Here is a 57,671-nt window from a genome sequence, read left to right as displayed (position 1 = left end):
CCGAAGAACTTGTAGGCGCTCTTCCAGACTATTGACCCGCTCTTGATTTTCCTGACGACTTCGAGCGACCTGTTGCGACTCCAAGCGTGCCAATTCGATTTGTTTCTCCAAATCACTTAAGAGACGAGTCAATTCCAAGAGGCTAGCTTGATCATCTGACAATTGGTGTTGAAGGGTCTGGCGACTCTGTTTCAATCGGAGACTTTCCGCCTCATACTCTTCTCTTTTCTGGTAATAAGCCTTTAATTGCTCTTGGATGGAGGCTTCTTCTTGGACAGCTTGATCATAGTCTTTTTTATTGACTTCAATTTGAGCAATCAAAACATCCAGATAAAGAACTTGGCGTTGTTGATCCAATTCTAAGAAACGTTTGGCCACAAGGGCTTGCTTCTCAAGAGGTTTGATTTGTCCCTCTAACTCAAAAATAATGTCTTCCAGACGGTCCAAATTATCCTGGGTCTGAACCAACTTAGATTCTGTTTCCTTGCGACGCGTCTTAAATTTAAGAACCCCAGCGGCTTCCTCAAAAATAGCCCGTCTCTCTTCTGGTTTGGAATTAAAGATTTCTTCAACCTTCCCTTGAGAAATAATAGAGAAAGAATCTCTCCCCAGTCCAGTATCCATAAAGAGATCATGGACATCTCTCAAACGGACTTTCTTGCCATCAATCTTGTATTCACTATCACCCGAGCGATAAATATGACGCTCCACTCGGATTTCTTTAGCAGCTTGTTTGATAAAGCCATCCCGGTTATCCAGTACTACCGTTACGCAGGCGTAGTTTAAGGGTTTCCGAGTTTCAGTCCCAGCAAAAATCACGTCCGGCATCTTGCCACCACGTAGGCTCTTGACACTCGATTCCCCTAAGGCCCAACGCAGACTTTCCGTAATGTTTGATTTTCCAGATCCATTAGGGCCAACCACTGCGGTTACCCCTTGGTCAAAGATGACCCGGGTCTTATCTGCGAAAGACTTAAATCCTTGAATCTCAATTTCCTTTAAATACATGAGGGATCCACCTTATTCTCCACTGCTTTTTTTGCTGCTTCTTGCTCTGCAGCCTTTTTAGACCTGCCACGTCCTTGACCGATGATTTTCCCATTGACAGATACTTGCACTTCAAACTCCTTGGCATGAGCCGGTCCTGACTCACTCGTCACTTCATAGGTAATCAGTACATCCCCATGGATTTGAAGGATTTCTTGCAAGCGCGTCTTATAGTCAATCACTTGCTCAAATTGACCTGCCTCGACTTTAGGAATCATGACTTGCTGAATGAAGTTCCGCACCATCTCTACTCCCTTATCCAAGAGCAAGGCTCCTAAAAAAGCTTCAAACAAATCTCCTAAGATGGTGTCGCGGTTCCGTCCACCAGATTTTTCCTCTCCCTTGCCAAGTTTGATAAATTGATCGAAACCACAATCACGGGAAAAACCTGCCAGGCTTTCCTCACGAACAATCATGGAACGCATTTTTGACAAATCACCCTCTGGCTTACTTGGATAGAGGGCAAATAAATATTCGGAAATCACTAACTGGAGAACAGCGTCTCCTAAAAATTCCAAACGTTCATTATGTGAAATTTTTAAGAGGCGATGCTCATTCGCATATGAGGTATGTGTAAAAGCTGTTTCCAACAATTCTGTATCGTCAAAAGTCAGACGAAATTTCTCAGCAAGGAGGTTATATAAGGCTTGCATCACGTTACTACTTTCTTTCTTCATTTATGCATCTGGATCGAATCCTGTAACCTATTCTGTCCAAAAGATACACCCCCCTATTATACCAAAAAAGAGTGCGTATCGCACTCCTTTCCCTTGTTTTCACGATAGGATTTAGGACCTATTCTGTCCTTATATCATTCTTCCTTATCCGGAATCACTTTGAACAAATAATAACTGATAAAAACAGTTAATCCCAGTAGACCCAATTTCACAAACCAGAGTGGTGCCAGGTAAATGGAAATCCCCATCAAAAGATAAATTTGTAGAATAATTCTTTTTTTCCGCTTTTTAGAGATCGACTTTGTTTCCCGATAATCCGCTACATAAGTTTGGTACAACTTGGTCCCATGCAACCATTTTTCAAAGCGTTGAGAACTCTTGGCAAAACAAGCCATAGCTAATAAAAGAAACGGGGTCGTTGGTAAAATAGGTAATGGAATCCCAATAATCCCTAATCCTAAGGAAATAAACCCTACTGTTATATACACGTATTTCAAACTAACTGCTCCTATCCTTCTGCTCATTTTAAGCCTACACTACTGACCTAAAAAGGAGATGAGCTCATCTCCTTTTTTAATCATCTAGATATCTACTAATGGAGTCGCTGTATCTGGAGATGTATCCAAGACGTCAAAATCGTGCCCCACTGCTAGATCCGCTCGAGCCAGTTGATTAACCATGGTCATATGGGCCAATTCCTTGATATTGTTTTCCTTGGATAAGTGGCCCAGATAAATCTTTTTGGTCTTATTGCCTAGGGTCCGAATCATGGCATCTGCGCCATCTTCATTAGAGAGGTGACCCAAATCGGATAAGATCCGTTGCTTTAATCGCCAAGCATAAGAGCCTGCCCGTAGGATTTCTACATCGTGGTTGGACTCGATCAAATAGCCATCTGCATTTTCAACAATCCCTGCCATTCGATCACTGACATAACCTGTATCCGTCAGCATGACAAAGCTCTTCCCATCTTTCATGAACCGGTAGAACTGGGGAGCCGCAGCATCATGGCTAACACCAAAACTTTCCACATCCAAATCCCCGAAGGTTAAGGTCTTGCCCATTTCAAATAAATGTTTCTGGGAATCATCGACCTTCCCAAGGTACTTGCTTCCCTCCATGGCCTTCCAGGTAGCTTCATTGGCGTATAGGTCCATCCCGTATTTACGAGCTAGCACACCAACGCCATGAATGTGATCCGAATGTTCATGTGTGATTAAAATAGCATCAAGATCTTCGGGTTTGCGATCAATCTCTGCAAGCAAACCTGTAATTTTCTTCCCGGACAAGCCTGCATCTACTAGAATTTTCTTCTTAGGAGTCTCTAAGTAAAACGAATTACCACTCGATCCTGAAGCTAAAATACTATATTTAAACCCTTTTTCATCCATTAGTTTTCTTATTCATCCTCATTATCCCATCCATCATCCAGGATAGCATCTTTATCATATGGTAGGACAATCGTGAAAGTAGAACCTTTTCCATATTCACTCTTGGCCCAGATAAATCCTTTGTGTTGCTTGATAATTTCCTTGGCAATAGCCAGTCCTAAACCAGTCCCACCTTGGGCGCGACTACGTGCCTTATCCACGCGATAAAAGCGATCAAAAATTCGTGGCAGGTCCTTTTTAGGAATCCCTAAGCCCTCATCCGAAATCGAAATAATCAACTGGGCATCTGTTGTTTTCATCCCCACACGAATTTCCCCACCATCTGGGGAATATTTGATAGCGTTATTTAAGATATTGTCTAAGACCTGTGTCATCTTGTCTGTATCAATTTCAACCCAGACAGGCGAAATTGGATAATCACGAACAATATCATATTTCTTCTCGCCAGCCTGGTTCTTCATCTTATCAAAGCGGTTCAAAATGAAGGTGATGAAGGCTGTAAAGTTGGTCAATTCAACATCCAATTGACTAGTTTCATTATCGATCCGTGAAAGACTTAATAGATCCGTCACCATCCGCATCATCCGGTTGGTCTCTGTCAAAGATACTTTGACAAATTCCGGTGCAACTGGCTCCGAAATGGCTCCGTCATCCAAGGCTTCCAGGTAAGATTTAACACTGGTCAGTGGTGTTCGGAGTTCATGACTAACGTTGGATACGAATAAACGACGTTCCCGCTCTTCCTTGTCCTGTTCGGTTGTGTCATGCAAGACGGCAACCAGACCAGAAATAAAACCAGACTCTCTCCGGATCAAAGCGAAGCGAACCCGTAAAGAGATGTACTCCCCATTTTCATCCTGCGAATCGATAGTCAATTCTGGAACATTGGTAATCAAGTCACGCAGTTCATACTCTTCACTAATGCCAAGCAGATCTAGAATACTGATGTTCATGACCTCTTCGACCACAACATTGAGTTGTTTTGCCGCCATTTCATTGACCAAGATAATTTGCCCCCGACGATTGGTCGCTAAGACCCCATCTGTCATATAGGAAAGAATACTGGTCAAGCGCTTGGTTTCTTGTTCCAGATTTTCATGCGTCAAACGAATCACTTCAGATAAATCATTGATATTGTTGGAAATCTCTGTTAGTTCTGGACCTCCTTGTAAATCAATAATATCCGAATACTCTCCAGCAATCAAACTCTTAATCTTATCATTCAACAAGCGTAGCTTCATGTTGTCTCGCCGATTTTCCAGGATCAGTAAGGCTACCACGATAATGAATCCAAGAGTGATTAAAATAAAAACAAAATTATAAGAGGTCATGACTTCTTTGATGTGATTAATCATTATTTCTCATATAGTAACCGACACCACGGCGCGTTAAAATATACTCTGGACGGCCAGGAATATCTTCGATTTTTTCACGCAAACGTCGAATCGTTACGTCCACTGTCCGAACATCACCAAAATAATCGTAGCCCCAGACTGTTTCCAGCAAATGCTCACGAGTCATGACTTGGCCTACATGGGTTGCCAAGTGATAGAGCAACTCAAATTCGCGATGGGTCAACTCAAGCTCTTTGCCCTTTTTCTGAGCAAGGAAGGCATCCGGAATGATTTTCAAATCCCCAATCACAATCTCTGAATCTGATGTAGACTCTGTTTGTGATTCTACCGTTAGTTCTGTCCGACGCAACAAAGCTTTTACGCGAGCTTGAAGCTCACGATTTGAGAATGGCTTGGTCACATAGTCATCCGCCCCAATTTCAAGACCGATAACCTTATCAAATTCTGTATCTTTGGCAGAAAGAACAATAATCGGCACATTACTAGTCTTCCGAATGGTACGCGCCACTTCCAAGCCGTCAATTTCAGGAAGCATGAGGTCTAAGATCAAAATATCTGGGTTCTCAGCTTCGAAAACAGCCAGTGCTTCTTTCCCATCGAAGGCAGTCAAGACTTCATAGCCTTCTTTGGCCATATTGAATTTTATAATATCCGAAATCGGCTTTTCATCATCTACAACAAGAATTTTCTTCATACATGTACCTACTTCTATTTTTTCTTTGCTTCTTCAAATCTCTGTCCTTTCATTATAGCAAATTTCTTTGAAAAATGGGAGTTATACTTTGATTTGTAAAGAAAGAGAAAGAAAAAGGTTATGCAATGGAAAAAATAATAATCACAAGATAGAGGCCACTAAAACAGCGCTTGAATAATTATTTTCAATCCACAAAAAAGCTAGGTTTGAAGCCTAGCTTTTCTATCTGTTATTTTTCAACACGGGATTTGTTGGCGATATCACCTAGGATTGTTGCAACACACTCATCATGTTTAAATATTAAAACGGTATCTTCTTTCAGAGGAGATACCGTTCTTCCTTTTTTGAATAAGGAATCTAAAATTTCTGACTTTCTCTATATGTTCAATTGATAGATTTCTTCAGAAAAAGGCTGTAAAATTTTTGATATAATATGTAGGATGGACTGATGGATATTTAAAAGATAATGTTCAAAAGAATTACAAATGAGAATTAAAAATATGTCAAATTGGACATAAGTCTCTCTACCATCATCCATGCAGAAACAAGATTATATGAAATAAAAGGAGTAACCAATGACCAGAAACTATTCAACACGTGAATTCCGCGAGAAACTATATGATGACCTTCATGTTCGATTAAGAGATACAGTGATTTTGATGTGTTCGATTTTTATTGCCTCTATAGGTCTAAATATGAATTCAACAGCTGTCATTATTGGAGCCATGCTGATTTCCCCTCTTATGACACCGATTATTGGACTGGGGTTTGGTTTAGCTATTTTTGATACGCGTTTAATCAAGCAATCTCTAGGGGTTTTATTTACTCAAGTATTGGTCAGTTTGCTTGTCTCGACTCTATATTTCTGGATTTCTCCCTTATCTTATGCAAGTAGCGAATTGATTGCACGAACCTCTCCAACCATTTGGGATGTTCTCATTGCTATTGCTGGTGGGATAGCAGGCTTTATTGGTTCAAGAAAAAAAGAAGCAAACAATATCGTGCCAGGAGTAGCCATTGCAACTGCTCTAATGCCACCTATCTGTACTGCAGGTTATGGTTTAGCTAATGGAAATGTACGGTTCTTATTTGGAGCTCTCTATCTTTTCTTGATCAACTGTGTCTTTATCATGCTAATCAACATTGTTGGAACAAGAATTTTGATGAGAAAATCTCCCTTAAGTTCATTTAATGAGCTAAACATTAAAATGAAAATTGGGTTGATATCCTTGATTGTATTATTGGTCCTTCCAGCCTGCTATTCAGCAGTCACTCTGACGATGGATCAAGCGCGAAAAGAAGGGATCAAACAGTTTGTAGGAAAAGAGTTCGCTAATCATACGGTCATTAATCAAGTCTACAAGTCAAGGAATAATGAATTGGTCTTGACAGTTGTTGGAGATCCGATTTCAGAAGAAGAATTAGAAACCATTCGCCAAAAACAAGCCTCTTACGGTATTGAATCTGTTCAATTGAAAGTCAATCAAGTCCATAATTCGATAAAATTAGATAGTGAGGCGACCAAGGAATTTTACGAAAACATTGACAAGTATATCGATCAAAAACTCTCTGAAAAAGATTCACAAAACGATCTCGTAAAAGAAAATGAGGCAGACAAGGATTGAGGATAATCAACTCATCTAACTCATGGAAGCAAATCTTGGGAGGATATCCTATATCCAAAAGTTAATGGATAGAAAGGATTATTGATGAGGATACTATTTGTGGTGGTTTGACCAATCACTACTAGCTCAGGTTAAACAAAATATAAAAATGCGGTGGGACAGAAATCGATAGACAAAGTCTCGATTTCGTAGTCCCAGCCCCGCGAGGATGATTAGGAGCTTTTTGGAGTCTAAAAGACGAACAAAAAGTTCAATCAGCTACCTCGTCAAACTTTGATTGCTAATAAAAAGTGAGGTCGGGATCTTTTGTCCCAACCTCTTTTTTAGGTAGCTGGAATTTTTATCCCAGGTTTTATCGTTTTATTTCTCAACACGAGATTTGTTGGCGATATCAGCTAGGATAGTTGCTACAAACTCATCTACTGACACAGTGTTTGTTTCTTTTTGTCCATAGCGACGAACGTTGACAGTTCCATCTTCCATTTCCTTGTCACCAACGATCAATTGGTAAGGAATCTTGCTAGTTTGTGATGCACGGATCTTGAATTGCATTTTTTCATTACGTTCATCCACATCAGCACGGACACCACGGTCACGGAGTTTCTTAGCTACTTCCCAAGCGTAGTCCACGTGTTTTTCGTTAGATACTGGGATGAGGGTTACTTGATGTGGTGCAAGCCATGTTGGGAAGGCACCCTTGTAGTTTTCAATCAAGATAGCTGTGAAGCGTTCCATTGTTGAGATAACCCCACGGTGGATCATAACTGGGCGATGTTCTTCACCATCAGCTCCGATGTATTTAAGGTCGAAGCGTTCTGGAAGCAAGAAGTCAAGCTGGATAGTGGAGAGGGTTTCTTCTTTTCCAAGGGCAGTCTTCACCTGGATATCCAATTTTGGTCCGTAGAAGGCAGCTTCACCTTCAGCTTCAAAGTAGTCAACGCCCATTTCATCAAGGGCAGCACGAAGCATGGTTTGGGCATTTTCCCACATTTCATCGTTATCAAAGTACTTGTGAGTATCTTGAGGGTCACGAAGAGAGAGGCGGAAACGGTATTCATTCAAGTTGAAGTCTTCATAAACATCGATAATCAACTGAAGAGCACGTTGGAATTCTTCTTGAATTTGTTCTGGAGTCACAAAGAGGTGACCGTCGTTGAGAGACATTTCACGCACCCGTTGAAGACCAGTCAAAGCACCTGATTTCTCATAGCGGTGCATCATTCCGATTTCAGCGATACGGATTGGCAATTCACGGTATGAGTGAACATGGTGTTTGAAGACTTGAATGTGGTGTGGACAGTTCATTGGACGAAGGACGAATTCTTCCCCGTCACCCATGTCCATAGTTGGGAACATGTCTTCTTGGTAATGATCCCAGTGACCAGAAGTCTTGTAAAGCTCAACAGAAGCAAGTGGTGGAGTGTAGACGTGTTGGTAGCCAGAAGCCAACTCTTTATCGACAATGTAGCGTTCCAACTCACGACGAATAGTCGCACCATTTGGCAACCAGAATGGAAGTCCTTGACCAACTTCTTGAGAAATCATGAAGAGGTCAAGCTCTTTACCAAGTTTACGGTGGTCACGTTCCTTAGCTTCTTCACGCATTTGAAGGTAGTTCTTCAAGTCTTTCTTGTCAAACCAAGCTGTACCGTAGATCCGTTGCATCATAGCGTTGTCGCTATTTCCACGCCAGTAGGCACCAGCTACATTGAGAAGGTGGAAGATTTGGATGCGGCCTGTTGATGGGACGTGTGGGCCACGGCAAAGGTCTACGTATTCACCTTGACGGTAGATGGTCAAGCCACCTTCGTCCTCTGAGTGCTCTTCGATCAATTCCAATTTATATGGATCGTTTTTGAAGATTTCACGCGCCTCGTCTTTAGTCACTTCCTCACGGACTGATGGGAAGTTTTCCTTAACGATTTTTTGCATTTCTTCTTCGATGCGAGGAAGGTCTTCGTTAGAGATTTGACCAGCTTGGTTATCTGTATCGTAGTAGAAACCATCTTCGATAGCTGGACCAACTCCCAAGTGAATGTCTGGGAAGAGGCGACGAGCGGCTTGAGCGAACAAGTGAGCAGCTGAGTGACGCAAGATTGGAAGAGCATCTTCGTGATCAGGTGTCACGATTTCGATGCTTCCATCTTCGGTGATAGCACGAGTGGTATCAATCAATTTGCCGTTAAATTTACCAGCAAGAGCTTTTTTAGCTAGGGAATTGCTGATGGATTGGGCAATGTCAAAAGTTGTAACGCCAGATTCGAATTCACGAACAGCGCCATCTGGGAAAGTAATCTTAATCATAATCTTCTCCTTATAAATTTTTAAATATCTTAGTTATAGTGAAACTCTTTTTGATTTCTTCATCAAAAAAACAAAAAAGCGACCTCCTCGAAAGGACGTCGCAACGTGGTTCCACCTTCATTTATGTTCCTCAAAAAAGAGGAACACCTCTGATTGGCTCTAACGTGGCCACCGTTTTATGTTTGCATAAAAAGTTCACCGAGTAGTCCCAAACCTATCCTCTACGCGATTTCCAGCCCCACGCGCTCTCTTTTAGATTTCCTAGATTTGATATGTCTCTGACTAGTATTATAGCACGATTGAAATATTTTGCAAGAGGAAAAAGCTTCCTATCCCCTATGCCAGGAGCCTTACTTTAGGCCCCCTAGCTTTTGAGATGAACTCTAATCCAATAACTTGGTAATGTTGCGAATCTTTTTCACCTGTTTAAAGGAACCCTTCATGATTCTCACAGACCCATTCACAGGCATAGCGATAACTTTTTTTGGAATTTTCACAATAGACTTGGTCACCCGTTTGGTACGGCTTTCCTCAGGATGACGTTCATTATAAAAATCTTTCGAAATAATGGCATCCAGATAGAACTCATAGACCCTGCGACCAAAATTTGTCGAAGAAATTTCATAAAGCTTCTCCTCCCACTTAGCCTCATCTTTTTCTGGTGTGGCTAAGGTCGCTTCTAAAATAGCTGCTGCCAAATCTTCTTCCTGGTCATACAAGATTCCGAACATCCGATCATTGATTACATTATCTAAGTAAGGATTACTTTGAGCAATTAGGGGGGTCCCACTAGCGATACTCTCTAAATAGGTCAAGCCTTGCGTCTCACTAGTCGAAGCTGAAATGAAGAAATCTGCCGCCTTATAGTAAAGAGCTGTTTCGTTTGGTGGAATCATTCCTGTGAAGACGACCGCATCTGACACACCAAGCTTGGTCGCTTGTTTTTTTAAATCATCTAGATAAGGCCCATCTCCAGCCACAATCAATTTAATATGCGCATTTTCTTCTAACACTTTAGGCAAGGCCGCAATAACGGCTTGGATATTTTTCTCGTAAGAAACCCGTGACAAGCTCAAGAGCATGATTTCACCCTCTTGAATCCCTAATTTTTCACGAAGGGCTTGCGTCTCCACTTGTGTGATTTCAGGTCGTTCAAACTTCGCCAGCTCAATTCCTGTCGGAATAATCCGTTTTTCGGCCTTGACCTTGTATTTCAGCAAGAGATCATAGACAATCTCACTCGGACAGATGACCCCATCCAAGTCATTCATATAACCACGAACAATGTATTTGACCATACTTGGTCGGATAACCATCCCCTTGGCAATATAACGCACATAATCTTCATACTGGGTATGATAGGTATGAATCACTGGAATCCGAAGCTCCTTAGCAATCCAAACCCCGAGTAGTCCTAAAGAAAACTCCGTCTGTGTATGGATCATATCCAGTTTGTATTGTTTGGCAATGGCCAAAGCCTTGGTAAAGCCGCGATAAGCAATTCGCCGATCCTTAAAAGCAAAGAAAGGGATACTTGGAATGCGGATAATTTGCCAGTCTTCATAGCGGTTGACATCCTTATCCGTCGTCGTAAAGATAAAAACCGTATGTCCCAACTTCTCCAATTCTGTTTTTAGGGTTCGAATACTGGTCGCAACCCCCGATACCTGCGGAAAATAAGTATCTGTAAATAATCCAATACGCATATTACATCTCCAATACTTGCTGATAGGCTTTCACTAGCTGATCCGCTACCAAATCAATTGAGCGACTTTGAGCGACTCGATCCCCTGCATCGCGCTTGTCCACTTGACCAGACAAGACTTTTTCAAGAGAGTCCACAAACTCATCCACTGAATGACATAATTCTGCTGACTCTTGGTCCACCCAACCATGATAAACTGGAATATCCCGGAGGACGACATGCTGGTGACCCGCTAAGGCCTCTAGGACAACAATCCCTTCCGTTTCCTCGTAAGACGGGAAGAAGAAGGCATCCGCACCTGTCATGGCCCCTTGGAATACAGCTCCTTTAAAATAGCCAGGGAATTCAACATTGCTTGGATGATCTTTCTCGACCAGACGACGAATAGCCCGAGGAATCAACCATTTATTAATCGATCCCAACCAAATAAAGCGGACATCTGGCATCCGACGAGCCACTTCTACAAAGTCTTCAATCCCTTTTCGTCTAAAGTAGAGACCCGCACATAAAACGACCTTCTCTCCTTCTTGGATATTAAAGTGCTTCCGAAAAACCTCTTCTTTTTTGGGATCTTTTTTATATTTAGACAAATCAATCCCATTGGAAACAGCGACTATTGGAGTCTTGACTCCATAGGACTGAATCAGTTGTTTCGAATACTCTGAAGGGGTAATAATAAAATCGGCTTTTTTATACATATGAGCCAAATATTTGCCAAATAAGGGAGCAAATAAATTGGACCCGATAAATGAATTTTGGAAATCTTCCCGTGTGGAATGTCCATGCATGATGACCTTTTTCCCCCGACGTTTGGCAGCATGTAATAGCAACAAACTCCGAGGACCATAGGTATTAATATGGACCACATCGTAATCTCCTAAAATATCCGTAGTATAGGGGATTCCAGCCAAATCCAAGGCATGCATCTGGTGTTGGAGGGCACGACCAATCCCGGATTTTTGTAAAACGGATTTTCCTTCAAGATACAGTAAAACTTTCATACCCTCTATTATACCTGATTTAGCAGACCCCTTCAAGTTTTACCGGAGATTCATACCGAGACAAGAAAAAAGGAAGCCTTGGCTTCCTATGATTTTTACTTCTTCGTAGTTCCACGATGATTAATGGTATGGGCAAGAAGAACTTCTCTTTCTTCCAATTCTTCCTTATGCATAATTTTTGTCAGCATCCGCATACTGATAGCCCCCAAATCATAAAGTGGTTGGCCAACAGTTGAAAGGTTTGGACGAGTGTAGCGTGTAATTTGTGAATCATCACTGGTAATCAACTCAAAATCTTCCGGTACGTTCACACCTTGATCAGCTAGACCATTAAGCAAGCCTGCTGCCAATTCATCCCCAGTTACAAAGGCTGCTGTTGCTTTAGATGCAATGATGCGTTCAGCCAAGTTATAGCCTTCTTCATAGCGGTACTTAGACTCAAAGACCAAGCCTTCACTGTAAGACAATTTTTTTGCTTTCAAAGAATCTTTGTAGCCAGCCAAGCGAATCTTACCGTTGATATCATCTACTAATGGTCCACTTACAAAAGCAATCTTTTTATTTCGTTTAGCCAATAGTGTAACCGCGTCTACTGTCGCTTGCTTGTAATCGATATTGACACTTGGCAATTGATGTTCGACATCAACTGTCCCAGCAAGGACCACCGGTGTCCGAGAACGAGAGAATTCTGAACGAATCTTTTCTGTCAAGTGATAACCCATGAAGATAATCCCATCGACCTGTTTTGAGAAAAGAGTATTGACAACAGAAACTTCTTTATCATCGTCTTCATCGCTGTTGGCAAGGACGATGTTGTACTTGTACATTTCAGCAATGTCATCGATCCCCTTTGCCAGAGTAGAGAAATAACTATTGGTAATATTTGGAATCACAACACCTACCGTTGTGGTTTTCTTACTCGCAAGTCCACGAGCTACTGCATTCGGACGATAGTCCAAACGTTCAATGACTTCCAATACTTTTTTACGAGTATTTTCCTTAACGTTCTTATTTCCGTTCACGACACGGCTAACAGTCGCCATTGAGACCCCCGCCTCTCGGGCAACGTCGTAAATGGTTACAGTATCGTCTGTATTCATATTACTTCCTTTCTTTATTGAAAATTTCGTTTTCAGTCTTCTATAACAACTATTTTATCACTTATTGTAAACACTTTCAAGCATTTTAACATCTTTTTGCAAACTCTTGATTTTTTAGGAAAAATTTGACAAAATATTATCAATAGAAAGAAGGTAGCTTATGTCTAAATTAGATCAAATTGTAGCATTTCTTGAAACTGAAAAAACAGAGGTTGCTGTTGTATCCGATCCTGTCACTATCAATTACCTCACTGGATTTTACAGTGATCCCCACGAACGTCAGCTCTTCTTGTTCGTCTATCCAGACCACGAACCGCTTCTTTTTGTCCCTGCTCTTGAGGTAGAACGGGCGACTGCAGTTGTGGATTTCCAAGTGGTAGGCTATGTGGATTCTGAAAATCCTTGGGAAAAAATCAAAGGGGCTAGCGCTAATCCAGAAGCCAAAAAGGTCGCTTTGGAATTTGATAATTTGATTTTGACCAAGTACCATGGGCTTCGTTCAGTCTTTGAACAAGCAACATTTACCAATCTCAGCCCTCGGATTAACCGCATGCGCTTGATTAAATCTGCTGATGAGATCCAAAAGATGTTAGTTGCTGGTCAATATGCGGATAAGGCTGTCAATATGGGATTTGACGCCATCTCACTGGATAAAACCGAGACTGATATCGTCGCAGAAATCGACTTTGGCATCAAACGCTTGGGCTATGAAATGAGCTTTGAAACTATGGTCTTGACTGGTAATAATGCAGCCAACCCACACGGCATTCCTGGAAGCAACAAAATTGAAAAAGATGCTCTTCTTCTCTTTGACTTGGGCTGTATGGTGAATGGCTATGCTTCAGATATGACGCGAACAGTCGCTGTTGGAAAACCCAATGACTTCAAGAAAGAAATCTACCACTTGACTTTAGAAGCTCAACAGGCTGCCCTAGATATGATCAAACCAGGTGTAACAGCACATGACGTAGACCGTGCTGCCCGGAGCGTCATTGAAAAAGCAGGATACGGCGAATACTTCAACCACCGCCTTGGACACGGTATCGGAATGGATGTGCATGAATTCCCTTCTATCATGGAAGGAAATGACATGGTCATCGAAGAAGGCATGTGCTTCTCAGTCGAACCAGGCATCTACATCCCTGGAAAAGTCGGAGTTCGGATTGAAGACTGTGGCTATGTCACAAAAGATGGCTTTGGCCTCTTTACCGAAACCAGCAAAGACTTGCTGTATTTTGATTAAGTTAGATAATGAGAAGATTGTTGTATGATTGTTTGGCGTGGTAAAGGCTTGCTCGTTCCCCTCGCTCTTATGATTGGAGGAGCTTTGGCGAATATGATTTATTCCTTCCTGCATCTTAATGTAAATAAGAGTACAGATAGTATCATCTTAGGATGTATGTTGGGGATTCTTGCTGCAGCAGTCAATTATTTGCTAACAAAGAAATTTGTTTCCGATCAAGTTCGGTATATGATTGATGAGGAAACAGGGCAACGTATTGCTTTCCGCGATCGTTCTTCCTTCATGTTCATTCCAAATCGTTACTGGACATGGATTTATTCTAGTTAGTGTCTTATTTATTAAAAAATAAAAATTAGATAAACTTTAAATCATTTCATTCAACAAAAAAGCCTTTCAGTTTACACTGAGAGGCTCAGATTAAAGCAATAGTATTCCTAGAAACTTTCCTTAGGTGAGTACGGACGTCAGCGAACTTCTACGAAGTTCCATGACTTAGTTTTGAACCTAAGGTTTCAAAACTCCCGAGTGCTTGAAACGAAAACGTTTCAAGCATTTTTCTCACGGCGGAAAGTTTCGGATATGCTTTAATGATTCAAAGCAACATAATAGTTTTTTGAAAAATTACCTAGCTATCTTAAGTAAAAAGTAGTTTGTCTACATTCAAAGCCTTTCAGTATATACTGAAAGGCTTTTTTACATCAAGTTTCTTACAGACTCAAATCAAGAAACGGTTGCTAGCTCCATTTGTTTCTTGGTTTGCTCCACTACTTCTTTGAGGCTGGTCTGAGCCATTTCCTTTTCCATGGCCAATTGAATCTTTTCCAGCTTCCCATCTAGGACGCCATGGATGCTATTTCCAATCGGACAAGCTGGATTTGGATGCTCGTGGAAACCAAATAATTGACCAGTCTTCCCAAGGCATTCAACAGCCTGGTAGATATCTAACAAACTAATAGCTTCTAATTCTTTGGCCATCTCGGCCCCACCTGTTCCACGCGCCACATGGATCAAGCCTGCCTTTTTTAATTGAGACAAGGTCTTCCGAATAATGACCGGGTTCACCCCAACACTGCCAGCAATCATATCACTGGTCACCTTGGTGCAATCTCCTTTTAAAGCAATCATGACTAATACATGGGTTCCAATGGTAAAACGACTTGAAATTTGCATGGATACTCCTCTCTTCCATCTAAATAGGGATGTCTTAAACTGGATCTAAAGCCATCAATAACTAGATACATTTACTCTTCAGACGTTAAAGTTCTTTCTTTTAGTCTATTATACCCTTATTTGTTGTAATGTCAACTGTTACACTAGTTGAAAAAATCTCTTAACCATGCATCTACTTCTACATTGTGTCCCTCTCGCTGGGCTATTTCATGAAGAAGCTCATGATTATGAGTATGGTGGATCCCATTGACTAAACTTTCATAGTAAACTTGGAAGTAAGGGAGTTTCAGATCCTTAGCGAGTTGGAGTTCTTTCTCAATGTCATAGGAAACCCGCCGAAAGTCAACATCTTTCAAACCCGATTCATCAAACTCTAGAATAGCATACATGGCCCGGAGATCCTTTCGAAGATTGGCTTGCAAAAAGAAGGGTTGGCCGATAGAACCCGGATTCAAGATGAGCTCTCCACCACTTCCATATCGGAAAAATTGTTGGTGGATATGACCATAGACTGCTAGATCACAAGGGGGATTGGTTACGAGGCGATCAAAATCTTTCTGGTCTCCTATATGGATCAATTCGCGTCCCCAGTTTTTGTCTGGCAGATGATGGGTGATGCCCACTATTAAGCCAGAAACTTCCCGATGCACTTGCATGGGCAGACTTTGCATGGCCTCTATTTCTTCTGGACGAATTTCTTCTAAGATATACTGACAATGGCGCATCAAATAACGGTGACTAGCCCTTGATGGATCCAGCATCCCCTTCATCGCTCGCCACAAGCTATCTTCCCAATTTCCTAAAATCTGTACGGTGATAGGCAATTCTTCAAGTAGGTTCAAAAGATGTCGTCTACCAGTCCCCGGCATAAGGACATCCCCTAATAACCAGTATTCTTCTACACCTGCCCGCTTGGCATCTTCAAGCACAGCCTCTAAAGCAGTTGTATTCCCATGTATATCCGAAAGCAAAGCAATTTTTGTCATGTCTCTTCTCCTTCTTTCATTATACCAAAGCTCTAAAAAACTTCCACCCTAGGGTAGAAGTTTCTTTTTTTATTCAACAGATTTCAAAGCCTCCAGCATGTCTACCTTGCGAAGATGATGATTGACCAAGATTCCTAAGCTAGCTAGGATCAGAATGACCCCAGCGATAGGATAAAGATAGACACCAAGGGCTACCCGCGGATAAAAGAGAATGGCATCTGGGGCGATCATAGCAATCAAGAAGCGATGGAGATAAAAGCCTCCTAGCAAACCCAATCCTATCCCTACAAGAGACAAGAGGATGGTTTCTCGATAAATATAAAGGGTAACTTCTTGATGATGGAAGCCGAGGACCTTAATGGTGGATAACTCACGGATTCGTTCTGCCACATTGATATTGGTCAAATTATACAAAATAACCATCGCTAGCAAAATAGATACCAGAACTAAAATCATCATGGTCTTATTCAATGATTGGGCTACAGAACTGAAGAGAGAAATCAAGGAAGTATTTTGCGTAACAGCAAGCACCGCCCCTTCTTCCATCATGTCCCGACTGACCTTCTGGACGAACTGCTGAGAAGAAGACTGTAATCGGACCAAATAGGCATTCATCTCAGCGCTTTTTCCATAGGTTTTCTGATAGGTCGCTTGATTCATATAGACAAAATGGCCTACATAATTTTCGGCAATCGCAGCCACCCTAATCGTATGGCCATCTATCCGCAAGTCATCTCCAACGCCCACCTTGGCCAGCTGCGCTAATTTACTGGTAATCACCGCCCCATTGGATAGGTCAAGTCTTCTCTCTTCTGAGCGGAGATTGATAAAGGGTTCCAAGCTGTCTTTAGAGGACACCATTAAGGTCATGCTTTGTTTTCCACGTCCGGAAGGATAAGAAGCCTCCACTTGTTTTGTAAAGATGGCTTCTGTCTCTTTAATATCTGCTTGCTTCAAGCGCTTCTTCAAGGATTCTTCCTCTTCGTCTGTCAGGCTGGATTTGGTCGAGAGAATCATATCGTACTTGAGGATTTCCCCAAACTGGCGTTGGGGTACTCCACCGACTGAGGATTGAATCCCCAAGCCCGCAAAAAGAAGAGCAACCGAACCAGCAACACCAAATATGGTCATCACCATCCGCTGTTTATAGCGAAAAATATTTCTAGCGGTCACCTTTTGGGTGAAACTCAGACGTTTCCACAAAAACGGTAGCCGTTCGAGCAAAATACTGGATCCGGAAACTGGCGGTTTTGGAAGGAGGAGGTGACTGGCTTCTTCCTTCAACTCTCTCTTAGCGACTAGATAAGCTGGAAAGACGCTAGAAAGAAGGGAGAGCCCCAAGGCTAATAAGCTATAGGACCCATAAAAATACTGTTGACTAGTTCCTACGACCATCCCCTGCGTAATAATTTGCGAAATGGTTCCAGATAAAACATAATGACCGAGAAGAGTTCCGATGCCTGTCCCAACTGTTCCAGCAACCAAGCCATACAAGAGAAACTTTGCTAAGATATCTTTCGTTCGATAGCCCAAGGCTTTGAACAAGCCCGCATGGCTCCGTTCTTCATCAACAAAACGAGTCATGGTCGTAAACGTGACCATGGCAGCGACTGCGTAGAGTACCACAGGAAATAGATTGCCTACGGCGGAGATACTGGCACTGGCATTACTATACATGAGGTAACCCTGGCCACCTGGAATGGTTTTTCGATCATAGACATGATAGTTTGGTTGCTCTATATTTTTCAGATCTTCCTTGGCCTTTTCCAGGTCCTTCTGTTTAGTTGCTAGTTCCGATTCACCTGTCTGAATGTTGACCAATTGCTGATCTAGTTGCTTTTGAGCTTCTGCCAACTCGAGTCGCCTTGTTTCTAGTTCTTCCTTGGGCAAGAGTGTAGACAGTTGATTCAGTTTATTGGATTGCTCCGTTAGTTGTGTCTGTGCTTGACCTGCCTTTTCGCGTGCGTCTGCTAACTGTTTGTTGGCAGCATCAAGTTCTTCTTGCCCTTTTTGGATCTTTTGTTTCCCATCAGCCTGTAGCTTTCGATAGCGCTCCTGACCATTTCCAGCTAAGAGTTCTTCCAGTTCCTTTTGATGGGAGGCCAGACGATCTTGATAGCTGGTTGAGAATGGATTGAACCCCCTCAAATCATCAAACCGAATCCGAGCAAGGCTATAAACAGGACTAGTAAAGGCTTCTTTTGAGAGGACGCCATAGGCATCCAAGGAACCACTCCCACTCCTAGCTTGTCCCAAGTCTTTTTCGGACCACATCTCAGCAGACTTTACAAAGCCAACAATTCGATAGTTTTTTGTCTTTAAAACAGATGGACTTCCAGCTTTTTCATGTATCCTTAGCTGATCCCCAATCTGGTAACGATCTTTCCAAAACGCTGCTAGAGCGACCTCATCTTCCTTCTGCGGAAGCCGTCCTGAAGTCAGCTGAAAGCGTGAGATGGTTTCTGGAATGGAAAAAAGTCGAACAGCTTCGTCCTTTCCGTCAAGCGTCACATCTGTCAGGTAGGAAAACTCCAAGCTGGCCCCCGTCAATCCTTGTAGCTCTTCCTGGTCAGTCTTATCCAAACCTAGATCTCCCATGACAGCTAGGTCCAACATCTCTTGTTGGTCTATAAAGCGCTGGGCAGTCCGATGCATATTTGGGGTCGTTACTTTTAAACCGACCAAGGCTAAGGTACCCAGCATCATCAGCGTTAAAATGGACAAAAAGCGCCCTTTGGAACTGGTAAAGGAATGACATAGATCTTTCCAATATACTTTTCGCTTCATGAACAACCTCCCTAATACTCTAGGCTATCGATATCTAGTGGAGTGTTATGGATGGTCACCGATTTTACTTGGGCATCATGCATCTGAATGACACGATCGGCTATTGGTTCTAAAGAAGCATTATGGGTGACGATAATCACTGTTGCCCCTTTTTTACGAGACATGTCCTGAAGAATCTTTAAAACCTGTTTACCGGTTTGGTAGTCTAAAGCCCCTGTTGGTTCATCACAAAGGAGAATCTTAGGGTTCTTAGCCACTGCGCGCGCAATGGCTACCCGTTGTTGTTCCCCACCAGATAGCTGGGCTGGGAAGTTGTTCAAACGCTCACCCAATCCAACCTCTCTCAAGACTTGTTCAGGGTCTAAGGCATCAGAAACAATTTCAGAAGCCAATTCAACATTTTCCTTGGCTGTCAAATTGGGAATGAGATTATAAAACTGGAAGACAAAACCAACATCATTTCTGCGATAATCCGTTCGTTGGTGCGAGGAGAAGCTTGAGATGGCTTTCCCATCCACTAGTACCTCCCCTTCATCATTGGTATCCATACCTCCCAAAATATTGAGGACTGTTGATTTTCCTGCGCCTGATGCCCCCAAAATGATGACCAATTCGCCTTTCTCTATTTCAAAAGTAACATCTTTATTGGCAATGATGTCAGTTTCTCCTGACGGATAGCGTTTATAACTATGTTTCATCTCAATATAAGCCATATCTTTTCTCCCACTTAAACACAAGTTCCTATCTTTATTATAGTCCTTTTTTTCCGGAAGACCAAGAACAATCAATCCCTTAAAACGACTAAAAAACAAGAAATTTGTGAGGGATGCATTTCCTCTATTTTATGAATAAAGCCATCCGAGAAACTAATACTTTTCTATGCAAAAATAGACGAGGAAAAAGCTTGGTCTTATCTAGTTCCTGATATAGAAATCTCCAAGCATCATCTGCCCTCCTCTCCTTAGTTTGTGATATAATAACAAATAAGTATGAATTGTTATGATCGTTTAAATAACTGATATTTCAAGTTATTCTTTCATTTTTATATAATAGCCCCTTTGAAAGTAGATCTGGGAAAAAATTTTATAATCTTTCCAAAATGGCTTTCTCAGTATAAGAATAAGACCTGATTTTAAGCTTTTTAGACTTATAGAATGATACTAAAATTTTATTCTGTTGATGAATAAATTTGATTTCTGTATAATATGATGATTAGTGAACAACATTTATACCAAACTACATGATAAAGGAGGAACTATGACCCGAAAAAAGAGAAAAACGAATTCTAAAAATGCTATCCGAAGCGCCCTATCACGCCTGCTTCTTGAACAATCACTTGAAAGCCTTACAATTAGCCAACTAACAAAGGAAGCCGGCATTAATCGAGGTACCTTCTACCTCCATTATGTAGACAAACAAGATATGTTCAACCAGCTAAAATCTGAACTCTTAGGCGAGTTGGGAGAACTTTTCGCTACAAGCACCGTCAATCGAGCAAATTTTCTTGCCTCACTTCAATATATTCAAGATAATTATGACTTTATCTATGCCTTGATGCAGATGGATTACCAAGAATTTCATTTTCTAATGAAAAAATTCACCCTGCAACTTCTTGACGATACTCCACATGCTAAAGATCATTTGGTTAATAAATTCCAAGTTCCTTATAAGTATGCTGTTGAGATCTTTGCAGCTACGATTGAAGCCGTAATCACAAAATGGTTGTCAACTGGTGCAAAAGAAGAGCCGATCGAAATCGCGACAGTCGTATTAAGTGTGACTGACTTTACCACTTGGAACCAACCCATAACAGAATAAGAAAATGAGAAAACGAAAGTTTTCTTTTTTTATGGATAAGAGCAACTAGCTGGAACCTCAACGCTCTCACAAGATTATTTGCCCAACTATCAGAAAACGTTTTCCTTTTCTTTCCTTTTTAGCTATAATATTTAGTATGGAAAAAAATAGAAATGAGGACCGTTTATGAAAAAAAAGAAACTTCTTTTGCCGATCTTATTGCTTGCTCCTGCCTTCCTAGCCTCTCAGGTAGCTGCAGATGAGCAAACAGCTCCAGAAACTAACCTTGAAGTAGCTGCTGCTTCCACAAATGCTACAGATGCTGCTACTCCTGCTTCAACAGAAGCTAATACAGCTACTTCAGAAGGTGCTACAGAGAGTTCAGCTGACTTACCTGAAGCAAATATCCTTCATACCAACGATGTTCATGGTCGGATCGTCGAAGAAAAGGGTGTGATTGGTGATGCTAAATTAGCCGCAGTCATCGATGAAGAACGTGCGAAAAATCCATCTACTTTGGTCGTAGATGCTGGAGATGCCTTCCAAGGACTACCGATTTCAAATAGTTCTAAAGGTGAAGAACGAGCTAAAATTTTGAACGAAATTGGCTACGATGCCATGGCAGTCGGAAACCATGAGTTCGATTTTGGTCTGGATGAAGCTAAAAAGTACAAAGAAATCTTAAATTTCCCACTTCTCAGCTCCAACACCTACATCAACGGTGCTCGCTTATTTGAGGCTTCCACCATCGTCGATAAAGATAAGAATGTCGTTGGGGATGAGTTTGTCGTCATCGGGGTGACAACGCCTGAAACAGCCACTAAAACTCACCCTAAGAATGTCCAAGGTGTTACCTTTACAGATCCTATTTCAGAAGTAAACAAGGTCATTGATGAGATTGAAGCACGCGCGACTGCTGAAGGCAAGACTTACAAAAACTATGTTGTCCTTGCTCACTTGGGAGTAGATACTACTACACCAATCAAATGGCGAGGATCTACCTTAGCTGAAGAACTTTCTAAAAACTCAAAACTGAAAGGAAAACGTGTCACCGTTATTGATGGGCATTCCCATACTGTTCAATCAACTACATACGGAGAAAACGTGACCTATAACCAAACTGGTAGCTACCTGAACAATATCGGTAAAATCACCTACCAGGCTAACCAATTGCTTGGAAACCCTCAACAAATTTCAGCAGCTTCAACAAAAAATGTCGTGCCAAATGCCAAAGTAGCTGCCATGGTCCAAAAGATCAAGGAACAATACGATGCTGAGAATGCAAAAATCGTTCGTGACAATAGTCCGGTAGAACTAAACGGTCAACGGGAAAATGTCCGTGTCCGTGAAACCAACCTAGGAAATGTCGTGGCAGATGCCCTCTACGAATATGGACAAACTGGTTTTAGTCATAAGACTGACCTTGCTGTAACCAACGGTGGTGGCTTGCGCGAAACCATCGCCAAAGACAAGCCAATCACCAAAGGAAGCGTCATTGCTGTTCTTCCATTTGGGAATACCATCTCTCAAATTAAAGTAACTGGTCAGGATATTGCTGATATGTTTGCTAAATCTCTTGGATCCATTTTACAAGAAAAAGATGGCAAAACCGTTCTTGACGAAAACGGTCAACCCCTTCTTGAACCAAGCGGTGGCTTCCTCCAAGTCTCTGGAGCAAAAGTTTATTACGATACAACCCTACCAGCTGAAAAACGCGTCCTCTATATCGAAATTAAAAACCCAGAAACTGGTCAATATGAACCGCTCAACCTTGCTAAAGATTATTACTTGACTACTAATGACTTCTTAGCAGCAGGTGGGGATGGCTACACCATGTTAGGTGGAGCTCGTGAGGAAGGTCCTTCCATGGACGTTGCCTTTGCAGATTACCTTGCTAAGGCAGATCTCACAGCCTATGCAACCATCAATCCAAATTCTCGTACCATTTCTATTTCTGCTAGCAAAGATACAGATGGAGATGGTGTGGCAGATATTGAGGAAATCAAACAAGGAACAGATCCTGCTAATCCTAAGTCCTACCCAGGAAGCAATAACCAACCAGTTATCCCATCTACCGGTAAAATGGATCAAACATATATTCCAGCTCTAGTTGGTACGAATTCTCCTAATCAACTAGCTAGCCAAACAAAGAATACTTTTACATCTGCTAAGGACGATACACAGATCAAGGCCAACAACCATCACCTGTCCTTCACCTCAGCAAAAACATTTAAACCAGCAGCTGCTACTCTACCAGAAACAGGAACTTCCGACTCTCCTGCTATCTACATGCTCGCTCTGTTGACATCCGTCTTAGCCTTCTTTGGTCTAAAGAAAAAAGAAGAAAACGAATAGTCACTGTAAAAAATAGTCTGGGACAACATTGTTCTCAGCCACAAAAAAGCTAGAGATTTCCAATTATGGACCTCTAGCTTTTTAATTTTGAGTAGTTTTCTTATTGTATTTGAGGAGATTATTGGCCATGAGTACTAATCCCATGTCATTTATTACCTGACGCTTGGATTTCTTTTACTTTTAAGAGCTGATACCTCTCATTCACATAGAGCCCCTTTTATGGAGCCAAGTCAGCTTGTTCTGCCTTATAAACCATATTTTCCTGTCTAAAACCTGTTGTGCTATGCCTATGTTTGAGGTGATCAAACTGGTATACCCAACTCTCTGGATGGGTGTAGGTATCAGTTGTTTCATCGTAAGTCCAATTATCCAGATTCATATCAGATTCTTTGTATTTTTCTTCTGTTCCTTGTCAAAAAGACTATATTTAATAAAATGCTCAATACCCATCCTATCTAAGGTAAGAAGAATCTCCACGCTACCGTATCCCGCATCGGCGACAGCTCTTTTTAACTCATGTGTATAGGTTTCTAAAAATGGCAACAGCGTTCTGGTATCTGTTGGATTTTGATAGATGTCATCGTGAAGGACGAACTGATTTTCAGTAGCGATTTGTAGGTTGTAAGCAGGTTTGAGTCCTACGCTTAAATAAGCTTCAATTTCCCTCGTTCAGCTTCAGATAAGTACTTGTAGGATTGATTTGTGGTAGGATAATTAGCAGACATGTTCATCTTCCTTCATACTGTTTTTCGAAACTCTAGTATATCAGATGAACATGTATTTTGTGTTGCACTTCATTTTACAACAGAGCATGTGGTCTGTTTTCAGAAAAGGTAATTTTCTAGACAAGTAGTTGTTGAATAAATAAGACAGGTTCTATTCATTAACCTATCAACCAACTCTTTAGTTTGTAAGTTGGCATCTTGTATACTGAAAAAGAAACAATACTAATCAATTCAACTTACTTGACAAAAGCGTTGCTTAGTGGTTTAATATACCCCATAAGGGTATATCGGAGGTGCCTATGTTTCACTTATTTACAAAAATTGATAGTATTTCTACCAGCGAATTAGAAGCTAAACTCAAGGAACCAATTCAGCTACTGGATGTGCGGACGCCTACGGAATTCCGTAGAGGCCATATCAAAAACGCCAAGAATGTTCCTCTAACCGAAATCGGAGCTTACACACCTGCGACAAATGAAACACTTTATGTCATTTGTCATTCCGGTGTTCGAAGCAAGATGGCTGCTAAAAAGCTCAAGAAAAAAGGCTATGATGTTATCAACGTCCGAGCTGGTATGAGCGCTTGGCCTGGTGATGTTGAATAAATAAAAATCAAAAAGAGCAATTGGTCTAATTTCAAGAAAACCAACTGCTCTTTTAATCATTTGTTCACTATTTAAGAGAAACGTATGTTTTTTATTACTTGCGTTTAATCAAGTATTTAACCGCCTTTTCCAATCTTTCCTTCTGTGCTTGAGGATCCTCTAAAGGGTCGTTAATACAAGTTGTTAAATTCTCCGTTATCATCAGTTCAATAATACGATCAACACTGGACCGCACTGCTGTTAATTGAGTAATGATATCAATACAATCACGCTCTTCCTCCATCATTTTTTGAATACCTCGCAATTGACCTTCTGAGCGTTTGAGGCGTGTAATGTACTTTGATCTTGTCATATCTTTATCCTAAAACGATTTTTCTACATTATATCTCTAATACAGTCCTTTGTCAAAAGGAGCATTTATCTTAAAGACAAAGACTTCTAGTTCTCCACTCTGACTCTCGTTATAATTCCATCTTTATCTGTAATGGAGAATTCAGAAAGAGAAATCCAGTGGGTTCTAGCCTTGTTTCTCTGAGCTTGCGTAAGCAAATTGACCAAAAACTCTTTATTCTCAACTTCAACCAAATAGTAGGCAAGACCTACCATTCCATTCTCACGAGGAGCTAAGTTTTTACCACCCCATTCATTTACTGCTAGATGATGGTGATAATTCCCTGATGCTATCCAACTGACATGTGGAATCGTGAATTTATCCTCAAGACCTAGAGACTCTTGATAAAATGCATATGCCTCTCGGCTATTTTTAACAGATAGGTAAACATGGCCCATGCGAGTGCCTTCTGCGATCACAAAAGGATCAAGTTCTTTGCCTAATTCATAGATTTCTTGCGCAGACAGCTCTTCTGTGATTCCAGTAATTCGACCATCCTCACGAATATCCCACTCGTTCACAGGCTTGTCTCTGTTGAGTTCAATGCCATTGCTCTCTAAATCTTCTAGATAGACAGCTTCACTATAGCCATGATCAGCTCCGCCAACTAGTGGAACCTTTAGGTCTAACAAGCGTTTAAAAATATTTGCCAGATCTTATCAACTTGGATAGGATGGGTATTGAGCATTTGATTAAATATAGTCTTTTTGACAAGGAACAGAAGAAAAAACACAAAGAATCTGATAGGAATTTGGATAATTGGACTTACGATGAAACAACAGATACCTACACCCATCCAGAGAGTTGGGTATAGCAGTTTGATCACCTCAAACACAACCATACCACAACAGATTTTAGACAGGAAATTAGGGTTTATAAGGCAGAACAAGCTGACTTGGTTTCACAAAAGGGGCTCTATGTGAATGAGAGGTATCAGCTCCTAAAAGTAAAAGAAAGCCAAGCGCTTTTATCTGTCGAAGGCAGTCACATCTTTGCCCAACGCAAGGTTAATGTGGAACCTGTCTTTGGGCAGACAAAGGCTTGTTTGGGTTACAAGAGATGTAATCTAAGAGGCAAATGACAGGTTAAAATTGACATGGGATTGGTTCTCATGGCCAATAACCTCCTCAAATACAATAAGAGAATGACTCAAAATTAAAAAGCTAGAGTTCCACAATTGGAAATCTCTAGCTTTTTTGTGACTGAGAACAATGTTGTCCCAGACTATTTTTTATTTCCTGACTACCAAATCCATCTCTTACTGTTTCTTTAAAAGGTTTAGATTCGGATTTTTATGAGTAAAGAGCACGACCTCAATAAAGGTTCCCACTTGGAAGGCAAAGAGCAAGCCTACCAAAATATTGACCCGATGGTCTGTTTCATAGAATGGGGAATTCCATAAGAAGTGATTGGTCACCGTGGAAACTACACACCAGAGACCAAAGAGCTTTTCTTTTTGCTTGGTGCACTGAGACAGGATGAGAAAGGCTCCAACAGATACAACAGCTGTGTAGACTGCATGAGATGCTAAACCACCAGAAATGCGGTTCACTGCCTCTGTTACTGCTGAGAGGTCTCCAGTTCGCGTTTGACGCGCCACATAACCTAGATCTTCAATGATTTGGAAACCAAGACCAGATCCAAAGCCGGCAATTAAAATCGATTTCAAATCCTTACGACCCAAAATCAAGAGGATCCAGAAGGCCACCAGAGCTTTGAAAAATTCTTCAGAAAAAGGTGCTGTCAAAGCATCTGTCCATTTATTAAAGGTACTAACATCCTGAATGAGATGACTATTGAAATGGTCAATGAGGCTGTTCCCTGAAAAACTGAGCCAGCCAGCAACAAAAGCACCACCAAACATGGTCGCCCACAAAACAAGAAGAGGAACCTCAAATCTTTTTGCAAGTCGCTTAATAAAGAGATAAAGAGGAACGACAATCACCGCTAAAACGAGCAGATTTAATACCAAATCTCTTCCTGCTACTTGGTTAAACTCTTGTTGAGAGAGAGAGCCTAGCTCAAACTCCATCCCAATCCCTGCTAAGACCAAAAATAGGAAGAGCAATATTCGTTGAAACTTATTCATCCTTCTTACCTCCCTTTGCTTTCTTTGATTTAATGAAGAAAATTCCTACTCCTATCACTGTCACAAGGGCTAAGCCAATCGTGATGACGAAGTCATAATCAAATGGTACCAAATTGATTTCTTCTTCTTGGTTTGCATCTTCTTCATCTGTTAAATCGTCAATAGCACCTTGTCCATATTGAGCAATCACCTTTTCTTCTGCTTCTTGACGAATTTCTTGCAGACGATCGAAGGTCTTTTGAGCTCGAGTCATGCTCGTTTCTGTCGCTTTTAGGCTCGCCTGCTCTGGCTGCGAAGCGAGGGCAATTTGTTCTTGGTCACTGATTTCTTGCTCAGCCATCCATTGAGATTCTAGGCGTTCCATTTCAGTACGGATGGCTCCATCTCCGAACAAATCAGGATATTTGGCAACTAAATCATTAATGCGAGACATGGTCCAATACCAAGATTGGGGATTATAGGCTGTCCCTAATTCTTGATAGGCTTGGTAGGTATTGGTGATATTGCCATAGTAAGGCAGGTAAGGAGCATTTCGTGGGCTTCCCATCGCTAACCACATAGTTCCCCCACCAGCACTATCAGGAACATTGTCCTTTAATTGGAAAATATGGGCTTCCATGACATTCGGGTTCGAAATCGGGTATTTATAGACTTCATCAAACTTCCCTTTTTCTGGAATCCCTTTTCCATCTAACTCCATTTGATCTTGTGGTTTGAAGTCTGTTCCTTCTAACCGATTGCGTTGGAGATTCATCGCATCACGTAGCGTCAATTTCCGATCCGTTGTATGCATCAAGTCAAAATACTCGTCATCGTAGTTCACATCTGCATCTGGATCCAGTGACTTAATACCAGACCAAACACGAGAACGATCTGCCTCATGCAAAGGTGGATTGTAGGATTGAGACACATGGAACTGGCCATCGATTTCTTTATAGGTTCCTGCATCACGGGCGACTTTTTCAACATCCTTCGAGGCAATAGTCCGTTCCTTATCTGAAAAATCAACATGTCCTAAGAAGAAGGTATTTGGAAAGACTGCATAGCGATCTTCTGGGAAGAGAATCGCTACATATTGGTGACCAGAAAGGATCTCCATGTACCAGATACCTTCCTTGTCCGCGATCGTCACAATATTTCCTTCTGCTGCCCCTTTTTCTTCCACAATTTTCGCAATGAGCTCGACTCCTTCACGAGCCGTTTTGACACTTGGAAGAACGACAGTGGTGAGGGCAGACTCAGCCAAGCCGTCCTCTACATAAGGATCGACCTTTTTAATGTTGTCATTTGCTGAAGCTGAGACGGTCGCCGAGATGGACACACCATGCTCATTAAAACCAGCTTCATCAAATACACCCTGTTCTGGTGTAACATCTGGGACAGCTGTATATTTATAACTTACTTCTGGGAGCTCATACTTAAAGCCATTGGTGGCATCTTCAAAGACCTCCCCTTTCTTGTTATAAGTTCGTTCTCTGACCACAAAGTTCTTATTGTGGTTTGGTTCTAAGTCCTCCGTACGTCCGTACAAAGCATTCCCATCTGCTGTTAACTTTTTACCGATGATAAAACCTGTACAGGCCTCTACCGGTTGGGCAAAGAGGAAGAGAGCAGTGATCAAGCCCAAGGCTGATCGAGCATAACGTTTCTTCATATTGAACTCCTTTAACTAGATATTAACCGTATAACCTCTTTTAGTATACCTTTTGAACCAAAGTTTGGCAAGCGCTTACAACGACTGTAATCAATTAGTAATCTATCTGAAAATTGTTTGACCTTCAAATTATTAAACAACCTTCTCTATCTAACTGTATACAAAAAAGCTCGGAACTTCTTCCAAGCTTTTTCTGAATACTCTCTACCTTTTTAGGAAAGAATCAGGCTCGCGACAAGGGGACTTATAAAGACGTAGAAAACGCCAGTTATCCCAATTGCTAAGCCACCCATAGCTCCGGCTACTTGACCATACTGAAAGGCTGTACCAGTCCCCACCGCATGACCTGTACCCCCAAGGGCCAAACCAATGGCAACAGGATCCTCTACTTTTAGGAACTTAAGAATCGTTGGTCCTAGGACACTTGTCAGGATACCTGTCGCTACAACGACAACTAGGGTAATGGTAGTTATTCCCTGCATTTTTTCAGAAATCCCCACTGCCATGGCTGTTGTCACAGACTTAGGAAAGAGGGAAATAGCTAGAAAGTACTTCATCCCAAAAAGCTTAGCCAAGACAGCTGTATAAAGCGTGTTGACTACTACTGCTAGAAAACTACTAAGAAGAATACTCTTGGCATGGTGCTTCATCAAATGGAAACTCTTATACAAGGGAATTCCCAGGACAACCGTTGAGGGCACAATCAAATTACTGAGGTAGGTCCCGCCAATATTATAGGCCTTATAGGAAATCCCTGTCAGCTTTAAGAAACCAATGATCAAGACCGTTGCAACTAAGAGGGGGGTCGTGATGGGATGGGGAAAACGACGAAAAATCATCATCCCAATCAGATAGGCAAAGACTGATAAAGAAATCCCAAAGAGAGGATTTGACCACAAACTTTCCATTATTTTTTCCCTCCTTCATAATCCCCCTCATACCTTGTCTTGATAAAACCGACAACTAAGGCAATAAGGGTTACATTGATGATGATAGCCCCTAAAATAATCAATACGATGGGCAATAAATAAGGCTGGATAACATCAAACTTATCCATAATCCCAACCGCTGGAGGTAAAAATAAAATCGTCATATTGGCTAAGAGAAAAGATCCGACCAGATTCACATGGCGGATACGAAGCCATTTCAACTGCAAGCAAAGAAATAAAATCAGTAGACCGATAATACTTCCTGGAATTGGCAAATGAAAGAGGGTCGATATCCCTTCCCCAATCAAAGAGATGGTAAAGATAATCATCAGTTGAACATATAGTTTCACGCGCTTCTCCTCAAAATTCTTGAAAGATACACTAACAGTCTACTCCTTTTCTGTAAAAAATCAAGTATTTTCAGAAAGTTTTCAGATATAAAAAGACAAGGACGACTGCAAGGGTGTCCTTGTCTAGAGAGCTATTTATATTTTCTTGGCTAGCATGGTCGCAAAGCGTAAGGCAATTCGATTGCCATTTTCATCACGTCGGTGCAGATGCCCTGGATTTTCATTGTATTTAACGAGTTCCCAATCTTTGTAGTAGTCTGCTAGCTCGCCTTCCTTAAAAGTAAAGGAGAAAGGAACCTGGCAAGGATAGTCCTCTGTATCCATGGCACAAACGATCAAGTTATAGCCACCTGGATTGGTCTGGTCTTGCATATTTCGAATAATCGCCGGAATGCGATCCGCTTGCAAGAACATGAGGACAACCGTTGAAACAATCAAGTCATAACTTTGTTTTAGGTTCGCTGAGTTGATATCATAGAGTCCCACAGTCATTTCCAAATCTTCTTGCTCTACAATACTTTGTAGGATCTCTAGGGCCAATTCATTTTGATCGACTGCTGTCACTTCAAAGCCATGTTGGGCTAAAAAGAGAGCGTTTCGTCCTTGTCCACACCCCAAATCCAAGGCCTTGCCTGGAGAAAGGGACTCCATGGCTTCTAGCACTTCTGAATGGACGGGATTGCTATTATATTTTTTGGGAAAATAATCTTTGGGTTCACAGTAGAATTCCAAAAACCATTCCACATCATCTGTAAGGGCCTCTACGCGGTGCCAAGCTTGAGGTTGTGCCATCGGGTTATCCGCACCTGCCTCAAACACATGGCTGGCTACTTCTTCCCCATCTTCCGTCAGCTCAACAAACTTGAGTTTTCCTTTGAGAACGGTAATCTTTCCCCAAGTACCTACTTTGGTATTGTGTTTTCTTTGGACTGCTTCAGGCATGGTATCCTTGGTCCACAAAGGCATCCGTTTATAAGCAATTAATTTTTCAGGCATCCGTTTCTTCTCCTTCTTTCTATCTATCCCTATCATACAAAAATTGCATGCAAATAACAATAAAAAGAGTGGAATTACAAGCTCCTTTTGTGAAGACTTCTATTCCACTCTCATAGAATCCAGTTGAGGCAGGATGCTGATTTAGCAGTCTCAGTCTACTTATTCTTCATTTTCATTCTTTTTTGATTTTTTAAAGTAGAAACCTGCCAAGCCAAATCCTGCAAGTGCCAAAACTCCTAAGACGGCAGATAAACTGCTGTTTGAATCACTTGCCTTGCTAGATGATTGACTAGAAGCTGTTTCTTCCTTCTTTTCTGTCTCTTTCGATGCATCTTTTTTAGCTTGAGCTGCTGCGACCAGATTGGCCTTGTTATAGCCATCATAAACAAAGTCTGCTTCCAAACCTTTTTCTGTACGAATCTTATCTTCCATCTCACTTTCAACTTGCTTGATTTGTTTGAAGATAGTTTCCGCACGTTTAAGTGAGTCACTTGTTACTTCGTCTGCAGTAGCTTTCGCTTGGTCATCAGTGAGTCCACTGTATTTTTGATCCAAAGCTGCTTGTTCTTTGATCCAGCCTTTTTCCAATTCTTTCCACTTCTCTTGGATGCTATTACCAAATAGATCTGGGTATTTCATGACCATTTGGTCAATATGCCAAACAGCCCAATACCAAGAAGTTGGATCATATTTGGCAGAGCGAACTTTGAATGGTGCGTAGGTATCGTTGACAATACCATAGAATGGCACATAAGGCGTGTTCCGGCTTTGAGCGAGACCTAACCAAACAACACCACCAAATGGTGTTGGCAAGTCCTTCTTAATTTGGTATACGTGGGCGTTAATGACGTTTTCATTTCCCAAAGCATATTTGTATTTATTGGTATCGACTTCTTTACCTGGTTCCACTAAGTCATCTGGTGTGTATTGTTTGAGGTGTTCGAACCGGTTCCGTTGTTCAGCGAAAACATCTTCTAGACTATACTTTTTAGAAGGATCCGTTGGTTTGTGCAAGAGGTCAAAGTGCTTATCATCATATTTGATGTCCGCTTTAGGATCCATCAAGGTAATCCCTGCATAGGTCCGTGAGCGGTTGCGTTCGGTATATTCATCTGGACCATATGAGTCTGCAATATGGAAGTTACCATCTTTATCAGTCTTGTAGTGGTCTGCCTTTTTAGCAACTGCTTCCACATCTTTTGAAGCAATGACATTGTCCTTGTCCTTGAAATCCACATGTCCTAGATAGTAGGTATTGGCAAAGATGGCATAGCGGTCTTGAGGGAATTTAATGGCTACATATTGGTGACCAGAGAGGATTTCCATGTACCAGAGTTCATCTTTATCTGCTACGACAATGATGTTTCCTTCGGCAGATCCTTTTTCATCAAGTACCTTGGCAACCAACTCAATTCCTTCACGAGCTGTTTTGGCACGTGGGAGAACCAAGTCTACCATAGCAGCTTCAGCCAAGCCATTTTTCACAAGTGGATCTGCTTCCAAAATCTTATCGTGTGGGGTTGCAGATACGGTAGAAGTCATGGAAACGCCCGCTTCGTTAAAGCCGTGTGCTCCGAAATTCCCGTTGGAACCATCTCCATGGGCTGCATCATAAGTTGCGGTATATTTCATTTCATGACTCAAGTGGGGATAAGCAAAGCCGTTGGATTCGTCCTCCAACATATCCCCATCCTTATAGTCTTTGGCAGGTACCACTTCGTAAGTTTTATTGTGGCGACCACCATCGGGAGCATAAGGATAGTCTTCAGTCCGCCCAAAGAGCATGGAACCATCTGTCGTGAGTTCCTTCCCAACAATGAAGGCTGAGCAGGCCTGCGCAACTTGAACTGGAATCAAGGCAAAGGCCATCAAAGCAATCATCAGTTTGACCAGTAGTTTTCTCATAGTCGATCTCCTTTATGACTACAAAAGAGGCTAGAAAATCATTTTCAAGCCGACGAAAAACAACTATACCAACGCTACCTTCAGTATACTCTTATCCAGATAATAATGCAAGCGGTTTCAAGAAAGGAAGTTTAAAAATAGGAACAGTTTTCAGCCCTTGCTTCAGCTGTTCCTATTTCTTACTTTAACGCGTATTGTATTGCTTCATGACACGAGCAATGTCACGATTTTGCTCCCGCCGTTTGATGGATTCACGTTTGTCATAATCGTGCTTCCCTTTGGCTAAGCCCAGCAAGAGCTTGGCGTAGCCATCCTTAAGGTAAACCTTAAGGGGAACTAGAGTCATCCCTGTTCCTTTAGTCTCCTGCTCCAACTTTTGAATTTGCTTCTTATGCAGCAAGAGTTTGCGACGACGCTCTGGGTCTTGGTTCCAGATATTGCCTTCCTCATAGGGAGCAATATGAACATTGCTGAGCCAGACTTCCCCATTTTTGACTTGGGCAAATCCATCCTTGAGGTTGATACGAGCTGCTCGAACACTCTTGATTTCTGTACCAGTCAGGACCATTCCTGCTTCAATGGTTTCAACAATTGTATAATCGTGGCTTGCTTTCTTATTTTGTGCGACGACCTTTCCCTCGCCCTTTGCCATGCTTAGCTCCTTTCTTAGCTACTTCCTTGTAAAAAGGTTTCTTACTCTTTTTCTTCTTGTCTTTTGAAGAATGCTTGCGCTTGTTCTCTCTAATGCCTCCTTGCTTTCGTTCTTCTTTCTTAGAAGAAGCGCGCTTAGAGTGTCCATTTCGATCTTTACGACCCGATGTTTTAGTGACTTTTTCAATCAAATCCAGCTCACTTGGGATATAAGAAAAATCAATCTCGCCAGTCATCTTATCCGCTCTTTCGACCCTGATTCGGATCTCCTGACCGACACGGAAGGTCACGCCTGATTTTTCCCCACGCAAGGTCAAATCGCGCTCGTTAAAATGATAAAAACCAGGTAAGGTGGTGATGTGGATCAAACCTTCTACGGTATTTGGCAATTCAACAAAGAGACCAAACTTGACGACACTGGACACCAAAGCATCGTACTCTTCGCCAACATAGTCTTCCATGTACTCTGCCTTCTTCATGGCTTCTACTTCCCGTTCGGCATCAATGGCGCGGCGTTCCCGACTAGAGGATTGGCTAGCAATATCTGGAATGACCTGTTCAAAATGACTAGCTACTTCAGAATCTTTTCCATACTCTCGCACCATGCGGTGGACTAATAAGTCTGGATACCGGCGAATCGGACTGGTGAAGTGAGTATAGAACTCAGCTGCTAGCCCATAGTGGCCGTGGTTGTGCTCGGAATAACGCGCTTGTTGCATGGAACGAAGCAACATCATAGACAAGACATCAGCATAGGGTTCCCCTTCTACCTTCTTCATGATGTCCTGCAAGGTTTCCTGACTCATGGAACTAGCTGTCCCATAAATTGGAAGGCCAAAACTAGAAGCATAATCGATAAACTTTTGCACTTTCTCTGCTTTGGGTTCTTCGTGAATCCGGTAAATAAAGGGAAGTTTTCGTTTGGCAAAATGCTCTGCTACTGTCTCATTGGCGATCAGCATGAAGGATTCAATCATCCGTTCTGCAACCCCACGTTGGCGCAAGACGATGTCTACTGGTTTTCCTTGAGGATTGACTAGGATTTTTGCTTCACTGGTATCAAAGTTCAGAGCTCCTCGTTTTTCCCGCATTCCTTCTAAGATCTGATGAAGAGCAACCATGGCTTCGATACTTGGCACAATAGCTTGGTATTCCTCACGCTTCTCCTGGTCCCCAGCAATGATCTCATTGACATCGCTATAGGTCATACGGAAAGTCGTTTTAATGACCGTTTGGGTGATCTGGTAGCGAAGGACCCGACCACGCTGGTCGATCTCCATAATGGCTGATTGGGTCAAGCGATCCACTTGAGGGTTTAAGGAACAAATCCCGTTTGATAGACGCTCAGGTAACATGGGCACGACCCGGTCTGTGACATAGACAGAGGTCGCGCGGTTGAGGGCTTCCTTGTCCAAGGCAGAACCTTCGGTTACATAATAAGAGACATCTGCTATGTGAACGCCAAGCTCAAAATTCCCACCTTCCAAGCGCTTGATGTGAACCGCATCATCCAAGTCCTTGGCATCGGCACCATCAATGGTAAAGATGATTTCATCTCGAAGGTCCAAACGTCCCTCCATATCCTTCTCACTAGGCTGGTCTGGGATGCTTTCTGCTTCTTTGAGGACTGCTTCTGGAAATTCTGAGACGATATCCATAGACTCTAAAACTTCCAAGACATCGATCCCAGGATCTGTCACATGCCCAACCACATCTTGTACTGAGGCTATAAAGTAGTTGTGCTTCCGACTTGGATACTGTTCAATAGCTACCTTGAGAACTTCCGTTCCCTCTAATTGTAGGGCAGGTTTTTTCACGTAAATGCGTTGACTAATCTTTTGATTCTTTGAAAGGATGTAGCCTGCATATTTGGGTTTTTCCTCATCCAAAACGATTTGGCCGACGACTGTTTGGAGGCTGTGCTCCAAGACATCAATGATTTTCCCCTCTGCCGCGGTCCCCTTTTGCCGATCGGCGACCTTGGTGATTACAACCTCAACTGTATCCCCATCAATGGCATGGTTGACATCATTTCGTCCAATAAAAAGGTCCTCTTCTTCCCCCTCTAAGCTGACAAATCCAAAGCCACTCTTATGAGCATGGAAAATCCCTTTCACAGTAATGACGCCTTTTGGCTTGGCATCAAGGAGACTTAAAAAACCATTTTCTTCAAAGGTTAGTTGACGACGTCGCTCCATCAGCGAAATGGTCTTAATCAGTTCACGAAAACCTTTGGCGTCAGTACTCCCAATGGCTTGAGCCAATTGATCAACCTGAGCTTTTCCCTCCTGTTTTAAATAATCAATAATTTTACTTTTCATATCTTGTGCTGGTCACCCAGCCTCCTTTATTTTCTTTCTTTCAGAGAGATTTCTTTACAAGTGACAAACTCCCTATCAAACGACCCATAGATGAAAAAATAGGCAAAGACAATGTCTAAGCCTATCTTATTTACTGGATAATACCATTAGAATCATCGCAATCAGTAACCAAAGGAAAATCATGACTCCTGTTAAACGTTGCATGACTGCTTCGAATCCACGAGCTTTTGAACGTTCGAATAAGTCATTTGAGCTTGCATCGAATACGTTGCTAGATTGATTTTTAGTTGGTTGCATGAAGATAGCAATAACAATTAATACAGATAGTACCAATAAAATAGTAATCAACGGTTTAGTCATAATTAAAAAACTCCTTAAAATCTTATCTATTTTACCATAAAAATCATTTTGTTTCAAGATGTAATGTCACTTTTCTCTCTTTGGGACAATACTTCAAAACTTCAATTTTTTCAGGGTGTGTCTTCATATTTTTACTTGTCAAATAATTCTGACTACCACAGCTCGTGCAGGTTAGTTGTACTTTAATGCGCACTGATTTCTCTCACTTTCAAATACTTTCTAAAGATGAATAAAAGGAAGGCCAAATCTATAAAGGCTAGGATAGCAGTCCCATAGAATACCCAATGGTAATTGACATGCATGGCAATACTAGAGCCCATCAGGGGACCAAGAACTCCCCCAACATAAAAGAAGAGCTGATTGTAACTAAAAATCCGAGAAATTCCTTCCTTGGGAGTCATGCGGTTTAAGAGAGCCGTCACTCCGGGCATTAAGGCTCCTGTTCCAATTCCAAATAGGAAGCGAAGAAGGCCTAATTGAAAAGGGGTCTGAGCAAGGGCACAGAAGATGTAGAGGATGCCACTATAGAGAAGAGATAAAAGTAAGAGGCGATGGTTGCCAATTTTATCTCCGAGCTTTCCCATCCATCCCGATGTTAGGATACTGGAAATCCCCATCGCTGATACGATCAGTCCAGATACAAAAATAACATTGTCGCTCTGGCCAAGTTCTCTCACATAGAGTGGAAGAATGGGAGAAATGGACTGACCGATCATCTGAATGGTCATACTGGTCAAAAAGAGGCCCAGTAAAATGTCCTTATGCTGGATAGAAGCCAGTAATTCCCAGCTTGAAAGGTGCTCCTCTTTCGATATTTGTTGGTAGTCTTCCTCAATGCCCCACCAAGTCAAGACAGAGACAAGAAAGAGGAAAAAACCAACGAGGAGAAAGACATTCCGCATACCAAATTGCTCTGCGATCAATCCCCCCAACAAGGGGCCCATCAAGGTACCGGCAACGGTTCCCGTCGATAAGGTTCCTAGAGCATATCCAGATTGATTCTTTGGTACCTGACTGGCAATGAGAGCCGTGCTATTAGGCACAAAGCCTGAGAAGACACCATTTAATAAGCGTAGGAGCAGCAACCAAAAGACGGAAGGGACAAAAGCAATTCCTCCCATGGTCAAGGTCATAGCAATCGAGGCTCTCAACATCATGGGTTTCCGACCATAACGGTCCGCCAAACTCCCCCAGATTGGGGCCATTAGAGCGGAAGTCAAAGAGGTGGAGGCGACTGCAATCCCAGCATAAAAAGGAACTGCCGGACCTTTCACCCCCAATTCCTCCACAAATAGAGCCATAAAGGGAACCACTAACGAAAGACTAGCACCTACGAAAAAGCAGCCAATCCAGGCAATAAAAAGATTTTTACGCCAATTGATTTCCAGTGAAATAGGATCATCTTCTTTCTATTTGTTCTAAAGCACGATCGATTTCCTGATAGAGGTGATCACGCTGGCTATTGTTATCGATCACGAGATCGACAAGAGTTTTTTTCTCATCTAGAGGCATCTGGGCTGCTAAACGATCGCGCGCCTGGACCTCTGTTAAGGCATTGCGCCCCATCAAACGTTCTAACTGAGTATCTTCCGTCACATATACCAGCCAGACTTGGTCAAACCAGTCCAGATATCCCTGCTCGATTAACAAGGGGATATCCATGAAAAAGATGTCTTCTGTTGCAGCTTGTCGGTCCCGTTCTCGCGCCAGAGCTTTGCGAATGATGTCCCCTTGTACTTGGTTGGACCAGGCAATCTCTTTCTGGCTTGAAAAGATGCGTTGAGCCAGAGCAGGACGATTCAAGTCTCCTGTATCTAGAAGGATGTCCCTTCCAAAATGATCTACCAAAGCTTGATAGAGTTCTCCACCTGGTGCCTGCAAATCATGGACTACTTGATCAGCATCAATGACAGGATATCCTTTTTCTCTCAAATAGGAGGTGACAGTAGACTTTCCTGAAGCAATTCCTCCTGTTAATCCGATGATTCTTGCCATCTAGTTCTCCTTTTGACAGTGGGGGCAAAAATGGGTTCCGCGTCCCCCCAGCTGGATTTTCTCAATCGGAGTCCCGCAGCGCAAACAAGGCTGGCCTGTTTTCCCATAGACCTGGTGTTCTTCCTGCATGGTGCCATCCTCACCAAATGCATTGCTGTAGGAGCGAATGGTGGAACCACCCTTTTCAACAGCCTGAGCAAGCACGGCAATCGTTTCTTTGCGAACGGCTTTGGCTTCTCTAGCAGTCAAGCTTTGACCCAAACGGGCTGGATGAACCTTGGCTCGATAAAGAACCTCATCCACATAAATATTGCCCAAACCAGCTACTAATTTTTGGTCTAAAAGAGCTGATTTAATGGGTTTCTTTGATTTTTTAAGAGCTGCTTGGAAGGCTGGGTCTTTAAAATCCGCTTCCGTCGGCTCTGGACCAATTTTTTTCGCCAAAAAATAGCTGTCGACAAGCTCAGGTACTAGGACTTCCATGGTCCCAAACTTGCGGACATCTTCATAGACCAGAGTGCTACCATCTGTAAAATGAAAGAAGACATGGGCATGCTTGCGAAGAGGAACCTCGTCTGGATAAAAGAAATACTTGCCTTCCATCCGCAAATGCGAGATGAGGACCAGATCCGTCAGATAAAATAAAAGGTATTTCCCACGGCGCCCCATGGCCCGAATTTCTTGACCTGGAAGATCTTGACAAAAAGCATCTAGATCCGTATGAATCATCTTTGGATACTTTACTTCCATTGACTGAATGGTTTTTCCAAGAATTAATTTCTCAAGACCGCGTCGGACAGTCTCTACTTCTGGTAATTCAGGCATAGAACTCCTTTCAAAAACAAGAAGCAGGCTTCTGCCCACCTCTTTTTAATATTCTTTTTCGTTGTATCCGAAATCGGCAAGATCCAATTTCTTATCCCGCCAATTTTTCTTGACCTTGACCCAGGTTTCTAGGAAGACCTTATCCCCTAGCATGAGCTCGATATCCTTACGCGCAAGGGTCCCGATCTTCTTGAGCATGGCCCCACCTTTTCCGATGACAATGCCTTTTTGGCTATCGCGCTCGACCATGATGGTTGCACGGATATGAACCTTATCTGTCTCTTCATCCCGCTTCATAGAATCCACCACTACGGCAACAGAGTGGGGAATTTCTTCCCGCGTTAAATGCAAGACCTTCTCACGGATCATTTCAGAGACCAAGAAACGCTCTGGGTGGTCAGTGATTTGATCAGCAGGGAAATATTGGAAACCTTCTTCTAAGTTTTCGCTCAAAATATCAATCAAATGCGAAACATTGTTTCCTTGAAGGGCTGAAATCGGCACAATTTCTTTGAACTCCATCTGACTACGGAAGTCATCGATTTGCGCCAAGAGTTGGTCAGGGTGCACCTTGTCGATCTTGTTGACCACCAGAATAACCGGCACCTTAGCAGCCTTGAGGCGCTCGATGATCATGTCATCGCCTTTCCCACGTGGCTCATCTGCTGGCACCATAAAGAGAACGGTATCGACTTCTCGAAGGGTGCTATAGGCCGACTCTACCATGAAGTCTCCAAGCGCTGTCTTGGGTTTGTGAATCCCTGGGGTATCGATAAAGACGATCTGTTCCTTATCGGTCGTGTAGATTCCCATAATCTTGTTGCGCGTTGTCTGCGCTTTATCACTCATGATGGCAATTTTTTGCCCCATGACGTGGTTCAAAAAAGTTGACTTCCCGACATTGGGACGTCCTAAAATGGCTACAAAGCCTGATTTAAATGTCATAGTTTCCTTTCATGAGGGAAGTCTCCCTCTTATCCAAATACCAAAGCCCACAACTTGGGCACAAATATGATGAGACCTGTCACAAAGGCAAAGCCCGAAATAACGAGAACCGCTCCTGCGGCCATATCCTTGGCATTCTTTGCCAGCATGGAGAAATGGTAATCACTCGCCAAATCCACTACATTTTCAAGAGCAGAATTCATGATTTCAAAGGCAATGACCAAAGAAACACTTAAGAGTAGAAAGAGCCACTCTGTTGCTGAAATGCCAAAAAGGAAGCCTGCAACAATCGCTAAGATAGCTGAAAGTGCATGCTTACGCATATTTCGTTCCTCTTTAAAGGCTGTGAAAATCCCTGTTAAAGCAAATTCAAGACTGGCAATCAGTTCTCGATTTTTCCATTTTCGTTTATTGTCTTGTGAGTCCATAGGCTGTCAAAATCTCTTCCTGTAAGCCAAACATTTCCTTCTCTTCTTCCGGCGTATAGTGATCATAACCGTTGATATGAAGGAAGCCATGCACTGCTAAAAAGCCCATCTCGCGCTCAAAGCTATGGCCATACTCAGCAGCTTGCTCACGCGCCTTGTCTACAGAAATAAAGAGCTCTCCAATATAGGTATCAAACTCTGCCATCATTTCTGCCAATTCTGGATGGTCTTCTAAATCTTCTTCCGAAAAAGCAATGTCCATCTCTGGTTTGTATTCCAGACTGATCACATCCGTTGGGCGATCCGTATCCCGGTATTCCAAGTTCAATTCATGGCTACGTTCGTTGGTTACAAAGGTCACTGCCATTTCCTTGTCTTCTTTGCCCAATTTTTTTGCAGCAAATTCTAAAATTTCCTGGGTTTGTTTGATCATTTCTTCAGAGACTTGACCGGTCTCATCAACCATTTCAATATACATCTTGGATCACCTCACTATCATTTCAATTATAGCATAAAAATAGCGTATATACTAGAATACACGCTACTTTTACTATTTGAAGAATGCCCTTTTATTCAACCGTCTGTTGGATAGCTTGCATCTGGGCATAGATACCACCATGGGCAATCAAGTCTGCATGTTGGCCCCGTTCGACAATGCGTCCTTCTGATAGAACCAAGATCTGATCCGCATCTTGAATGGTCGATAAGCGGTGGGCAATGATAAAGGTCGTCCGGCCCTTTTGCAGGACTGCCATAGCCTTCTGAATAATCTCCTCTGTCTCCGTATCAATGTGAGAGGTCGCTTCATCCAGAATCAAAATTTTCGGATTCATGTAAAGGGTCCGCGCAAAGGAAATCAATTGACGCTCCCCACTTGAGAAGGCAGATCCCTTTTCAACCACTGGATGGTCAATTCCCTTTTCTAATCTCTGGATCATAGGCAGGGCACCGACCTGTTTTAGAGCATCCAAGACGCGATCACGGTCGATATCTGTTTGACTCATGGCCACATTGCTAGCAATGGTCCCTGAGAACAGATAGGGATCCTGTAAGACAATTCCCATATGGGACCGAAGACTCTCCCTAGAGAAATGGCGAATATTCTGGCCGTCGATCCGGATTTCCCCCTCCTGCGGATCATAGAAACGATAGAGCAAGTTCATGATAGAGGATTTACCCGAACCGGTATGGCCAACCAAGGCAAGGGTCTGACCCGGACAGGCTTGGATGGAAATGTCCTTCAGAACTGGCTTGCCTTCTTCATAGGCAAAAGTGACATGATCAAACTCCACTGCCGCCCGATCTATTTGAATCTCCTTTGTCGCATCTGCCTCTACCTTTTCATCTAGGAAAGTCAAGACTCGCTCCCCTGTTTCCAGAGAGCGTCGGATATCCGGAAGACGACGGATCAAATTGGCCATGAGATCAAAGAGCTGAATAACATAATTGAGATTGATAAACAAGAAACCTGCAGTCATCCCCAAATCTCCCCCAAGATAGGATAGGCCTGCAATGGTAAAAATTCCTGCAATGACGATGTATTTCAAGAATTCTGTCAGGCTCCAAGAGGCAATGGAGTCTGCTAGAACCAAACGATCATAGGCCACAGTCATCTTGTCTGTCGTCTGATCAAACTCATCAATCACGCGCTCTTCTTGTCCGTAAAGTTGGATCATACTCGCTCCATGAAGCAGTTCATTAACCTGGGTATTGATCTCACTTCTGGAGTCAAAAAAGTCTTTCATAGGCTTGTCTGTCATATGCTTATACAAGGACTGAATCCCGTAAAAAATAGGAAAAATCAAGCATAAGAGAAGACCCATCATAGGATTAATATAAAAGATAACCCCCATGATAAAGAAGAAACGCATCAAATGAATCACCAAATACATGCAGGAATTATAAAATTGGGTCCGTAAGGTCTCTGTATCATTAACAATGCGGGTTGCAATTTTCCCTGCTGGCTTATCATCAAAGTAGGAAATTGGTAGTTGTTGCATCACGAGGAAGGCTTGGTCTCGTAGCTGCGCAGTTACCTTATTGCCTCCATGAATCAAAACCCGATTGCCTATATAACTGATGATCTGCCCCACTGCCAAAACGATCAGATAGAGGACCCCCATAGGATAGAGTGCTCCTAACTCTCCTCCCTGACTCAAAGCTGTCAAGGGACCATCAATCATCTTTTGAAGGATAAATGGCGATAGATCTGATAAAATCGTTGCCAGCAAAAGACAGATGAAACCAAGCCCAAAAATACCAGGAAAAAGGGATAGTTTTTGTAATAATCGTTTTAAAATACCCATCTTATTCTCCTTCCTGTCTTTGCTGCCGTTGGTATTGTTCATAATACCAACCTTCTTGAGCTAGTAAATCACTAGCTGTTCCTTCTTCCACAATTCGTCCTTGATCTAAAACAAGGATCCAATCTGCCTGATGGACAGCTGATAGTCGGTGAGAGACAATCAAGGTTGTCTTTCCTTGTCGCTCTTGTTGAATAGTTTCAATAATAGCCTGTTCCGTCTTAGCATCTACTGCGGATAAAGAATCATCCAAGAGGAGTAACTGGGCATCACGTAAAAAGGCACGTGCCAGAGAAATCCGCTGTTTCTGTCCTCCCGATACGGATACTCCCTTTTCTCCAATCAGAGTATCCAGACCATCCGACATCCGGTCCAAATCATCTGCGAAAGCAGCCTGAGCGATTGCAGCCATGATTTCCTCTTGACGAGCCCCCTTCTTACCAAGGGAAATATTTTCTAGAATAGACTTCGAGAATAGGATGTGTTCCTGAGAGACGTAACCAATTTTTTCCTCAATGGAACGTCTCACATAACGTGCAACGGGCTGCCCATTGATGGTAAACATTCCTTGGCCAAGTGGGTATTGCCGTAAGAATTGACGGACCAAGCTCGTCTTTCCAGATCCTGTCCGACCCACAATCCCAATGGTTTGCCCTTTGTTAAACTGCAAAGAAATCTGTGAAAGACTCTCCTTCTCCGCCATGGGATAAGTAAAAGAATAGTTGTCAAAAGCTACCTCATCAAGTTCCTCTAACCAATCGTCCCCATCCCTTTCCAAGTCATCATCCTCTTCGACCAATTCTGACAATTTTTTGTGGGATGTCTTGGCTGTTTGATAGACAAGGATGAAGTCTGCTAGCATCCACATCGGCTCAATCAAGGCCACTAGATACAATTCTAGACCGAGCAGTTGACCCAAGCTAATCTGTCCAGTTTTCAAGAAATGGCCCCCACAGACCAAAAGAAGGACGGTTGAAACCCCGATAAAGAAGAGGGCAAAAGGACCAAAGGCATTTTGAATAGAGGCGATCTTATCGCCCGTCTTGGCCAAACTTTCTGTCCGCTCTTGAAATTGTCGTACCTGACGCTCCTTACGGCTATAGGCCCGCATTACCCGAATCCCTTCGATGGATTCTAAGACCTCATCGTTTAAATGGGCCACCGCATCACGGTTTTCATCCACATAAACCTCTTCCTTTTTCCCAAGGAGATAGGTTGATAAAACTAGGAAACTCATGGGAATAAAGGAAATTAAACTCAACTGCCAGGAAATCAAGAACATGGCTGGAATGATAAAGAGGAACAAGCCTCCTCCATAAAGGACAATCAGCATCCCATAGCCGACCATCCCCATCATCCCGTCTACATCCGTGGTAAAACGAGTCAAGAGATCCCCTGAGCGAAATTTTTCATAAAATGGCCGTCTCATGGCTACGAGCTTACGAAAAGCTTGCCCCTGTATCCTAGCCTTGTAATGGACCGAAGCTTGAAACAACTTCAGATGCCAGTAGTAAGCAGAAATGTAATTTAAAAAAGTAGCTCCCAACAAGAGAGCAATATCTCTCGTAAAACTTGACTGGGTCAAGGTCTGCTTGCTCAGCTGGTCGACTAGTCGTTGAATGACCTGTGTCGGTATTAAAATTGTATAATCATAAATCACTAGGACCACAGCAATGCTGAGATACAGCCACTTATGCTCCCAGATGTACTTCCATAAAGCTCCTATCATCTTCTCCCCTTTCAATTTGGCACAGAAAAAACCCAAGTAGGAGCTGAGTACGTGCTCAGTCCACACTTGGGCCTTCTGATGCCTATCACCAATTCAGTTAAGGCAGGCAAAAATGCATACAAAAAACCCAAGACAGACTCCTCCATCTTGGGTTTCATTCATTGTTTACATTGAACTCAACTGAGATTGGAGAAGCTGTGTATTCAATTGTGTCATCAAAACATCTACTTTGTTCATGATGGTTTTCTCCTTTCTCTTTGTTGCTATAACTTTACCACGGATTTCTGTGCTTGTCAACGTTTTTTTGAAAATTGTTGAAAAAGATTCCACGAATAGGCTCCCAGTTAGAAGAAAGCGTACAAAAAAAGCCTAGATCCCCTCTAAGCTTCTCTCTTTTACTATGCTAGTTGCCGGGATTGAACCGGCGACCTCATCCTTACCATGGATGCGCTCTACCGACTGAGCTAAACCAGCAGTACCTATCTACTATATCATGGAGATAGGCCTTTTGTCAATATCCTGACTCATTTTTCTGTCAAATATTCTTCCTTAGTGAGGACATAATGGACTCTCGTCACTATTCTCCCTTCTTCATGCAAGTCTAGCATCGCGTAGGGCTCCTCGTGAGAATATTTCATCCCTGATTTGGCCATCACCCGTCCAGAAGCTGGGTTGTCCTTATCATGAACAGCAATGAGCTTGTTCATCCCTAACGGTTCAAAAGCCAAGGCAATGACTGCCTTGGTAGCCTCTGTCGCAAGACCTTGGTTCCAATAGTCTTTATTCAGAACATAGCCGATACTCCCCTTCTTCAGAGAAAGATCCAAATCCAGTAAATCAATCGTCCCGATAAATTTTCCATTTTCTTTGAGATCGATCCCCCATCTGCCAAGTGGGCTCGCTAGGTAAAAGAGGGCAATATTATTACGCGTCTCTTCTAGACTATGATTGGTTGGAAAGGTATAGCGCGTAACTGTTTCATCAGAAGCATACTCAAACATAGCCGGTGCATCTTCAAGAGTGACCGGACGCAACCGTAAACGCTCTGTCTCCATTTCACGATAAGCCGCTAACTTCACATATAAATTTTCCATTTGACACTCCTTCTTTAGGGATTAGTTTAGCAGAAAACATAAAGGAAGACAATCTAAAATTTTTTCTTGATTTTTGATTAGCTTTTATATAAAATAAAACCATTCGGTTAAAAAAATTGGGATGAGGAGTGAAAAGGTCATTGAGTTAGGAGAGCAATCTCACACCAATGGCCTTTTTGCACCTATATCTAAGCAAGGAGAAATAAACATGTTAATCGGTATTCCAAAAGAAATTAAAAACAATGAAAATCGTGTCGGTTTGACACCTGCAGGCGTACAAAGCTTGGTGAAGAAAGGACACCAAGTTCTGGTGGAAACAAATGCTGGACTTGGTTCTGGCTTTGCGGATGAAGATTACAGCAAACAAGGAGCGACCATTGTCGCAACCGCTACAGAGGCTTGGGCCGCTGAATTGGTAGTTAAAGTAAAAGAACCCCTCGCTGAAGAATACGGCTTCCTTCGTGAAGACCTCTTGCTCTTCACCTACTTGCACATGGCTGCTGCTCCTGAATTAGCAGATGCCATGGTCGCTGCTAAGACAACTGGGGTAGCTTACGAAACAGTGCGAGACCTTGAAGGACAATTACCACTCTTGGTCCCAATGAGTGAGGTCGCTGGACGGATGGCCGTGCAAATCGGGGCTCACTTCTTGACCAAACAGGAAGGAGGTTCAGGCGTCCTCCTAGGTGGTGTGCCTGGTGTTCCAAAAGGAAAAGTCACTATCATCGGAGGCGGGGTCGTTGGAACCCATGCTGCTCGTATCGCTCTTGGACTCGGTGCCCAAGTCACCATCTTGGATATCAGTGCCAAACGCTTGTCTGTCCTAGAAGATGTCTTCGGTCATCAAATCCAAACCCTCATGTCCAACCCATTTAATATCGAAGCCAGTGTCCGTGATGCCGATGTTGTCATCGGGGCTGTCTTGATTCCTGGGGCTAAAGCTCCTAAATTAGTAACAGACGATATGGTCAAACAAATGCGTCCAGGTTCCGTCATCGTCGACGTTGCAGTTGACCAAGGTGGTGTTATCGAAACAGCAGACCGTGTGACAACGCATACGGAACCTGTTTACGAAAAACATGATGTGCTCCACTATGCCGTTGCTAATATCCCAGGAGCTGTCGCTCGCACTTCTACTATCGCCCTTACCAATGTAACCCTTCCTTATGTAGAAGCTTTGGCTGACAAAGGCTTCCATAAGGCCATCGCACTTGATGAAGGCTTGCGCCAAGGGGTCACTACTTACCAAGGCCATATCACAAGCCAACCAGTTGCAGAAGGTCTAGAACGCGACTTCACTCCAATCGACGAATTGGTTTAAACTATCATATATTTAAAGAATTATCAACGAAAAAATAAGCAACTTATTTTTTCATATGAACTAATAAAAAAGTTTTGAAAAAAAACAAGTTGTTTTGAGTTTTTTAAATCATTTTCAGAGATTTTCCGCTGTGTGAAAAGTGCCTGAAACAATTTAGTTTCAAGCACTTGGAATAATTGAGAGTAAAACAGTTTGGGAAACTGTTTTAGCCTGAGCCCAGAAATTAAAGAGCAAAGGGGCTCAATAAAAATTGAACACGGGCTGCGGATTGTGTCAAAAAGATAAGTTTTTCTAGAATCAAAAGATTCTGCGTCAAACTTCCTATTTTGACTTTATCCGCAGACGCCCTTTGTATCTTGATTTAGTCATGGAACTTCCTGGATTGCTGAAATCATCCACTGAATAATTTTACCTAACCTCCGTTCTCACCTAAGGAAAGTCTAGAAAATGATTTTATCGTCAATTTAAGGCAAAGATCCTCTGATCTTTGCCTCTTTTTTTATTCCGTTTCTTCTTCCACATCCAATTTTTCTTTGAGCACTGGATTTGGGAGGGGCTCGTAGGCCCGGATAATTTCAGCAACTACCGGATGGCGAACGACATCCTTGGCAGAGAAATGCACAAAGTCAATCTGAGAAATATTTTTCAATTTCTCCTGGGCATCAATCAAACCGGATTTGACATTTCGAGGGAGGTCGATCTGGCTGGTATCTCCATTGACAATCATCTTGGAGTTAAAACCAAGACGGGTCAAGAACATCTTCATCTGCATGATGGTGGTATTTTGCGCTTCATCGAGAATGACAAAGGCATCGTCCAAGGTTCGGCCCCGCATATAAGCCAAAGGGGCAATCTCGATAATCTCCCGCTCCATCATCCGAGTAGTCTGGTCTTTCCCCAAGATTTGATAGAGGGCATCATAGACCGGTCGTAGATAAGGGTCTACTTTTTCCTTGAGATCTCCCGGAAGAAAACCAAGGCTCTCTCCAGCTTCCACGGCTGGGCGAGTCAAAATAATGCGCTTGACTTGACCACGCTTGAGGGCGGTCACGGCCAAAGTTACCGCCAAGAAGGTCTTCCCAGTCCCTGCTGGTCCAATCCCGAAGGTCACATCATGGTGCTTGACACTATCTACATAAATCTTTTGACCTAGCGTTTTTACCCGAATGGGCTTGCCGTAGCTATCCTTGATGATTTCTTCTTCATACAAGGCCACGAACTTATCCAACTCATCATTACGAACCATTTGAATAGCTGTTACAACATCCGGCGTCCCGATAGTCATGCCACGATTCACCAAGATAAGCAAAGCCTCAATAACTTGTCTGGCTTTTTCACAATCTTCTTCTTGACCGATGACCTGGACAATTTCTGTTCGGGCATGGATGATCACATCCAACTCCTGCTCCATCAAACGCAAGTGACGTTCATTGGATCCAAATAGATGGAAGAGATCATCTGGATGACTTAATTGAATATCAATTGAATGTTCTTTCAAATAAAGAACCTCTCTATTTCTGTAAGTTTTCTCTATTATAACAAAGAGACCGAGAATTGACCATCCCCGGCCCACTTTGATTTTCTTGTACTTAATGACCTAGGTATTCTTCCCAAATTGCATCAAAATCTCCTAGATTAAAGGAGAAACTGGCATGCTCTTCCAGAAAGCGACTGACTTCATCAAAATCATCTGTATGCTTTGGAAAGGCTGTCTCATGAAAGGCCAAATCAGCCAGAAGAGCCTTGGGAGCATTGCTTTTGGGATTGCGCTCTGTCATCAACCAAGTATAAAATGATTTTCGCATAGGACTCCTCTTATTTTAATTCTGTACCAAAGGCATCCTGTGTGATTTTCCCTGCTTTCATCAAGCCTCCCAGAGCTTTTTTGAACTGCCCCTTGGAAATGCCAAAGGTTGCCTTAATATCTTCTGGGGAGGACTTATCATTCAAGGTCATAAAGCCTCCGTTGTTTTCTAAATATGCCAAAATCATCTGTGCATCGTTTTCCAGCATTTCAAACGAGCGTGGCTTCAAGGATAAATTCAAGGTCCGATCCACCTCTCGGAAACCAATAACCCGGGCATCTAGGACTTGTCCCAAACGAGGTTCGGCAAAGCGCTCACTTGGATGGATAAAGCCTAACATATTGTTCTCAGGTAAGTAAACAAAGGTCCCTGAAAGTTTTAAGCGATAGACGATAGCCGGCCAGTTCTGATTCTGCATATTGTTGTAGGCTGGACGAGCAATCCGTTGGAAGTCTTCTTGGTAGGCCAAGACACCCCAAATCCGGTCTTTTTTATCGACTTCCAGGCGAACAAAGAGTTTATCCCCTTTTTTAGGCCATAGTTCCTTGATCTCTGGCAAAATATCCAGAGAGACGACAATCTCCTTGTCTGGTAGACCAGTATCGACAAAAACGCCCAGGTCCTTACGAACTTCTGTCACTGTCCCCCAGCCAAATTGGTTCTGACGAGCAGTGACTTCAAGTGTGGTCAGGCGCAAACGTTGCTTCATATCTGTATAGGCAAAGCCCTTGACGGACTCTCCAAGAGCATGCTCTCCTTCAGACTTATCCAAGGCATAGGTTTGCCCATCCTTTTGGACAAAGTAAAAACGGTCATTCTCATCCGTAACAAGGCCCACGATATCATGTGCGAGATTGGTATTCATTTCTTCCTTCTTTCTAGCTAATGATGATCAATAGCCCCTTAATGGAAATAAAACCCAGCCAGCAGTGCCAACTGAGTTCATTTCCTCTATAAACTGCTGGAAATGATTAGACTTCAAGCAATTCTTTTTCTTTGTGAGCTGTCATTTCATCGATATGTTTCACAGCATCATCCGTTACTTTTTGGATTTCTTTTTCAAGACCCTTCAATTCATCTTCAGTGATTTCTTTTGCTTTTTCTTGTTTCTTAGCTTCATCCATCGCATCACGGCGGATGTTACGGATCGCTACCTTAGCATTTTCACCGACTTTTTTCACTTCTTTAGCCAAGTCACGACGTGTTTCTTCTGTCAAAGCTGGGATGACCAAGCGGATAACCGAACCATCGTTGGCTGGAGTAATACCAAGATCAGAAGCATTCAAAGCGTGCTCGATATCTTTCAATGAAGACTTGTCAAAAGGTGTGATCAACATCACACGAGCTTCTGGAATCGTGATAGATGCGATTTGATTCAATGGAGTATCAACTCCGTAATATTGAACATAGATACGGTCCAAAAGACTTGCGTTTGCACGACCTGCCCGGATACTTCCAAATTCACGTCCCAAACTTTGGTGAGACTGAGACATTCTTTCTTTAGCTTTTTCTACGATTGGGTTTGCCATTTTATTCCTCTAACTTCCTTATTTTTCTACATTATTAGAAACGGTAGTACCGATATTTTCTCCAAAGACAACGCGTTTGATGTTCCCTGGCTCATTCATGTTGAAAACGACTAAGTCAATATCATTGTCCATTGAGATGGTCGATGCTGTCGAATCCATGATACGAAGGCCTTTATTGATGACATCACGGTGAGTTAATTCTTCAAACTTCACAGCTGTCTTGTCTTTCTTTGGATCAGCATTATAAACGCCGTCGACACCATTCTTAGCCATCAAGATTGCGTCTGCTTCAATTTCAGCGGCACGAAGAGCAGCCGTTGTATCCGTTGAGAAGTATGGAGAACCAATGCCTGCACCAAAGATAACAATACGCTCTTTTTCCAAGTGACGAAGGGCGCGGCCACGGATATAAGGCTCAGCGACTTGTTGCATGGCAATCGCTGTTTGGACACGCGTATCTACTCCAACCTGTTGAAGAGAATCCGCCATCACCAAGGCATTCATAACTGTTCCAAGCATTCCAGTGTAATCTGCTTGAACGCGATCCATACCTGCTTCTGCCGCAGGTTCTCCACGCCAGAGATTTCCTCCACCGATAACGAGAGCAATTTCAATTCCAAGGTCATGAACTTCTTTGATTTCAAGAGCCATCTTTTGAACCGTCTTGATATCAATTCCGACACCCCGTTCACCGGCTAACGCTTCACCTGATAACTTAATTAAAATACGTTTATACTTAGGTTCTACCATTTTGTCACTCCTTTTATGATCTGTATTATTTTACCACAAAAAGCGTTTTTTATATAGTGAAATCCATCAAAAAATTTTTATCCTTCCAACTTTTATCTCCTGCTAAAACTTCTATAACTATTTTGTTAAAAAATACACTAAACAAACAAAAAAGCTACCCGAAAGTAGCTTTACATTCTAATTAAAGTGAGTTAACATCCACTTTGATACCAGGACCTTGAGTTGTAGTCAAAGTCAAGCTAGTTACGTAAGTACCTTTAGCTGTAGCTGGTTTTGCTTTTTGGATAACATCGTTGAAAGCTTTGAAGTTTTCAACCAATTTATCAGCGTCAAATGACACTTTACCGATAATCGCTTGAACGATACCTGCACGGTCTGCACGGTAAGTGATTTTACCACCTTTAGACTCTTCAACTGCTTTAGCAACATCCATTGTTACAGTACCAGTTTTAGGGTTTGGCATCAAGTTACGTGGTCCAAGGACACGTCCAAGACGTCCAACAAGAGCCATCATGTCAGGTGTAGCGATAACAACGTCGAAGTCCAACCAACCATCGTTGATTTTCGCAACAAGGTCATCTTCACCTACGAAGTCTGCACCAGCAGCTTTTGCTTCTTCAGCTTTTGCACCACGTGCAAATACAAGAACGCGAGCAGTTTTACCAGTTCCGTTTGGCAATACCATTGCACCACGGATTTGTTGGTCAGCTTTTTTCACGTCGATGTTCAAGTTGTAAGCAACTTCTACAGTTGCATCAAATTTTGCAAAGTTAGTTTCTTTTGCAAGAGCTACAGCTTCTTCTACGCTGTATGCTTTTGTGCTGTCGATTTTTTCAAGTGCAGCACGAAGTTGTTTGCTTTTTTTAGCCATTTTATCTTTCTCCTTGTAATGTGGTCATATCGATTTTCATCTCCCACGTCACTCGTCTCATGATCAAGTGTATTGCGGGCAAATAGGATTGTTACAATTAGTCAGTAACAGTGAATCCCATAGAACGAGCAGTACCTTCGATCATACGCATTGCAGACTCAATGTTTGCAGCGTTCAAATCTGGCATCTTAGTTTCAGCAATTTCTTGTACTTGTGCACGAGTAACTGTTGCAACTTTCGTTTTGTTAGGTGTACCTGATCCTTTTTCAACACCTGCAGCTTTTTTCAAAAGAACAGCAGCTGGTGGTGTTTTTGTAACGAAATCAAATGATTTATCTTCATAAACAGTGATCACAACTGGGATAATCATACCAGCTTGGTCAGCTGTACGAGCGTTAAACTCTTTAGTGAATCCCATGATGTTGATACCTGCTTGACCAAGTGCTGGTCCAACCGGTGGAGCTGGAGTAGCTTTACCAGCAGGGATTTGCAATTTTACAAGTTTTTCGACTTTTTTAGCCATTTCTTAAATCCTCCTTTGTGGTTTTGGCGGTAATTACAGATTTTTACCTCCCACAAGTATGCTCTGCGCATACCTTTCTATTATACACTATTTTCTTCCGAATGCAAGAAAAAATTTCATTTTCATCACACTTTTTTTACTTTTGTGATAAAATAGAGGTATGTTAATAAAAGTTGCTTCCCTTGTATTTATTTTTTTGACCCTGATTCTCAGTGGGATTATTATTCGAGTCTTTAAACTGCGACGTTATGGCTGGAATTTTGCCGACCTGGCTTTTCCTCTGTTTGCGCTAGAATACTATTTAATTTCAGATGCGGCTTACTATCATAATTTGTTGCCACAATTATTATTGGCCTTGTCCCTTTTAGCTATTGGCTTAACCATTTATTTTTTGAAAAAGAGACGTAGTTTTTACTATCCGAAATTTTTTAAGTACTTTTGGCGAGCAGGCTTCCTCATTACCTTCTTCCTTTACCTCATTATGACGATCAGTCTCTTCATCTGATCTATAGCAACAATAAAACGGTATAAACTAAAATCATAGTTCATACCGTTTTTCTATTTGTTTCTGGACTTATGCAGATGGGTCACTAAGGAATAAATAAGACGATTCATCAACCACAAGATTCCTTCCATGACCAGTCCTAGGACAAGGGTCAAGATCCAGCCAGTCAGATGAAGATGGCTGAGATTAAAAACGGAAGAAAATACAAAAACCGACAGGCAAAATCCAACTATATTCAGAAGGATGATGCCCAATTTTACATGATTGAAGGGAAGGCTGAGTTGGTATACTTTTGTAAAGCCAATCAAAGCCAGCAGGTAAATCGAGATGGTCGAAATATCTCCCTGACTTAATCCAAGGAAAGGACCCAGAACCACAAGAAAAAGTACCGATATGAGATTGGTCAAGGCAGCTGGAAGAGCTTGCTCTATCACGGTTTCAATAAAGTCTCCTTCTATCCGGGCACGATTCTTCTCCAAGGCCAGTAAGAAACCGGGGATTCCGATGGTAAATCCACTGATCAAGGACATCTGAGAAGCCTGGATAGGATAAGTGAAAGCAAAGAGAATGGCCAAAATAGCCAATAATATTGAAAAGATATTCTTGACCAAAAAGAGACTCGCCGAACGCTGAATATTGTTGACCACTCGGCGGCCTTCATCTACAATCGAAGGCATGTGAGAGAAGTCCGAATCTAAAAGCACAACCTGGGCCACCTTTTTGGTCGCATCATGGCCCGTATTCATGGCAATACTACAATCTGCCTTTTTCATAGCAAGAATGTCATTGACCCCATCCCCTGTCATCCCAACCTTATGACCATCCGCCTGCAAGCTCTCTACGAGGATTTGTTTTTGTTCTGGACTAACCCGTCCAAAGACTGTGTAGGTCCGGGCTGCATCTACTACCTCCTCATATGTCTTAAGCTGACTCGCATCGACCACTTGATCCGCATCAGGAATACCTGCTTTCTGAGCAACGGCAGCAACTGTTACAGGATGATCCCCTGAAATAACCTTGATGGTCACCCCTTGTTTTTGGAAATAAGCAAAGGTTTCAGGAGCAGTCGACCGTACAGGATTCTCCAAGACCAAAGCTAGGAGGGGAAGGACTGGAGCTTCTAATTCTTCCGTCAATTGCTCCCCCTGGTAATGCCCCAAAATAAGGACACGCGCCCCCCGTTCAATCTCTCGCTGCCAGACTTCTTGGTAAGCATCGAGATCATCTCGAAGCAAAACATCCGGTGCCCCTAATAAGTAAATGCCTTCTTGGAACTGAAGACCCCCAAATTTCTTCTTAGATGAAAAAGGAAGACGGTCTTGAACGGTCCATACTTCACTTGTTTGGACTGAGTGATACTGCCGAATGGCCGTGATGGTATCATTCCGATCTTCACTGGCCTGGAGATAGTGGCTTAATATTTCTTTGCCTTCTTTTTCATCTAGTGCCAAGGGGAGGAGCTCGCTCACCTGCATCCTGTGTTCGGTAATGGTTCCCGTCTTGTCTAGACAAAGGACGTCGATACGGGATAGGGTTTCAATCCCCTTCATACTGTTGAGTAGGACCTTTTGAAGGGCTAAGCGGGTTGCTCCAAGCACCAAGGCCAGGGTCATTAAGAGATAGAGTCCTTCTGGGATCATCCCAATGATGGCGCCGACCATGGAGGTGATGCTAACTTTGAGCGAGTCTTGATTTCCTAGATAGCTCTGCATGAACAAGAGCAAGCCAATCGGGATGAGAATCATTCCGATCATTCGGACAAGACCATCCACAGCATGAACCATTTCGGATTCTTCGTGTCCCTTGACTTTCTTAGCAGATAGACTCAGCTGATTAATATAAGACGCATCTCCTACTTGTTCCAAGACGGCAACTGCTTGACCTGAGATGACAAAACTTCCTGACATGAGTTTCTGATTCTCACCTTTAGGGATTTCATCTGCTTCACCTGTTAATTGAGACTCATCGACCATGATCGAGCCATCCAGAACCTTGGCATCCGCGTAGATCTGATCCCCTGCTTGGAACAAGACGACATCCCCCTCTACCACCTGGTCGACAGGAAGATCCAGCCGTTCTCCTTCACGAATCACTCGAGCTTTCTCCACTTGAAGGAGGCGCATCTTATTCAAAATCCGTCGAGACCGCAATTCTTGAACAATCCCAATCAAGGAGTTAACGACCACAATGGGAACAAATAACATATTGTTCCAAGACCGTACTAGTATCAATAAGATAGCTAGAATACCAAAAACCAGGTTGAAATAGGTAAAGACATTTGAATAAATAATCTCTCTCGTCGACTTTTCTGCCGTGATCGTTACTCGATTTTGTTTTCCTTCTCTGATGCTGCTTTGGACTTGCTCATTCGTTAGCCCGCTATATCGCTTCTCTTCCATATTTTCTTCTTTCTTTTTTCTGTATCTAGTTTAGCAAAAAGAATGTCTTCTGGCTTGAGACTAGAGACCGAAGATTGTGTAGATCTATTCGTGAAGTTCAAGAGGCAAGCCATCTGGATCAAAGAAGAAGGCCATTTTGCGCCCATCAAAATCATCCACCCGTAGTTCTGTATGAGGGATTCCTAATTGGTCAAACTCTGCTAGACAGGCTTGAACATCTTCCACTTTAAAAGCCAGATGACGGAGACCGGTATGCTCTGGATGAGGGAGAAAGGGTCTTTTTGGGGCAACTGGTTTGATAAATATTTCCAAGGTCAGATTTCCCTTTCGAATATTAAAGAGAATATCCTGCTTTTCTGGTCGATGGTGTTCGTCTAAAGGTTCAAAGCCTAACTTGTCTACATAAAATTCTCTGGTTTTGTCATAATCGTGGCCAATAATGGCAATGTGGTGAATGGTATCGAGATGCATCTGCTGTCCTTTTCTTTTTTATCGTAAACAAAACCTGCCCCTTGTACAGGCAGGTTTTTGCTATTGTCAAATATCTCATTCCTTCTTCATCTAAAGAAAGATTAATTGGTCTGTAAGACCTTTCTTGGCTTGGTTCCTTCAGCTGGTCCAATGACACCTGCCGCTTCCAAGTCTTCCATGAGGCGAGTGGCCCGGTTAAAACCAACCGATAAGCGGCGCTGAATCATGGAAGCACTGGCTTTTTGAGTTTCAATCACGAGCGCCTTTGCCTCTTCAAAGAGAGGATCGCCTTCGTCTGAGCCACCCATACCTCCATCAAAGTCTGACTCAGATACTTCACCTGGATCGAAGGCATCATCATAATCCGCTTCAGCTTGTTCTTTGACGAAGTTGACAATCCGCTCCACATCATCATCTGAGATAAAGGATCCTTGTAGACGGATCGGATGATTTTCATCAATTGGTTTAAAGAGCATGTCCCCACGACCGAGCAATTTCTCTGCTCCATTTTCATCCAAGATGGTCCGTGAGTCGGTTCCAGATGAAACCGCAAAAGCGACACGAGAAGGCACATTGGCCTTGATCAAACCTGAGATAACGTCAACCGATGGCCGTTGGGTCGCCAAGATCATGTGGATCCCCGCCGCACGAGCCTTTTGTCCAAGGCGAATAATGGCATCTTCCACTTCTTTACTTGCGACCATCATCAAGTCTGCCAACTCATCGACAATGACCACGATCAATGGGAGGGGCACTTGCTTCATCTCAGACTGGGCATTGTACTCAGCCACCTTAGCATTAAAGCCAGCAATATTCCGAGCGCCAACTTTTGAGAAGAGCTCGTAGCGATTTTCCATCTCATCGACAACCTTTTGTAGGGCTCGACTAGCCTTGCGTGGATTGGTCACAACTGGGATCAAAAGGTGAGGAATATCATTGTAGACAGAAAGCTCTACCATTTTTGGATCGACCATCATAAATTTGACTTCGTCCGGACGGGCCTTCATCAAGATACTCGAAATGATCCCATTCACCGCTACTGATTTACCAGATCCAGTAGACCCCGCTACCAAGAGGTGGGGCATCCGAGCCAAATCAAATGTCCGAGCTGAACCATCTACAGCCTTCCCGAGAGGAATCTCAAGGAGTTTGGTAGGATCAGTTTTGGACTGCTCCCACAATTCACGGAAGGAAACCGTCGCAATCTCTGAGTTGGGCACTTCGATTCCGACCAGAGACTTCCCTGGAATCGGCGCTTCAATCCGCACATCCTTGGCTGCTAGGGCTAGGGCCAAATCATCTGCTAGGTTGGAGATGCGGTTGACCCGTACACCCACAGCCGGCTTGACTTCATACTTGGTAACAGAAGGACCGATTTCCGCCCGTTCCACTGTCGCCTTGATGTTAAAGCTTGCAAAGGTCTCTTCCAAAATGCGGATGTTCTGACGAACGATATTTTTCTCTTTGGATTGATTTTTCGGCTTGTCAGGTGCGAAGAGATCAATGGTTGGAAGTTTGTATTGAAGGAGTTCCTTAGGCGTGAAGTCTACAGTGACTTCTTCATCCATATCCTCCTCTTCTGAGACGTCCTCCATCTCCTCTGGGTAGTCGTCCGACCATTCTTCCGAATAGCCTTCCTCTTCATTTGGTAGATATATTTGAGGGTAGACCTCCTCTGCAGGCGCTTCTACTTCGATTACAGGTTCTATGACCTCACCTGTCTCAAGATCTACAGGATAGCCTTCTGTACTCATGGGACTAGCTTCTGCAAGTAGATCGATACGGGCAGCCTCCTCTGCTTCTGCTTGAAGGGCCTTCTTCTCTTCACGCTCGACAAAGCGCTCTTGGCGACGAATTTCCCGTTTTTCCATAAAGGAGTGAAAAGCTGCGACAGCCTGCTCATACAAATCATAAACCGAATAAGAACTCATCAAGAGGAGTCCTAATACGATCAAGAGTCCTCCA

52 protein-coding genes, 1 tRNA gene and 4 pseudogenes (2 of these 57 running past the window's edge) are annotated in these 57,671 nt (G+C 42.6%); 9 read left to right on the top strand and 48 right to left on the bottom strand.

Features of this window, described 5'->3' with window-relative positions; all coding sequences use genetic code 11:
- From smc to yycF, 6 genes are all read right to left on the bottom strand, one after another.
- Positions 1 to 1,008: the 5' end (the start) of a chromosome segregation protein SMC gene (smc, locus tag AC3E6G_RS01935; protein WP_490700317.1), read on the bottom strand. 2,538 nt of this gene lie to the left of the window's left edge; the window shows 1,008 of its 3,546 coding nt (coding positions 1–1,008); the start codon lies at positions 1,006 to 1,008; its stop codon lies beyond the left edge, outside the window.
- A complete protein-coding gene (gene rnc / locus AC3E6G_RS01930) occupies positions 999 to 1,700 on the bottom strand; it encodes a ribonuclease III (protein ID WP_048689531.1) in 702 nt (233 codons plus the stop codon). The genes smc and rnc overlap by 10 nt, the downstream gene beginning before the upstream one ends.
- Positions 1,701 to 1,858: 158 nt before the next feature.
- Entirely contained in the window at positions 1,859 to 2,248 is a 390-nt protein-coding gene (locus AC3E6G_RS01925; protein WP_490700316.1) for a YbaN family protein, read from the bottom strand.
- Positions 2,249 to 2,305: 57 nt separating this feature from the next.
- Positions 2,306 to 3,115 carry an MBL fold metallo-hydrolase gene (locus tag AC3E6G_RS01920; RefSeq protein WP_048689535.1) on the bottom strand — a complete coding sequence of 270 codons (810 nt, stop codon included), beginning with the start codon at positions 3,113 to 3,115 and terminating at the stop codon, positions 2,306 to 2,308.
- A gap of 8 nt (positions 3,116 to 3,123) precedes the next feature.
- Complete coding sequence (gene vicK, locus AC3E6G_RS01915) at positions 3,124 to 4,470, bottom strand: cell wall metabolism sensor histidine kinase VicK (RefSeq protein WP_154857663.1); 1,347 nt, start codon at positions 4,468 to 4,470, stop codon at positions 3,124 to 3,126.
- Positions 4,463 to 5,164, bottom strand: a complete 702-nt coding sequence (gene yycF, locus AC3E6G_RS01910) for a response regulator YycF (protein ID WP_048689541.1) — start codon at positions 5,162 to 5,164, stop codon at positions 4,463 to 4,465. Before yycF ends, vicK begins: the two co-directional genes overlap by 8 nt.
- Positions 5,165 to 5,739: 575 nt before the next feature.
- Here yycF and AC3E6G_RS01905 point away from each other — a divergent pair.
- Complete coding sequence (locus tag AC3E6G_RS01905; protein ID WP_490700315.1) at positions 5,740 to 6,789, top strand: DUF389 domain-containing protein; 1,050 nt, start codon at positions 5,740 to 5,742, stop codon at positions 6,787 to 6,789.
- 360 nt (positions 6,790 to 7,149) lie between these two features.
- Here AC3E6G_RS01905 and thrS read toward each other — a convergent pair whose 3' ends face one another.
- The 4 genes from thrS to ccpA form a co-directional block, all read right to left on the bottom strand.
- Entirely contained in the window at positions 7,150 to 9,093 is a 1,944-nt protein-coding gene (gene thrS, locus AC3E6G_RS01900; protein WP_490700314.1) for a threonine--tRNA ligase, read from the bottom strand.
- Positions 9,094 to 9,476: 383 nt separating this feature from the next.
- Positions 9,477 to 10,799: a glycosyltransferase family 4 protein gene (locus AC3E6G_RS01895; RefSeq protein WP_490700313.1), complete on the bottom strand. Its 1,323-nt coding sequence runs from the start codon at positions 10,797 to 10,799 to the stop codon at positions 9,477 to 9,479.
- Between the two features lies 1 nt (position 10,800).
- On the bottom strand, positions 10,801 to 11,799 hold the full coding sequence (locus tag AC3E6G_RS01890; protein ID WP_006597024.1) for an LTA glycolipid anchor biosynthesis glycosyltransferase, IagA/BgsA family: 999 nt from the start codon (positions 11,797 to 11,799) through the stop codon (positions 10,801 to 10,803).
- A gap of 95 nt (positions 11,800 to 11,894) precedes the next feature.
- Entirely contained in the window at positions 11,895 to 12,899 is a 1,005-nt protein-coding gene (gene ccpA, locus AC3E6G_RS01885) for a catabolite control protein A (protein ID WP_490700312.1), read from the bottom strand.
- A gap of 160 nt (positions 12,900 to 13,059) precedes the next feature.
- Here ccpA and AC3E6G_RS01880 point away from each other — a divergent pair, with 160 nt between their 5' ends.
- On the top strand, positions 13,060 to 14,142 hold the full coding sequence (locus AC3E6G_RS01880) for a M24 family metallopeptidase (RefSeq protein WP_490700311.1): 1,083 nt from the start codon (positions 13,060 to 13,062) through the stop codon (positions 14,140 to 14,142).
- Between the two features lie 24 nt (positions 14,143 to 14,166).
- Positions 14,167 to 14,469 (top strand): cytochrome O ubiquinol oxidase, encoded by a 303-nt coding sequence (locus AC3E6G_RS01875; RefSeq protein ID WP_490700310.1) that lies wholly within the window; start codon positions 14,167 to 14,169, stop codon positions 14,467 to 14,469.
- Between the two features lie 393 nt (positions 14,470 to 14,862).
- Here the strand turns inward: AC3E6G_RS01875 and AC3E6G_RS01870 are convergent, their stop codons facing one another.
- The 4 genes from AC3E6G_RS01870 to AC3E6G_RS01855 all read right to left on the bottom strand — a co-directional run bounded on the left by AC3E6G_RS01870 (position 14,863) and on the right by AC3E6G_RS01855 (position 19,798).
- Positions 14,863 to 15,312, bottom strand: a complete 450-nt coding sequence (locus AC3E6G_RS01870) for an Rrf2 family transcriptional regulator (RefSeq protein ID WP_023023935.1) — start codon at positions 15,310 to 15,312, stop codon at positions 14,863 to 14,865.
- Between the two features lie 143 nt (positions 15,313 to 15,455).
- A complete protein-coding gene (locus AC3E6G_RS01865; protein ID WP_485789640.1) occupies positions 15,456 to 16,298 on the bottom strand; it encodes a metallophosphoesterase family protein in 843 nt (280 codons plus the stop codon).
- 69 nt (positions 16,299 to 16,367) lie between these two features.
- Positions 16,368 to 19,085 carry an FtsX-like permease family protein gene (locus AC3E6G_RS01860; RefSeq protein ID WP_490700309.1) on the bottom strand — a complete coding sequence of 906 codons (2,718 nt, stop codon included), beginning with the start codon at positions 19,083 to 19,085 and terminating at the stop codon, positions 16,368 to 16,370.
- 11 nt (positions 19,086 to 19,096) lie between these two features.
- Entirely contained in the window at positions 19,097 to 19,798 is a 702-nt protein-coding gene (locus tag AC3E6G_RS01855; protein WP_154853467.1) for an ABC transporter ATP-binding protein, read from the bottom strand.
- Between the two features lie 544 nt (positions 19,799 to 20,342).
- Between AC3E6G_RS01855 and AC3E6G_RS01850 the strand changes: the two genes are divergently transcribed.
- Positions 20,343 to 20,903 carry a TetR/AcrR family transcriptional regulator gene (locus AC3E6G_RS01850; RefSeq protein ID WP_490700308.1) on the top strand — a complete coding sequence of 187 codons (561 nt, stop codon included), beginning with the start codon at positions 20,343 to 20,345 and terminating at the stop codon, positions 20,901 to 20,903.
- A gap of 165 nt (positions 20,904 to 21,068) precedes the next feature.
- The gene (gene nt5e, locus AC3E6G_RS01845; RefSeq protein ID WP_490700307.1) at positions 21,069 to 23,237 is read left to right on the top strand and encodes a cell surface ecto-5'-nucleotidase Nt5e; all 2,169 of its coding nucleotides are present in this window, start codon (positions 21,069 to 21,071) and stop codon (positions 23,235 to 23,237) included.
- An 81-nt stretch (positions 23,238 to 23,318) separates the two neighbouring features.
- On the opposite strand, the pseudogene AC3E6G_RS01840 reads toward nt5e, so the two are convergent.
- Together AC3E6G_RS01840 and AC3E6G_RS01835 are read right to left on the bottom strand one after the other, a co-directional pair.
- Positions 23,319 to 23,873: pseudogene (locus AC3E6G_RS01840) on the bottom strand (transposase); the annotation flags it as partial.
- Positions 23,862 to 23,968, bottom strand: a pseudogene (locus tag AC3E6G_RS01835) (IS30 family transposase); the annotation flags it as partial. The pseudogenes AC3E6G_RS01835 and AC3E6G_RS01840, both read right to left, overlap by 12 nt.
- A 293-nt stretch (positions 23,969 to 24,261) precedes the next feature.
- On the opposite strand from AC3E6G_RS01835, the gene AC3E6G_RS01830 reads away from it, so the two are divergent.
- Positions 24,262 to 24,567, top strand: coding sequence for a rhodanese-like domain-containing protein (locus AC3E6G_RS01830; protein WP_490700306.1), 306 nt, complete (start codon positions 24,262 to 24,264; stop codon positions 24,565 to 24,567).
- A 94-nt stretch (positions 24,568 to 24,661) separates the two neighbouring features.
- Here AC3E6G_RS01830 and AC3E6G_RS01825 read toward each other — a convergent pair whose 3' ends face one another.
- Together AC3E6G_RS01825 and AC3E6G_RS01820 are read right to left on the bottom strand one after the other, a co-directional pair.
- Positions 24,662 to 24,919, bottom strand: coding sequence for a metal-sensitive transcriptional regulator (locus AC3E6G_RS01825; protein WP_048689573.1), 258 nt, complete (start codon positions 24,917 to 24,919; stop codon positions 24,662 to 24,664).
- Positions 24,920 to 25,005: 86 nt separating this feature from the next.
- Positions 25,006 to 25,611, bottom strand: a pseudogene (locus AC3E6G_RS01820) (VOC family protein); the annotation flags it as partial.
- Between AC3E6G_RS01820 and AC3E6G_RS01815 the strand changes: the two are divergent.
- Positions 25,611 to 26,117: pseudogene (locus tag AC3E6G_RS01815) on the top strand (transposase); the annotation flags it as partial. The pseudogenes AC3E6G_RS01820 and AC3E6G_RS01815 overlap by 1 nt on opposite strands.
- A 99-nt stretch (positions 26,118 to 26,216) precedes the next feature.
- Here AC3E6G_RS01815 and AC3E6G_RS01810 read toward each other — a convergent pair.
- From AC3E6G_RS01810 to AC3E6G_RS01715, 20 genes are all read right to left on the bottom strand, one after another.
- Positions 26,217 to 27,047, bottom strand: coding sequence for a PrsW family glutamic-type intramembrane protease (locus AC3E6G_RS01810; RefSeq protein WP_048689576.1), 831 nt, complete (start codon positions 27,045 to 27,047; stop codon positions 26,217 to 26,219).
- Positions 27,040 to 28,701 (bottom strand): C69 family dipeptidase, encoded by a 1,662-nt coding sequence (locus tag AC3E6G_RS01805; RefSeq protein ID WP_048689579.1) that lies wholly within the window; start codon positions 28,699 to 28,701, stop codon positions 27,040 to 27,042. Before AC3E6G_RS01805 ends, AC3E6G_RS01810 begins: the two co-directional genes overlap by 8 nt.
- A gap of 212 nt (positions 28,702 to 28,913) precedes the next feature.
- Complete coding sequence (locus AC3E6G_RS01800; protein WP_490700305.1) at positions 28,914 to 29,609, bottom strand: LrgB family protein; 696 nt, start codon at positions 29,607 to 29,609, stop codon at positions 28,914 to 28,916.
- The gene (locus tag AC3E6G_RS01795; protein WP_061564218.1) at positions 29,609 to 29,980 is read right to left on the bottom strand and encodes a CidA/LrgA family protein; all 372 of its coding nucleotides are present in this window, start codon (positions 29,978 to 29,980) and stop codon (positions 29,609 to 29,611) included. Before AC3E6G_RS01795 ends, AC3E6G_RS01800 begins: the two co-directional genes overlap by 1 nt.
- Positions 29,981 to 30,115: 135 nt before the next feature.
- A complete protein-coding gene (gene tehB / locus AC3E6G_RS01790) occupies positions 30,116 to 30,976 on the bottom strand; it encodes an SAM-dependent methyltransferase TehB (RefSeq protein ID WP_048689588.1) in 861 nt (286 codons plus the stop codon).
- A 159-nt stretch (positions 30,977 to 31,135) separates the two neighbouring features.
- Entirely contained in the window at positions 31,136 to 32,881 is a 1,746-nt protein-coding gene (locus AC3E6G_RS01785) for a C69 family dipeptidase (RefSeq protein ID WP_048689593.1), read from the bottom strand.
- Between the two features lie 184 nt (positions 32,882 to 33,065).
- On the bottom strand, positions 33,066 to 33,533 hold the full coding sequence (smpB, locus tag AC3E6G_RS01780; RefSeq protein WP_048689598.1) for an SsrA-binding protein SmpB: 468 nt from the start codon (positions 33,531 to 33,533) through the stop codon (positions 33,066 to 33,068).
- Positions 33,496 to 35,853 carry a ribonuclease R gene (gene rnr, locus AC3E6G_RS01775; RefSeq protein WP_125329079.1) on the bottom strand — a complete coding sequence of 786 codons (2,358 nt, stop codon included), beginning with the start codon at positions 35,851 to 35,853 and terminating at the stop codon, positions 33,496 to 33,498. Before rnr ends, smpB begins: the two co-directional genes overlap by 38 nt.
- A gap of 126 nt (positions 35,854 to 35,979) precedes the next feature.
- Positions 35,980 to 36,213 (bottom strand): preprotein translocase subunit SecG, encoded by a 234-nt coding sequence (gene secG, locus AC3E6G_RS01770; protein WP_048689602.1) that lies wholly within the window; start codon positions 36,211 to 36,213, stop codon positions 35,980 to 35,982.
- A 43-nt stretch (positions 36,214 to 36,256) separates the two neighbouring features.
- Positions 36,257 to 36,406, bottom strand: coding sequence for a 50S ribosomal protein L33 (gene rpmG, locus AC3E6G_RS01765; RefSeq protein ID WP_081453577.1), 150 nt, complete (start codon positions 36,404 to 36,406; stop codon positions 36,257 to 36,259).
- Positions 36,396 to 37,595, bottom strand: coding sequence for a multidrug efflux MFS transporter (locus AC3E6G_RS01760; RefSeq protein WP_490700677.1), 1,200 nt, complete (start codon positions 37,593 to 37,595; stop codon positions 36,396 to 36,398). Before AC3E6G_RS01760 ends, rpmG begins: the two co-directional genes overlap by 11 nt.
- 16 nt (positions 37,596 to 37,611) lie before the next feature.
- Positions 37,612 to 38,208, bottom strand: coding sequence for a dephospho-CoA kinase (gene coaE, locus AC3E6G_RS01755; protein ID WP_490700304.1), 597 nt, complete (start codon positions 38,206 to 38,208; stop codon positions 37,612 to 37,614).
- Positions 38,209 to 39,033, bottom strand: coding sequence for a DNA-formamidopyrimidine glycosylase (mutM, locus tag AC3E6G_RS01750; RefSeq protein WP_048689612.1), 825 nt, complete (start codon positions 39,031 to 39,033; stop codon positions 38,209 to 38,211).
- A gap of 45 nt (positions 39,034 to 39,078) precedes the next feature.
- Positions 39,079 to 39,978, bottom strand: coding sequence for a GTPase Era (gene era / locus AC3E6G_RS01745; RefSeq protein ID WP_048689615.1), 900 nt, complete (start codon positions 39,976 to 39,978; stop codon positions 39,079 to 39,081).
- A gap of 29 nt (positions 39,979 to 40,007) precedes the next feature.
- Entirely contained in the window at positions 40,008 to 40,406 is a 399-nt protein-coding gene (locus AC3E6G_RS01740; protein WP_048689618.1) for a diacylglycerol kinase family protein, read from the bottom strand.
- A complete protein-coding gene (ybeY, locus tag AC3E6G_RS01735) occupies positions 40,387 to 40,884 on the bottom strand; it encodes an rRNA maturation RNase YbeY (protein WP_048689623.1) in 498 nt (165 codons plus the stop codon). The genes AC3E6G_RS01740 and ybeY overlap by 20 nt, the downstream gene beginning before the upstream one ends.
- 91 nt (positions 40,885 to 40,975) lie before the next feature.
- Positions 40,976 to 42,712 (bottom strand): ABC transporter ATP-binding protein, encoded by a 1,737-nt coding sequence (locus tag AC3E6G_RS01730; protein WP_490700303.1) that lies wholly within the window; start codon positions 42,710 to 42,712, stop codon positions 40,976 to 40,978.
- Between the two features lies 1 nt (position 42,713).
- Complete coding sequence (locus tag AC3E6G_RS01725; RefSeq protein ID WP_485789645.1) at positions 42,714 to 44,438, bottom strand: ABC transporter ATP-binding protein; 1,725 nt, start codon at positions 44,436 to 44,438, stop codon at positions 42,714 to 42,716.
- Positions 44,439 to 44,839: 401 nt separating this feature from the next.
- Positions 44,840 to 44,912, bottom strand: a tRNA-Thr gene (locus AC3E6G_RS01720).
- A 50-nt stretch (positions 44,913 to 44,962) separates the two neighbouring features.
- On the bottom strand, positions 44,963 to 45,532 hold the full coding sequence (locus AC3E6G_RS01715) for a GNAT family N-acetyltransferase (protein ID WP_490700302.1): 570 nt from the start codon (positions 45,530 to 45,532) through the stop codon (positions 44,963 to 44,965).
- A 208-nt stretch (positions 45,533 to 45,740) separates the two neighbouring features.
- Between AC3E6G_RS01715 and ald the strand changes: the two genes are divergently transcribed.
- Positions 45,741 to 46,853 (top strand): alanine dehydrogenase, encoded by a 1,113-nt coding sequence (gene ald, locus AC3E6G_RS01710; protein ID WP_490700301.1) that lies wholly within the window; start codon positions 45,741 to 45,743, stop codon positions 46,851 to 46,853.
- Positions 46,854 to 47,352: 499 nt separating this feature from the next.
- Here ald and AC3E6G_RS01705 read toward each other — a convergent pair whose 3' ends face one another.
- The 7 genes from AC3E6G_RS01705 to rplK form a co-directional block, all read right to left on the bottom strand.
- Positions 47,353 to 48,351, bottom strand: coding sequence for a PhoH family protein (locus AC3E6G_RS01705; RefSeq protein WP_185946450.1), 999 nt, complete (start codon positions 48,349 to 48,351; stop codon positions 47,353 to 47,355).
- Positions 48,352 to 48,442: 91 nt separating this feature from the next.
- Positions 48,443 to 48,658 carry a YozE family protein gene (locus tag AC3E6G_RS01700; protein ID WP_023023987.1) on the bottom strand — a complete coding sequence of 72 codons (216 nt, stop codon included), beginning with the start codon at positions 48,656 to 48,658 and terminating at the stop codon, positions 48,443 to 48,445.
- A gap of 10 nt (positions 48,659 to 48,668) precedes the next feature.
- Positions 48,669 to 49,523 carry an RNA-binding virulence regulatory protein CvfB gene (gene cvfB / locus AC3E6G_RS01695; protein ID WP_490700300.1) on the bottom strand — a complete coding sequence of 285 codons (855 nt, stop codon included), beginning with the start codon at positions 49,521 to 49,523 and terminating at the stop codon, positions 48,669 to 48,671.
- A gap of 106 nt (positions 49,524 to 49,629) precedes the next feature.
- Positions 49,630 to 50,187 (bottom strand): ribosome recycling factor, encoded by a 558-nt coding sequence (gene frr, locus AC3E6G_RS01690; RefSeq protein ID WP_006595853.1) that lies wholly within the window; start codon positions 50,185 to 50,187, stop codon positions 49,630 to 49,632.
- A gap of 18 nt (positions 50,188 to 50,205) precedes the next feature.
- Entirely contained in the window at positions 50,206 to 50,937 is a 732-nt protein-coding gene (gene pyrH, locus AC3E6G_RS01685; RefSeq protein WP_006595852.1) for a UMP kinase, read from the bottom strand.
- Between the two features lie 181 nt (positions 50,938 to 51,118).
- The gene (gene rplA, locus AC3E6G_RS01680; RefSeq protein ID WP_006595851.1) at positions 51,119 to 51,808 is read right to left on the bottom strand and encodes a 50S ribosomal protein L1; all 690 of its coding nucleotides are present in this window, start codon (positions 51,806 to 51,808) and stop codon (positions 51,119 to 51,121) included.
- Between the two features lie 97 nt (positions 51,809 to 51,905).
- Complete coding sequence (gene rplK / locus AC3E6G_RS01675; protein ID WP_006595850.1) at positions 51,906 to 52,331, bottom strand: 50S ribosomal protein L11; 426 nt, start codon at positions 52,329 to 52,331, stop codon at positions 51,906 to 51,908.
- 160 nt (positions 52,332 to 52,491) lie between these two features.
- Between rplK and AC3E6G_RS01670 the strand changes: the two genes are divergently transcribed.
- Entirely contained in the window at positions 52,492 to 52,836 is a 345-nt protein-coding gene (locus AC3E6G_RS01670) for a DUF3397 family protein (RefSeq protein ID WP_006595849.1), read from the top strand.
- Positions 52,837 to 52,889: 53 nt separating this feature from the next.
- Here AC3E6G_RS01670 and AC3E6G_RS01665 read toward each other — a convergent pair whose 3' ends face one another.
- From AC3E6G_RS01665 to AC3E6G_RS01655, 3 genes are all read right to left on the bottom strand, one after another.
- Positions 52,890 to 55,235 carry an HAD-IC family P-type ATPase gene (locus AC3E6G_RS01665; protein ID WP_490700299.1) on the bottom strand — a complete coding sequence of 782 codons (2,346 nt, stop codon included), beginning with the start codon at positions 55,233 to 55,235 and terminating at the stop codon, positions 52,890 to 52,892.
- A gap of 84 nt (positions 55,236 to 55,319) precedes the next feature.
- A complete protein-coding gene (gene gloA2, locus AC3E6G_RS01660) occupies positions 55,320 to 55,706 on the bottom strand; it encodes an SMU1112c/YaeR family gloxylase I-like metalloprotein (RefSeq protein WP_414298021.1) in 387 nt (128 codons plus the stop codon).
- 101 nt (positions 55,707 to 55,807) lie between these two features.
- Positions 55,808 to 57,671 carry the 3' portion of a DNA translocase FtsK gene (locus tag AC3E6G_RS01655; protein ID WP_414298022.1) on the bottom strand. The gene runs 491 nt beyond the window's last position, so the window shows 1,864 of its 2,355 coding nt (coding positions 492–2,355); the start codon falls outside the window, past its right edge; it ends in the stop codon at positions 55,808 to 55,810.

It is taken from the genome of Streptococcus sp. SCPM-O-B-23252 (M501) (genome assembly GCF_058200355.1).
The sequence above is the reverse complement of the archived record's forward strand: the minus strand, read 5'-3'. Positions and strand labels throughout refer to the sequence as shown.

What these genes read in the sequence shown, in the direction of transcription:
- rnc (WP_048689531.1), bottom strand. Translation starts at nt 1,700, where the DNA reads ATGCAAGCCTTATATAACCTCCTTGCTGAGAAATTTCGTCTGACTTTT.
- AC3E6G_RS01925 (WP_490700316.1), bottom strand. Translation starts at nt 2,248, where the DNA reads ATGAGCAGAAGGATAGGAGCAGTTAGTTTGAAATACGTGTATATAACA.
- AC3E6G_RS01920 (WP_048689535.1), bottom strand. Translation starts at nt 3,115, where the DNA reads ATGGATGAAAAAGGGTTTAAATATAGTATTTTAGCTTCAGGATCGAGT.
- vicK (WP_154857663.1), bottom strand. Translation starts at nt 4,470, where the DNA reads ATGATTAATCACATCAAAGAAGTCATGACCTCTTATAATTTTGTTTTT.
- yycF (WP_048689541.1), bottom strand. Translation starts at nt 5,164, where the DNA reads ATGAAGAAAATTCTTGTTGTAGATGATGAAAAGCCGATTTCGGATATT.
- AC3E6G_RS01905 (WP_490700315.1), top strand. Translation starts at nt 5,740, where the DNA reads ATGACCAGAAACTATTCAACACGTGAATTCCGCGAGAAACTATATGAT.
- thrS (WP_490700314.1), bottom strand. Translation starts at nt 9,093, where the DNA reads ATGATTAAGATTACTTTCCCAGATGGCGCTGTTCGTGAATTCGAATCT.
- AC3E6G_RS01895 (WP_490700313.1), bottom strand. Translation starts at nt 10,799, where the DNA reads ATGCGTATTGGATTATTTACAGATACTTATTTTCCGCAGGTATCGGGG.
- AC3E6G_RS01890 (WP_006597024.1), bottom strand. Translation starts at nt 11,799, where the DNA reads ATGAAAGTTTTACTGTATCTTGAAGGAAAATCCGTTTTACAAAAATCC.
- ccpA (WP_490700312.1), bottom strand. Translation starts at nt 12,899, where the DNA reads ATGAATACAGACGATACTGTAACCATTTACGACGTTGCCCGAGAGGCG.
- AC3E6G_RS01880 (WP_490700311.1), top strand. Translation starts at nt 13,060, where the DNA reads ATGTCTAAATTAGATCAAATTGTAGCATTTCTTGAAACTGAAAAAACA.
- AC3E6G_RS01875 (WP_490700310.1), top strand. Translation starts at nt 14,167, where the DNA reads ATGATTGTTTGGCGTGGTAAAGGCTTGCTCGTTCCCCTCGCTCTTATG.
- AC3E6G_RS01870 (WP_023023935.1), bottom strand. Translation starts at nt 15,312, where the DNA reads ATGCAAATTTCAAGTCGTTTTACCATTGGAACCCATGTATTAGTCATG.
- AC3E6G_RS01865 (WP_485789640.1), bottom strand. Translation starts at nt 16,298, where the DNA reads ATGACAAAAATTGCTTTGCTTTCGGATATACATGGGAATACAACTGCT.
- AC3E6G_RS01860 (WP_490700309.1), bottom strand. Translation starts at nt 19,085, where the DNA reads ATGAAGCGAAAAGTATATTGGAAAGATCTATGTCATTCCTTTACCAGT.
- AC3E6G_RS01855 (WP_154853467.1), bottom strand. Translation starts at nt 19,798, where the DNA reads ATGGCTTATATTGAGATGAAACATAGTTATAAACGCTATCCGTCAGGA.
- AC3E6G_RS01850 (WP_490700308.1), top strand. Translation starts at nt 20,343, where the DNA reads ATGACCCGAAAAAAGAGAAAAACGAATTCTAAAAATGCTATCCGAAGC.
- nt5e (WP_490700307.1), top strand. Translation starts at nt 21,069, where the DNA reads ATGAAAAAAAAGAAACTTCTTTTGCCGATCTTATTGCTTGCTCCTGCC.
- AC3E6G_RS01830 (WP_490700306.1), top strand. Translation starts at nt 24,262, where the DNA reads ATGTTTCACTTATTTACAAAAATTGATAGTATTTCTACCAGCGAATTA.
- AC3E6G_RS01825 (WP_048689573.1), bottom strand. Translation starts at nt 24,919, where the DNA reads ATGACAAGATCAAAGTACATTACACGCCTCAAACGCTCAGAAGGTCAA.
- AC3E6G_RS01810 (WP_048689576.1), bottom strand. Translation starts at nt 27,047, where the DNA reads ATGAATAAGTTTCAACGAATATTGCTCTTCCTATTTTTGGTCTTAGCA.
- AC3E6G_RS01805 (WP_048689579.1), bottom strand. Translation starts at nt 28,701, where the DNA reads ATGAAGAAACGTTATGCTCGATCAGCCTTGGGCTTGATCACTGCTCTC.
- AC3E6G_RS01800 (WP_490700305.1), bottom strand. Translation starts at nt 29,609, where the DNA reads ATGGAAAGTTTGTGGTCAAATCCTCTCTTTGGGATTTCTTTATCAGTC.
- tehB (WP_048689588.1), bottom strand. Translation starts at nt 30,976, where the DNA reads ATGCCTGAAAAATTAATTGCTTATAAACGGATGCCTTTGTGGACCAAG.
- AC3E6G_RS01785 (WP_048689593.1), bottom strand. Translation starts at nt 32,881, where the DNA reads ATGAGAAAACTACTGGTCAAACTGATGATTGCTTTGATGGCCTTTGCC.
- smpB (WP_048689598.1), bottom strand. Translation starts at nt 33,533, where the DNA reads ATGGCAAAGGGCGAGGGAAAGGTCGTCGCACAAAATAAGAAAGCAAGC.
- rnr (WP_125329079.1), bottom strand. Translation starts at nt 35,853, where the DNA reads ATGAAAAGTAAAATTATTGATTATTTAAAACAGGAGGGAAAAGCTCAG.
- secG (WP_048689602.1), bottom strand. Translation starts at nt 36,213, where the DNA reads ATGACTAAACCGTTGATTACTATTTTATTGGTACTATCTGTATTAATT.
- coaE (WP_490700304.1), bottom strand. Translation starts at nt 38,208, where the DNA reads ATGGCAAGAATCATCGGATTAACAGGAGGAATTGCTTCAGGAAAGTCT.
- mutM (WP_048689612.1), bottom strand. Translation starts at nt 39,033, where the DNA reads ATGCCTGAATTACCAGAAGTAGAGACTGTCCGACGCGGTCTTGAGAAA.
- era (WP_048689615.1), bottom strand. Translation starts at nt 39,978, where the DNA reads ATGACATTTAAATCAGGCTTTGTAGCCATTTTAGGACGTCCCAATGTC.
- AC3E6G_RS01740 (WP_048689618.1), bottom strand. Translation starts at nt 40,406, where the DNA reads ATGGACTCACAAGACAATAAACGAAAATGGAAAAATCGAGAACTGATT.
- ybeY (WP_048689623.1), bottom strand. Translation starts at nt 40,884, where the DNA reads ATGTATATTGAAATGGTTGATGAGACCGGTCAAGTCTCTGAAGAAATG.
- AC3E6G_RS01730 (WP_490700303.1), bottom strand. Translation starts at nt 42,712, where the DNA reads ATGGGTATTTTAAAACGATTATTACAAAAACTATCCCTTTTTCCTGGT.
- AC3E6G_RS01725 (WP_485789645.1), bottom strand. Translation starts at nt 44,438, where the DNA reads ATGATAGGAGCTTTATGGAAGTACATCTGGGAGCATAAGTGGCTGTAT.
- AC3E6G_RS01715 (WP_490700302.1), bottom strand. Translation starts at nt 45,532, where the DNA reads ATGGAAAATTTATATGTGAAGTTAGCGGCTTATCGTGAAATGGAGACA.
- ald (WP_490700301.1), top strand. Translation starts at nt 45,741, where the DNA reads ATGTTAATCGGTATTCCAAAAGAAATTAAAAACAATGAAAATCGTGTC.
- AC3E6G_RS01700 (WP_023023987.1), bottom strand. Translation starts at nt 48,658, where the DNA reads ATGCGAAAATCATTTTATACTTGGTTGATGACAGAGCGCAATCCCAAA.
- cvfB (WP_490700300.1), bottom strand. Translation starts at nt 49,523, where the DNA reads ATGAATACCAATCTCGCACATGATATCGTGGGCCTTGTTACGGATGAG.
- frr (WP_006595853.1), bottom strand. Translation starts at nt 50,187, where the DNA reads ATGGCAAACCCAATCGTAGAAAAAGCTAAAGAAAGAATGTCTCAGTCT.
- pyrH (WP_006595852.1), bottom strand. Translation starts at nt 50,937, where the DNA reads ATGGTAGAACCTAAGTATAAACGTATTTTAATTAAGTTATCAGGTGAA.
- rplA (WP_006595851.1), bottom strand. Translation starts at nt 51,808, where the DNA reads ATGGCTAAAAAAAGCAAACAACTTCGTGCTGCACTTGAAAAAATCGAC.
- rplK (WP_006595850.1), bottom strand. Translation starts at nt 52,331, where the DNA reads ATGGCTAAAAAAGTCGAAAAACTTGTAAAATTGCAAATCCCTGCTGGT.
- AC3E6G_RS01670 (WP_006595849.1), top strand. Translation starts at nt 52,492, where the DNA reads ATGTTAATAAAAGTTGCTTCCCTTGTATTTATTTTTTTGACCCTGATT.
- AC3E6G_RS01665 (WP_490700299.1), bottom strand. Translation starts at nt 55,235, where the DNA reads ATGGAAGAGAAGCGATATAGCGGGCTAACGAATGAGCAAGTCCAAAGC.
- gloA2 (WP_414298021.1), bottom strand. Translation starts at nt 55,706, where the DNA reads ATGCATCTCGATACCATTCACCACATTGCCATTATTGGCCACGATTAT.